This window comes from Pantanalinema rosaneae CENA516, from assembly GCF_050753385.1.
Lineage (GTDB): Bacteria > Cyanobacteriota > Cyanobacteriia > Leptolyngbyales > Leptolyngbyaceae > Pantanalinema > Pantanalinema rosaneae.
In genome coordinates, this window is record NZ_JBLZFZ010000047.1 from 1 (window position 1) to 52738 (window position 52738).

59 protein-coding genes and 1 other annotated feature are annotated in these 52738 nt (G+C 50.5%); of the genes, 27 read left to right on the forward strand and 32 right to left on the reverse strand.

Annotated elements, in window-relative coordinates; genetic code table 11:
- Nucleotides 1-35: 35 nt before the first annotated feature.
- A complete protein-coding gene (locus ACN4EK_RS22805; RefSeq protein ID WP_431660606.1) occupies nucleotides 36-1244 on the reverse strand; it encodes a 4-hydroxy-3-methylbut-2-enyl diphosphate reductase in 1209 nt (402 codons plus the stop codon).
- Between the two features lie 346 nt (nucleotides 1245-1590).
- On the opposite strand from ACN4EK_RS22805, the gene ACN4EK_RS22810 reads away from it, so the two are divergent.
- A complete protein-coding gene (locus tag ACN4EK_RS22810) occupies nucleotides 1591-1896 on the forward strand; it encodes an RNA recognition motif domain-containing protein (protein WP_431660607.1) in 306 nt (101 codons plus the stop codon).
- A 176-nt stretch (nucleotides 1897-2072) separates the two neighbouring features.
- Nucleotides 2073-2510: a pre-16S rRNA-processing nuclease YqgF gene (locus ACN4EK_RS22815; RefSeq protein ID WP_431660608.1), complete on the forward strand. Its 438-nt coding sequence runs from the start codon at nucleotides 2073-2075 to the stop codon at nucleotides 2508-2510.
- Nucleotides 2511-2522: 12 nt separating this feature from the next.
- Here ACN4EK_RS22815 and ACN4EK_RS22820 read toward each other — a convergent pair whose 3' ends face one another.
- From ACN4EK_RS22820 to ACN4EK_RS22865, 10 genes are all read right to left on the reverse strand, one after another.
- Nucleotides 2523-2771 (reverse strand): DUF3146 family protein, encoded by a 249-nt coding sequence (locus ACN4EK_RS22820; RefSeq protein WP_431660609.1) that lies wholly within the window; start codon nucleotides 2769-2771, stop codon nucleotides 2523-2525.
- Nucleotides 2772-2803: 32 nt separating this feature from the next.
- On the reverse strand, nucleotides 2804-3106 hold the full coding sequence (locus ACN4EK_RS22825) for a hypothetical protein (RefSeq protein ID WP_431660610.1): 303 nt from the start codon (nucleotides 3104-3106) through the stop codon (nucleotides 2804-2806).
- A 185-nt stretch (nucleotides 3107-3291) separates the two neighbouring features.
- A complete protein-coding gene (gene pth / locus ACN4EK_RS22830; protein WP_431660611.1) occupies nucleotides 3292-3945 on the reverse strand; it encodes an aminoacyl-tRNA hydrolase in 654 nt (217 codons plus the stop codon).
- Between the two features lie 109 nt (nucleotides 3946-4054).
- Nucleotides 4055-4378 (reverse strand): TatA/E family twin arginine-targeting protein translocase, encoded by a 324-nt coding sequence (locus ACN4EK_RS22835; protein ID WP_431660612.1) that lies wholly within the window; start codon nucleotides 4376-4378, stop codon nucleotides 4055-4057.
- Nucleotides 4379-4519: 141 nt separating this feature from the next.
- Nucleotides 4520-4735 carry a hypothetical protein gene (locus tag ACN4EK_RS22840; RefSeq protein ID WP_431660613.1) on the reverse strand — a complete coding sequence of 72 codons (216 nt, stop codon included), beginning with the start codon at nucleotides 4733-4735 and terminating at the stop codon, nucleotides 4520-4522.
- A 333-nt stretch (nucleotides 4736-5068) separates the two neighbouring features.
- Complete coding sequence (locus ACN4EK_RS22845; protein ID WP_431660614.1) at nucleotides 5069-5404, reverse strand: hypothetical protein; 336 nt, start codon at nucleotides 5402-5404, stop codon at nucleotides 5069-5071.
- 11 nt (nucleotides 5405-5415) lie between these two features.
- Entirely contained in the window at nucleotides 5416-6744 is a 1329-nt protein-coding gene (locus ACN4EK_RS22850) for a DUF58 domain-containing protein (protein WP_431660615.1), read from the reverse strand.
- A gap of 80 nt (nucleotides 6745-6824) precedes the next feature.
- Nucleotides 6825-7775 carry an AAA family ATPase gene (locus ACN4EK_RS22855; RefSeq protein WP_431660616.1) on the reverse strand — a complete coding sequence of 317 codons (951 nt, stop codon included), beginning with the start codon at nucleotides 7773-7775 and terminating at the stop codon, nucleotides 6825-6827.
- Nucleotides 7776-7867: 92 nt separating this feature from the next.
- Entirely contained in the window at nucleotides 7868-9004 is a 1137-nt protein-coding gene (locus tag ACN4EK_RS22860) for a DUF4350 domain-containing protein (protein WP_431660617.1), read from the reverse strand.
- Between the two features lie 98 nt (nucleotides 9005-9102).
- Entirely contained in the window at nucleotides 9103-9711 is a 609-nt protein-coding gene (locus ACN4EK_RS22865; protein ID WP_431660618.1) for a DUF4129 domain-containing protein, read from the reverse strand.
- 139 nt (nucleotides 9712-9850) lie between these two features.
- Here ACN4EK_RS22865 and ACN4EK_RS22870 point away from each other — a divergent pair, with 139 nt between their 5' ends.
- Nucleotides 9851-10474 carry a flavin prenyltransferase UbiX gene (locus ACN4EK_RS22870; RefSeq protein ID WP_431660619.1) on the forward strand — a complete coding sequence of 208 codons (624 nt, stop codon included), beginning with the start codon at nucleotides 9851-9853 and terminating at the stop codon, nucleotides 10472-10474.
- A gap of 55 nt (nucleotides 10475-10529) precedes the next feature.
- Here the strand turns inward: ACN4EK_RS22870 and ACN4EK_RS22875 are convergent, their stop codons facing one another.
- Complete coding sequence (locus ACN4EK_RS22875; protein ID WP_431660620.1) at nucleotides 10530-11945, reverse strand: amidase; 1416 nt, start codon at nucleotides 11943-11945, stop codon at nucleotides 10530-10532.
- 296 nt (nucleotides 11946-12241) lie between these two features.
- Here ACN4EK_RS22875 and secE point away from each other — a divergent pair, with 296 nt between their 5' ends.
- The 6 genes from secE to rplL all read left to right on the forward strand — a co-directional run bounded on the left by secE (nucleotide 12242) and on the right by rplL (nucleotide 15685).
- The gene (secE, locus tag ACN4EK_RS22880) at nucleotides 12242-12469 is read left to right on the forward strand and encodes a preprotein translocase subunit SecE (protein WP_431660621.1); all 228 of its coding nucleotides are present in this window, start codon (nucleotides 12242-12244) and stop codon (nucleotides 12467-12469) included.
- Nucleotides 12466-13134 carry a transcription termination/antitermination protein NusG gene (gene nusG, locus ACN4EK_RS22885; RefSeq protein ID WP_431660622.1) on the forward strand — a complete coding sequence of 223 codons (669 nt, stop codon included), beginning with the start codon at nucleotides 12466-12468 and terminating at the stop codon, nucleotides 13132-13134. The genes secE and nusG overlap by 4 nt, the downstream gene beginning before the upstream one ends.
- A gap of 3 nt (nucleotides 13135-13137) precedes the next feature.
- Nucleotides 13138-13563 carry a 50S ribosomal protein L11 gene (gene rplK, locus ACN4EK_RS22890; protein ID WP_431660623.1) on the forward strand — a complete coding sequence of 142 codons (426 nt, stop codon included), beginning with the start codon at nucleotides 13138-13140 and terminating at the stop codon, nucleotides 13561-13563.
- A gap of 61 nt (nucleotides 13564-13624) precedes the next feature.
- Nucleotides 13625-14335 carry a 50S ribosomal protein L1 gene (gene rplA / locus ACN4EK_RS22895; protein ID WP_431660624.1) on the forward strand — a complete coding sequence of 237 codons (711 nt, stop codon included), beginning with the start codon at nucleotides 13625-13627 and terminating at the stop codon, nucleotides 14333-14335.
- Between the two features lie 83 nt (nucleotides 14336-14418).
- Nucleotides 14419-14569: a sequence feature (ribosomal protein L10 leader region), on the forward strand.
- Nucleotides 14570-14625: 56 nt separating this feature from the next.
- Nucleotides 14626-15159: a 50S ribosomal protein L10 gene (gene rplJ / locus ACN4EK_RS22900; protein WP_431660625.1), complete on the forward strand. Its 534-nt coding sequence runs from the start codon at nucleotides 14626-14628 to the stop codon at nucleotides 15157-15159.
- A gap of 133 nt (nucleotides 15160-15292) precedes the next feature.
- Nucleotides 15293-15685 (forward strand): 50S ribosomal protein L7/L12, encoded by a 393-nt coding sequence (gene rplL / locus ACN4EK_RS22905; RefSeq protein WP_431660626.1) that lies wholly within the window; start codon nucleotides 15293-15295, stop codon nucleotides 15683-15685.
- Between the two features lie 85 nt (nucleotides 15686-15770).
- On the opposite strand, the gene ACN4EK_RS22910 is transcribed toward rplL, so the two are convergent.
- Both ACN4EK_RS22910 and ACN4EK_RS22915 read right to left on the reverse strand, forming a co-directional pair.
- Nucleotides 15771-16907, reverse strand: coding sequence for an ABC transporter permease (locus tag ACN4EK_RS22910; RefSeq protein WP_431660627.1), 1137 nt, complete (start codon nucleotides 16905-16907; stop codon nucleotides 15771-15773).
- Between the two features lie 101 nt (nucleotides 16908-17008).
- On the reverse strand, nucleotides 17009-17848 hold the full coding sequence (locus ACN4EK_RS22915; RefSeq protein ID WP_431660628.1) for an Npun_R2479 family HD domain-containing metalloprotein: 840 nt from the start codon (nucleotides 17846-17848) through the stop codon (nucleotides 17009-17011).
- Between the two features lie 562 nt (nucleotides 17849-18410).
- Here ACN4EK_RS22915 and ACN4EK_RS22920 point away from each other — a divergent pair.
- Together ACN4EK_RS22920 and ACN4EK_RS22925 are read left to right on the forward strand one after the other, a co-directional pair.
- Nucleotides 18411-18611 carry a hypothetical protein gene (locus ACN4EK_RS22920; RefSeq protein WP_431660629.1) on the forward strand — a complete coding sequence of 67 codons (201 nt, stop codon included), beginning with the start codon at nucleotides 18411-18413 and terminating at the stop codon, nucleotides 18609-18611.
- Between the two features lie 164 nt (nucleotides 18612-18775).
- A complete protein-coding gene (locus tag ACN4EK_RS22925; protein ID WP_431660630.1) occupies nucleotides 18776-19003 on the forward strand; it encodes a hypothetical protein in 228 nt (75 codons plus the stop codon).
- A 67-nt stretch (nucleotides 19004-19070) separates the two neighbouring features.
- On the opposite strand, the gene ACN4EK_RS22930 is transcribed toward ACN4EK_RS22925, so the two are convergent.
- Both ACN4EK_RS22930 and ACN4EK_RS22935 read right to left on the reverse strand, forming a co-directional pair.
- Complete coding sequence (locus tag ACN4EK_RS22930; protein WP_431660631.1) at nucleotides 19071-19481, reverse strand: hypothetical protein; 411 nt, start codon at nucleotides 19479-19481, stop codon at nucleotides 19071-19073.
- Nucleotides 19482-19486: 5 nt separating this feature from the next.
- A complete protein-coding gene (locus ACN4EK_RS22935; RefSeq protein ID WP_431660632.1) occupies nucleotides 19487-20887 on the reverse strand; it encodes a hypothetical protein in 1401 nt (466 codons plus the stop codon).
- 333 nt (nucleotides 20888-21220) lie between these two features.
- On the opposite strand from ACN4EK_RS22935, the gene thrB reads away from it, so the two are divergent.
- The 5 genes from thrB to ACN4EK_RS22960 all read left to right on the forward strand — a co-directional run bounded on the left by thrB (nucleotide 21221) and on the right by ACN4EK_RS22960 (nucleotide 26675).
- Nucleotides 21221-22156, forward strand: a complete 936-nt coding sequence (thrB, locus tag ACN4EK_RS22940; protein WP_431660633.1) for a homoserine kinase — start codon at nucleotides 21221-21223, stop codon at nucleotides 22154-22156.
- A 76-nt stretch (nucleotides 22157-22232) separates the two neighbouring features.
- Complete coding sequence (locus ACN4EK_RS22945; RefSeq protein ID WP_431660634.1) at nucleotides 22233-24116, forward strand: ArsA family ATPase; 1884 nt, start codon at nucleotides 22233-22235, stop codon at nucleotides 24114-24116.
- Between the two features lie 75 nt (nucleotides 24117-24191).
- A complete protein-coding gene (fraC, locus tag ACN4EK_RS22950; protein ID WP_431660635.1) occupies nucleotides 24192-24749 on the forward strand; it encodes a filament integrity protein FraC in 558 nt (185 codons plus the stop codon).
- An 11-nt stretch (nucleotides 24750-24760) separates the two neighbouring features.
- Nucleotides 24761-25867: a DUF5357 family protein gene (locus tag ACN4EK_RS22955; RefSeq protein WP_431660636.1), complete on the forward strand. Its 1107-nt coding sequence runs from the start codon at nucleotides 24761-24763 to the stop codon at nucleotides 25865-25867.
- 34 nt (nucleotides 25868-25901) lie between these two features.
- Nucleotides 25902-26675: an ABC transporter permease gene (locus tag ACN4EK_RS22960; RefSeq protein ID WP_431660637.1), complete on the forward strand. Its 774-nt coding sequence runs from the start codon at nucleotides 25902-25904 to the stop codon at nucleotides 26673-26675.
- 19 nt (nucleotides 26676-26694) lie between these two features.
- Here ACN4EK_RS22960 and ACN4EK_RS22965 read toward each other — a convergent pair whose 3' ends face one another.
- Nucleotides 26695-27018, reverse strand: a complete 324-nt coding sequence (locus ACN4EK_RS22965) for a phasin family protein (RefSeq protein WP_431660638.1) — start codon at nucleotides 27016-27018, stop codon at nucleotides 26695-26697.
- Nucleotides 27019-27641: 623 nt separating this feature from the next.
- Here ACN4EK_RS22965 and ACN4EK_RS22970 point away from each other — a divergent pair.
- Nucleotides 27642-28046 (forward strand): response regulator, encoded by a 405-nt coding sequence (locus tag ACN4EK_RS22970; protein WP_431660639.1) that lies wholly within the window; start codon nucleotides 27642-27644, stop codon nucleotides 28044-28046.
- Nucleotides 28047-28125: 79 nt separating this feature from the next.
- Here the strand turns inward: ACN4EK_RS22970 and ACN4EK_RS22975 are convergent, their stop codons facing one another.
- Entirely contained in the window at nucleotides 28126-28305 is a 180-nt protein-coding gene (locus ACN4EK_RS22975) for a hypothetical protein (protein ID WP_431660640.1), read from the reverse strand.
- 215 nt (nucleotides 28306-28520) lie between these two features.
- On the opposite strand from ACN4EK_RS22975, the gene ACN4EK_RS22980 reads away from it, so the two are divergent.
- The gene (locus ACN4EK_RS22980; RefSeq protein ID WP_431660641.1) at nucleotides 28521-28838 is read left to right on the forward strand and encodes a TIGR03792 family protein; all 318 of its coding nucleotides are present in this window, start codon (nucleotides 28521-28523) and stop codon (nucleotides 28836-28838) included.
- Between the two features lie 315 nt (nucleotides 28839-29153).
- Entirely contained in the window at nucleotides 29154-29774 is a 621-nt protein-coding gene (locus tag ACN4EK_RS22985; protein ID WP_431660642.1) for a TMEM165/GDT1 family protein, read from the forward strand.
- On the opposite strand, the gene ACN4EK_RS22990 is transcribed toward ACN4EK_RS22985, so the two are convergent.
- Nucleotides 29775-30737, reverse strand: coding sequence for a tetratricopeptide repeat protein (locus ACN4EK_RS22990; RefSeq protein WP_431660643.1), 963 nt, complete (start codon nucleotides 30735-30737; stop codon nucleotides 29775-29777). It lies immediately after the preceding gene.
- Between the two features lie 268 nt (nucleotides 30738-31005).
- On the opposite strand from ACN4EK_RS22990, the gene crtA reads away from it, so the two are divergent.
- The 3 genes from crtA to hpsJ-A are packed head-to-tail and all read left to right on the forward strand — an operon-like array spanning nucleotide 31006 to nucleotide 33336.
- A complete protein-coding gene (gene crtA / locus ACN4EK_RS22995) occupies nucleotides 31006-31869 on the forward strand; it encodes a cyanoexosortase A (protein WP_431660644.1) in 864 nt (287 codons plus the stop codon).
- Nucleotides 31862-32572 carry a cyanoexosortase A system-associated protein gene (locus tag ACN4EK_RS23000; protein ID WP_431660645.1) on the forward strand — a complete coding sequence of 237 codons (711 nt, stop codon included), beginning with the start codon at nucleotides 31862-31864 and terminating at the stop codon, nucleotides 32570-32572. Before crtA ends, ACN4EK_RS23000 begins: the two co-directional genes overlap by 8 nt.
- 26 nt (nucleotides 32573-32598) lie before the next feature.
- On the forward strand, nucleotides 32599-33336 hold the full coding sequence (gene hpsJ-A, locus ACN4EK_RS23005) for an HpsJ-like protein, cyanoexosortase A-associated (protein ID WP_431660646.1): 738 nt from the start codon (nucleotides 32599-32601) through the stop codon (nucleotides 33334-33336).
- Nucleotides 33337-33412: 76 nt separating this feature from the next.
- Here hpsJ-A and ACN4EK_RS23010 read toward each other — a convergent pair whose 3' ends face one another.
- Entirely contained in the window at nucleotides 33413-35035 is a 1623-nt protein-coding gene (locus ACN4EK_RS23010) for a sensor histidine kinase (protein WP_431660647.1), read from the reverse strand.
- 265 nt (nucleotides 35036-35300) lie between these two features.
- Here ACN4EK_RS23010 and ACN4EK_RS23015 point away from each other — a divergent pair, with 265 nt between their 5' ends.
- Entirely contained in the window at nucleotides 35301-35807 is a 507-nt protein-coding gene (locus ACN4EK_RS23015) for a pentapeptide repeat-containing protein (protein WP_431660648.1), read from the forward strand.
- Here the strand turns inward: ACN4EK_RS23015 and ACN4EK_RS23020 are convergent.
- The 5 genes from ACN4EK_RS23020 to ACN4EK_RS23040 form a co-directional block, all read right to left on the reverse strand.
- Entirely contained in the window at nucleotides 35804-36709 is a 906-nt protein-coding gene (locus tag ACN4EK_RS23020) for an MBL fold metallo-hydrolase (protein ID WP_431660649.1), read from the reverse strand. The genes ACN4EK_RS23015 and ACN4EK_RS23020 overlap by 4 nt on opposite strands.
- Nucleotides 36696-37103, reverse strand: coding sequence for an aspartate 1-decarboxylase (gene panD / locus ACN4EK_RS23025; protein WP_431660650.1), 408 nt, complete (start codon nucleotides 37101-37103; stop codon nucleotides 36696-36698). Before panD ends, ACN4EK_RS23020 begins: the two co-directional genes overlap by 14 nt.
- 208 nt (nucleotides 37104-37311) lie before the next feature.
- Nucleotides 37312-37827 (reverse strand): inorganic diphosphatase, encoded by a 516-nt coding sequence (locus ACN4EK_RS23030; RefSeq protein WP_431660651.1) that lies wholly within the window; start codon nucleotides 37825-37827, stop codon nucleotides 37312-37314.
- Nucleotides 37828-38027: 200 nt separating this feature from the next.
- Nucleotides 38028-38843: an inositol monophosphatase family protein gene (locus ACN4EK_RS23035; protein ID WP_431660664.1), complete on the reverse strand. Its 816-nt coding sequence runs from the start codon at nucleotides 38841-38843 to the stop codon at nucleotides 38028-38030.
- Between the two features lie 18 nt (nucleotides 38844-38861).
- Nucleotides 38862-40352 carry a BCD family MFS transporter gene (locus ACN4EK_RS23040; RefSeq protein ID WP_431660652.1) on the reverse strand — a complete coding sequence of 497 codons (1491 nt, stop codon included), beginning with the start codon at nucleotides 40350-40352 and terminating at the stop codon, nucleotides 38862-38864.
- A 215-nt stretch (nucleotides 40353-40567) separates the two neighbouring features.
- On the opposite strand from ACN4EK_RS23040, the gene ACN4EK_RS23045 reads away from it, so the two are divergent.
- Nucleotides 40568-41527, forward strand: a complete 960-nt coding sequence (locus ACN4EK_RS23045; protein ID WP_431660653.1) for an aldo/keto reductase — start codon at nucleotides 40568-40570, stop codon at nucleotides 41525-41527.
- Between the two features lie 44 nt (nucleotides 41528-41571).
- On the opposite strand, the gene ACN4EK_RS23050 is transcribed toward ACN4EK_RS23045, so the two are convergent.
- A complete protein-coding gene (locus tag ACN4EK_RS23050) occupies nucleotides 41572-44682 on the reverse strand; it encodes a sensor histidine kinase (RefSeq protein WP_431660654.1) in 3111 nt (1036 codons plus the stop codon).
- 118 nt (nucleotides 44683-44800) lie between these two features.
- Nucleotides 44801-45997 (reverse strand): M20 family metallopeptidase, encoded by a 1197-nt coding sequence (locus ACN4EK_RS23055; protein ID WP_431660655.1) that lies wholly within the window; start codon nucleotides 45995-45997, stop codon nucleotides 44801-44803.
- Between the two features lie 160 nt (nucleotides 45998-46157).
- On the opposite strand from ACN4EK_RS23055, the gene ACN4EK_RS23060 reads away from it, so the two are divergent.
- On the forward strand, nucleotides 46158-47111 hold the full coding sequence (locus ACN4EK_RS23060; protein WP_431660656.1) for a bestrophin family protein: 954 nt from the start codon (nucleotides 46158-46160) through the stop codon (nucleotides 47109-47111).
- An 87-nt stretch (nucleotides 47112-47198) separates the two neighbouring features.
- Nucleotides 47199-48551, forward strand: coding sequence for a tRNA (N6-isopentenyl adenosine(37)-C2)-methylthiotransferase MiaB (gene miaB / locus ACN4EK_RS23065; protein ID WP_431660657.1), 1353 nt, complete (start codon nucleotides 47199-47201; stop codon nucleotides 48549-48551).
- A gap of 270 nt (nucleotides 48552-48821) precedes the next feature.
- On the opposite strand, the gene ACN4EK_RS23070 is transcribed toward miaB, so the two are convergent.
- The 4 genes from ACN4EK_RS23070 to psaM all read right to left on the reverse strand — a co-directional run bounded on the left by ACN4EK_RS23070 (nucleotide 48822) and on the right by psaM (nucleotide 51014).
- Nucleotides 48822-49700: a universal stress protein gene (locus tag ACN4EK_RS23070; protein ID WP_431660658.1), complete on the reverse strand. Its 879-nt coding sequence runs from the start codon at nucleotides 49698-49700 to the stop codon at nucleotides 48822-48824.
- Nucleotides 49701-49775: 75 nt separating this feature from the next.
- The gene (locus ACN4EK_RS23075; protein ID WP_431660659.1) at nucleotides 49776-50093 is read right to left on the reverse strand and encodes a hypothetical protein; all 318 of its coding nucleotides are present in this window, start codon (nucleotides 50091-50093) and stop codon (nucleotides 49776-49778) included.
- Nucleotides 50094-50129: 36 nt separating this feature from the next.
- Complete coding sequence (locus tag ACN4EK_RS23080) at nucleotides 50130-50540, reverse strand: slr1601 family putative cell division protein (RefSeq protein WP_431660660.1); 411 nt, start codon at nucleotides 50538-50540, stop codon at nucleotides 50130-50132.
- Nucleotides 50541-50918: 378 nt separating this feature from the next.
- Complete coding sequence (gene psaM / locus ACN4EK_RS23085; protein ID WP_431660661.1) at nucleotides 50919-51014, reverse strand: photosystem I reaction center subunit XII; 96 nt, start codon at nucleotides 51012-51014, stop codon at nucleotides 50919-50921.
- A 148-nt stretch (nucleotides 51015-51162) separates the two neighbouring features.
- Between psaM and ACN4EK_RS23090 the strand changes: the two genes are divergently transcribed.
- Nucleotides 51163-51930: a TerC family protein gene (locus tag ACN4EK_RS23090; protein WP_431660662.1), complete on the forward strand. Its 768-nt coding sequence runs from the start codon at nucleotides 51163-51165 to the stop codon at nucleotides 51928-51930.
- Here the strand turns inward: ACN4EK_RS23090 and ACN4EK_RS23095 are convergent.
- Complete coding sequence (locus tag ACN4EK_RS23095) at nucleotides 51920-52561, reverse strand: hypothetical protein (RefSeq protein ID WP_431660663.1); 642 nt, start codon at nucleotides 52559-52561, stop codon at nucleotides 51920-51922. The genes ACN4EK_RS23090 and ACN4EK_RS23095 overlap by 11 nt on opposite strands.
- Nucleotides 52562-52738: the final 177 nt, after the last annotated feature.

Genomic DNA, 52738 nt, shown 5'->3' on the forward strand with positions numbered 1-52738 from the left:
AGATGTGTATAAGAGACAGCCTTACCTCTGCCCCATCACCCCACACTCACCGCCGCTTTCAGGGCGAAAATCTTCTCCAGCACATCCTCTACTACCTTATCGGGAGTTGAAGCGCCGGAGGTGATGCCGATCGTCACAGGACCATCTGGTAGCCAGGGATCAGTTGTCTCTAAATCGTGGTGCAGGGGTTTGTGCTGAATGCGATTACCGGGCCCAATCCGCTCGGCACTGTCAATGTGATAGGAAGGAATCTCCCGTTCGATCGCAATCTCCTGGAGATGGGTGGTGTTAGAGGAGTTATAGCCCCCAATCACCACCATTAAGTCGATCGGGTCTTTGACCAAATCGAACATGGCATCCTGGCGCTCCTGGGTGGCATCACAAATGGTATTGAAGCTAAGGAAGTGATCATTGAGTTGATCCGGCCCATACTTCCGCATCATCGTATGTTCGAGCAATTTCCCGATCTGCTCAGTCTCGCCTTTCAGCATCGTGGTTTGGTTAGCAATGCCAATCCGCTCCAGATCCCGATCGGGATCAAAGCCCTGGGAGCAGGCGCGGCTAAATTTGCTCATAAACTGATCACGATCGCCGCCATTAAGAATGTAATTGGCAACATACTCGGCTTCTTTCAGGTTAAGCACAATCAGGTAAGTTCCGGCGAAGGAACTGGTGGCGATCGTTTCTTCGTGATTGTATTTGCCATGAATAATCGAGGTATACCGACTTTTTTTATGTTTTTCAACGGTATTCCAGACTTTAGAAACCCACGGGCAAGTCGTATCGACGATCGTACAGTTGCGATCGTTGAGCAATTGCATTTCCTGCACACTGGCTCCAAAGGCCGGCAAAATCACGACATCCCCTTGAGTCACCCCCGAAAAATCCTTCTGGCCATTCGTCATTGGGATAAAATCGACCGCCATTTCCCGCAGACGTTGGTTGACTGAGGGATTATGAATAATTTCATTGGTAATCCAAATCCGTTCTTGGGGAAAATGCTGCCGGGTTTCATAAGCCATCGCGACAGCCCGTTCCACCCCCCAACAGAACCCAAATGCCTGGGCTAAGCGAATCGTCACCTGGCCCCGTTGCAAGGTAAAATTCTGTTCCCGAATCTGCTGAATTAGGTCACTCTGATATTCAGACTCCATCTGCCCTGCCACGTCAGCTTCGTGACCAAACCCTTTACGGTGGTAGTTTTCAGAGCTGTTGAGCGATCGTTTGAAAGCTTTGGTATCCATGCCATCTTGCCCTGGAGGTTATCCGTTCACACCTGGAAATCCCCTTGATCATAAACCGCTTGGGCGATCGGTTGGCAAGGTAATCCACCTGTTCTAAACCACTCCTGATGACCAACTTGTGCCAGGCATTATGACTGGTTAAGGCGTGTCTGTACCATGATTCATCATGGTTTGAACGACATTGACCCACTAGGCGGTAGACATATTCACAGTGTTATGCTGTTTTTTCACTGGGATCGGCTATAATGCCTTCATCTAATATTCCGCACCAGACTTCGCAATCAACAAATCCTCATATCGCGGGTTCTCGTCGGAATTGCCCCCCACAGTTGGTTTGGAGAGAAGTGTGACTATCTATATTGGTAACCTATCCTTTCAGGCAAGTGAAGAGGATATCCGGGAGGTTTTTTCTGAGTATGGAAAGGTCAGCCGCGTAAGTCTTCCTACCGATCGCGAGACGGGTCGAAAGCGGGGATTTGCTTTCGTAGATATGGAAGAAGAAGATAAGGAAGACCTTGCAATCTCTGAGCTAGATGGTGCCGAGTGGTTGGGTCGTGAACTCAAAGTCAACAAGGCAAAACCTCGGGAAGGAGGGGGTAGTCGCAATCCAATGGGGGCTTCGCGCAGTTCGATCGGGAATTCCAGTCTCTAAGCACTCCGCGATTTTGGTGAGTTTAAAGTCGGAATGAAGAGGGGTTTCTGCTGAGAAAGTACCTCTTGCTTCTGGTAGGGTTGCTATGATAACACCTATAGCGATTGTGGCGACAACAACCAGGCACAATCCTCCTGGTCAGTGTCTAAATTTGTAGCGACTCAATTTGGAATTTCATGCCTAGCAACGATGCTTCTACTGCGGATCAGCCTGTGATCCTGGGGTTTGATCCTGGGCGCTATAAATGTGGTCTGGCGGTTGTGGGAGTGGATCGCACTCTACTCTATCATCAGGTTGTCACTACAGACCAGGCGATCGCCACGATTGAAACTCTGCGACAACGTTACCCGATTTCGCTATTGGTCATGGGCGATCAAACCACCTCGCAAGAGTGGAAGCAGAAGTTAAGCCAGGAGTTACCAGATCCCCTCCGCATCATTTTAGTGAATGAGCGTAACAGTAGTCTGGAAGCTCGCGATCGCTACTGGCAGATGTTCCCACCTAAAGGGTTGTATCGACTGATGCCACAAGCCTTTCGCAGCATTCCCCGTCCGATCGACGATATCGTGGCAATTTTGTTGATTGAGCGCTATCTGGAACGGTTAGTCAATTAATTAGACTTCTCATTAGACTTCACCCCGAATTGTAAAGGAATAATCACTTCCAGGTTCGAGTTGATAATCCCGTTGCTCCAGAAAGCGATTTAAGGGTTCTTTGATCAAAGCCCGCCCTAATGACGGTTCGACCGACAGTTCGCCTCGGCGAAAACACCACTCAAATTGCCATTCAAACTGGTTTGCCCGTACCTCACCCTCAATCTTGCCCTGTTGCCAGGACTGGTTGGTAATACGGACATAGGCGGTAGTTTGTGGCAAACGATGGCAACCCACAGAACAATTAGCAAAACTCAGCTTTTGGCTAGTCTAGCGTCTAGCTCCAGTACCCACAAGATCAAACCCTTGGGGACTGGAATCAAGATTACCTGGTTTCCCCGTTGCAATAATCGTGCCGCTGCCCGTTGCGCTGCTTCCAGGGTCGAGTAAGCCCGCACATAGCTGTACAGCTTCCCCTGATACGTGATGCCACCAACTGGTTTGGGCAGGTCTGGTAAGGAGATGTGGCAGGTTGACACATCTTTGCGATCCAAAATTAAGGGAGTTACAGCCGCTAGCGGGCTAACAGGGGCGGCTGCACTCAAATCACCGATCATAAAAACAGCGTCTCCAGACATGAAAGTGATCGATTTGCCAGAGCAGGCCGGTGCATGATTGCGATCGAGCGCTCGTAAAACCAATCCCTAAATATGAATACTCTTCAAATAACAGAATTTCTCGAACTTAACCAACAGTTAAATTACAGATTTCAACAAATCTTAAAAATATCCAGAGCATCCGACTAGTCACCCTTATCAGCCGTGATGGTGCGATTATTGTAAAGACTCATGGCTTTCTCTACGCCCTGCTTGAGGCTGAGTTCGATCGCGCTTACCGCCATTTCGACCACTTCCGCCATTAATTTCGTTTCTAGAGCCGAAAACTGCCCTAAGACGTGGGACACCGTATCTTTGTCAGGATGCACGTCTTTAGCACTTCCAATTCCCACCCGCAACCGTGGAAAGGCTTGGGTGCCTAAATGGGCGATCGTGGATTTCATGCCATTGTGACCGCCAGCCGACCCAGAGACGCGCAATCGCAATTTACCGACGGGCAGATCCATGTCGTCATACACCACCAGCACTGATTCGGGGGGGAGTTTGTACCAGTCGGTGACAGCCCGGATCGCCTGCCCGGAGTTATTCATGTAGGTTTGGGGCTTGAGCAAGCGAATTTTGCTGTTACCCGTAGCTATCCCTTCACCGTAAATGCCTTGAAATTTGCGGTTGTCAGATAAACTGATTTGCCAGCACCGGGCTAAGGCATCGACGACTTCAAACCCAATGTTGTGACGGGTGCGATCGTACTTTGCTCCCGGATTGCCCAACCCAACAATCAATTGCGGAATAATCAATTTTTGCGAGGTCGTGTCCTTAACGGTTTGTGTCTCTGCCATGATTACGATTGCTTGACTAAATCCCATAGGAGAGGGGCAAACGATCGTCTGCCCCTAGTAAATATCATGCTTGAATCACTCCAACAGTGGAGAGTCCAGATTCTACTGCTTAACTGGCAACTTCAGAGGATGCCTTAGAAGTCTCATCTGTAGCAATCGCAGCTTCATTAGCAGCGGACTCCGTTGTCGCAGGTGATAGCGCCGAAGGAGTGGGTGGTTCTAGCTTGGCTTCCATTGAAACCTGAGTCGCCTTTTCAATCTGTTCGGCTTCCCGTTTAAATTCAGATTCAAATTCCTTAGAGGCTTCCTGAAAACCCCGTAGTGCCTTACCTAGGCTGCGCCCAATTTCCGGCAGCTTTTTGGGTCCAAACACCAAGAGGGCGACGACCAAAATCAGCATCATTTCCGGTAAGCCAATGCCAAAAACGTTCACGGTGTTGTCTCCTGCAACGGACGAAAGGGTTCAGGTGATCCCTGATGCTGTCGATTGGTTCAGCACTTAATCTTGCTTGATTATAAGACATGCTCCGTTCGTTCTTCAGGTCAATATCTCTAATAGATAGATCAGGGCTAATTAATCGATCGCACTATCGGCATTGTGTAGTTGCAGATCAAATCCTTCCCGCCGACTCCGCAGACTGTAATATAAAGCGGCTTTGGTTGTTTGCCACAGTGGCATGGTTACCAAATTTGTTAACAGGCTTAGGGTAGTTAAAACGGTATAGTAAATCAAATATCGTAGCGACCAATTCGGGTAGGGATAAATTGGCAATGACTTTAGAAAAGTCATGATGATTCCTGTACCCAGCCGTAATGCAATGTAAGAGATGGGGCAGGTGATCAGCAAAGGAATTAAAATCGTAATCAGGATAAATAAACCTGATTTTTTCGCTAATTGGTACGAACGTTGAATCGCTTGATAAATTCTAAAATTTGATTCTAGTGTGCAGGGTAATTCAACAATAAAAAACCGAGTATAAATTCCCAGAGACGATAGCCCTGCAACTAGGACGAGAACTCCACTCAGTAATAGTGCTGGGATCGAAGGCGTATCAGTTGAACTTCTAATTAATTCTGGCAGTTCAGGGACATAAAACAATAAAATAGTAAGAAATATAACGAATCACAAAAGAGCTATGATTATCATCAGCAAATTAATCAAGACCACTAAAAAATTGGTGATTAAAAGTTGCCATTTATGCCGATCGAGATGGTGTTGAGTTACCTTAATTTCCACAGGGGATTCAGATAAATCACCAAACGCTACGCGAGCGATCGACGCTGAAATTGCACTATATTTTGCCCAGCCATAAAGTGGAAATAGTAACCAAAGATGAGCGAACAACGCTAACTTCAAATACTGGATGAAACGCGATCGATACAGATAAATCCCGGCTGTAATAATATTGCCAATGCCTAAAAAACGTCCCAGTTCTGGATGATTTAAGTTGGGAGTCATAATTAGGTTACTTATAATTGGTTGCGGGCTTTGAGTTGTAAATAGCGATCGACTAATTCCTCACTAATACGATCGGCGGGAGCATCTAAAATTAACACCCCTTTTTGTTTTAATTTCGCTAAGGCTAATTGGCGTTGATTGAGTAAATCCAACGCGATCGCTCGGGCATAGGTAGCAGATACATCCGTGGTCAAAGTATTTGCCTGCTGATCAATTTGGGGATCCCGCAGCGTTACACAAAAGGGCAAATGCCGGGGAGCCAACCGCCCCATTGCCGCCAGCACTTCGATCGAAGCCGTAGCGTCAATTACATCCGTAATCAGCACCACCAATGCCCGTCGCGTTTGCCGAGTCGCCACCGTAGTCACCGCATTGACATAATCCGGTTCTAATAAAGCCGGTTGTAATGGCGTTAACCGCTCCAAAATTTTCGGTAATTGTGACTGTCCTCGTTCGGGGGGAATCCAGGTGTTGATTTGGCGATCAAAAACTCCAATTCCCACGCGATCGCCCCGTTGCAGCCCTGCCATTGCCAGTGATAGAGCGGCATTCAAGCCCCAATCGAACCGAGTTAATCCATTCACTTGAGCGGTCATCAACCGCCCCTGATCCAGCAGGATCATTAAAGTCTGTTCCTGCTCTGGTTCCAATACCCGGACTAACACGCGATCGCGACGTGCCGTTGCCTTCCAATCAATGAAGCGGGGATCGTCACCCGCCACATAATCCCGCAGTTCGGTAAACTCAGTGCCCATGCCTAACCGCCGCGCCCGCCGAATATTCCCTGTAGTTTGCAACGTTAACCGAATCGACAGCGATCGCAGCCCAATTAAGTCTGGGTAAACTGCCACCTTCTGACTTTGGGGCACTTTCCAGTCCTGCCATGCCAATCCCCACGCCCCCAACTGCCGTACCTGAAGATCTCCCCAGGCATACTCACCCCGCTTTAACGGAAACACGGTATAGGTCAGTTCTTCGGTATGGTTCGCTGGCAACGCCACAGATAGCACGCTGTTAGACACATAAAAGCCTTCTGGGTAGAAATCCCGAATTTGCAGGATTGCCGGACGTTTGCCAGTTTTCACCATTAATCGCACTGTATTCTCCCGTCCAATCGACAAGCGATCGAGGGGTTCTCGTTGTGCCGTCACGCGATCGGATCGATAGTGAGTCCCATCCAGAACCGTGATAGCCAGGAGTAGCGCATCGTAGACAACAGTCAGCCCAACCACCAGCCCCAAAATGCCAGGGTTGATTAGATCGGAACCAATGACAGCCGTGGCTAAACCGACGATCGTACCGAGGATGAGCAGGAAGTAAACGCGGCGGGAGGGGAGCATGGCGGGAGGTGGGGAGATGGGGAGATGGGGAGACAGGGAAATAGGCTGGGCTAATTCGGTGACAAAGTTTAACTCAACCCTTATCGGGGTACAGGAACTTGGCTCAGAAGGGTAGTGAGCAGACTGTCAACTTTTAAGCCGTCTAATTGAGCTTCAGGACGCAGGATTAAGCGATGGCGGAGGAGAGGTGGAGCGACAGTTTTCAGATCATCTGGAGTCACGAAAGTGCGTTCGGATAACCAGGCATTGGCTTTACTAGCTTGTAACCAGGCAACCGCCGATCGGGGTGAAGCCCCCAGCGATAAATCCGGATGTTGGCGCGATCGCTGCACCAGTGCCAGGAGATAATCCACAATATTGTCAGCAACTTCCACCGATCGCACCGCTTGCCGAGCTGCCAGAATATGTTCAACTGCCATGATTGGTTTGAGTTTTGCCAACTCCAATCGTTTGGTTTGTAACCCAGCTTGACTGTTGAGCAGCATTTGCTTCTCTGCCTTTTTGTCTGGGTAATCGACCACCAGTTTGAACAAAAAGCGATCGAGTTGGGCTTCGGGTAACGGATAAGTGCCTTCAAACTCCAGCGAGTTCTGAGTTGCAATTACCCAAAATAGTTCTGATAACGGCATACTTTGTCCATCCAGCGTCACCTGCTGTTCTTCCATCGCTTCCAGTAACGCCGCCTGAGTTTTGGGTGGAGTGCGGTTAATTTCGTCTGCCAGCAACACTTGCGTAAAAATGGGTCCCTTTTTCAAGCTGAAACTGCGGGTATTCTGGTCAAAAATATTGGTTCCCAGAATATCGGAAGGTAGAATATCCGGCGTTAATTGCACCCGGCGAAACTCAGCTTGAATCAACTGTGCCAGCACTTTCACCGTCAGAGTTTTGCCCGTTCCCGGCACACCTTCTAAAATCACATGCCCACCGGAAAGTAATGCCACCATCAACTGCTGTACCAGGGCTGTTTGCCCAACAACAACTTGACTCAGGGCTTGGGATAACCGAGCAAAGGCAGCAGTTAGTTCGGTCATGTAAATGATTTCTCCTAAATAAATTGGGGCAGGTGGCAAAGATGAACCAGATGGGGCAGTGGCAAAGCATCTGCTTGCCTCATCAGACTTGGCTACTGAGAGGGCAAGTGTTGCCGTACCGTTTGCAGGTCATTGAGCCATCGGAGTAATTCCGCTTCACTGACTCGGCGTTGACGGTTAGCCATTCTGAGGGTCGCTTCCAATTCTGCCGCAGGTCGTCCAGTCTGTTGCACCCAGGCAGCCACAACGGTTTCTAGGGGTAGTAGGCTATTTCCCAACCCCAGCGCTTGTTGAATGTGCAGTTGCTCAGCTTTACCAACCGTTTCCAGCACAAATTCGCTACATTCTGCTTTATACAAGGCTCCTGCTAACGCTTGCATATAAGCTTCACTGTTATTGACGGTGGGTGGAGTGACCGCGATCGCCGGCCCTAAACGCCGATTCAGTCCCCAGATCAATACCGCCAGCAGCACGATCGCCTGGATCATCACCAGTAACACTGGAGTTCCTGCCAGGTATCCCAATAAGGTGACTGGCGTTGCCCGCCTTGAGAGTGATTCAGAGGTCGCATCCCCCTGATCCTGGTAGCCATGCATATACTCATCAACCCAGAGCGGCAGATTGGGCTCCGTCACCAGGTTTGCCAAGAACTCATAGTTAGGACGAAAATCCTGATAGGCATTTGCCGCTAAAAAGGGAGTGGAGGCATAGATCACCTGCCCCTGACCCAGCGATCGCTGCCAAACCACCGCCCCAAAGTCATCATTGAGCCGGACTTGACCTTCAGGGTTTGCCTGCCGCCGACTGGTCTCAATCCGAATCTGACCTACGGGACTCGGCAGATCGGAACTGAACGGAGCTTCCGTTGATCGTGCCTGTACTCCCAGTAACACCAAGACATTCCCCCGTTTAACCCATTCCTCCTCCAGTGGTTGCATACCTAAACGTTCCACACCATTGCCAATCCGCAGCAGCGTTAAGTTAGACCGAGCTTGACTGGGCTGAAACAAAGTCTTTAATGGTTTTTGCCAGCGTTGTAATGGGGTATCTCGTTCCTGCATAAATGCATACCAGGCTCCGTAACCATCCGGCGATCGACTATAGGTTGACCCCTGCGTTAACTGACGGCTACCCCCACTGGGAGCCATCACTATTGTCATCACAATCAGCATTAGCAGCACGATCGCGATGATCCAAATTTGTCGCTTGTTCAGTTGCATCCCATTCATGAGCCAACCCTCAGTCGCACTAACCCACCATCAGTCACCTTATGACTCCCGATTTCCCCATTTCCCCATCTCCCTATCCCCCCACCTCCCCATCTCCCTCACCCTTCCTGCCCCGGCTCGATCGCCTGATACGCCCGTTGGCAACGATCGAAGGATTCCCGAGAAATGTCGGTACTGGAGAAACAAAGCTGTTCGTGAGTCTGCATCAATACCTCATAGGGACGTGGATCGGGCAGGGTTTGCAGCATGTTGAGATACTCCCCATCGGTGCGGCTAGGCTGGCTGGGAATTAAATCAATATCATGTAACCGTTGCAGGGTAGCCAAATACAAGGCACGACAGGCTTCTCGATAATTTCCTTGTTGCGCCAATGTTCGCGATCGCTGTAGCCATTCCCCTACGGTCAACTCCGTTGGACTGCTACGGGTTTGTGCCACCTGTTGAGGGCGTTCCAGCCAACCCAGATTGAGATAGGGACGCAACAGCCCATAGAGGCGAAACCCCACCCAGAGTGCTAATACCACCACAATCAACCAAAACACCAGGCGAAACAACCACTCCGGAATAGACCAGTTGGGGACATCAACCTGTCCCTTTGGCAGGGTAAGGCGTTCCCACCATTCACTCAAACGGTGTTGCAATTGCTGAATTTGCCAACCAATGCTGTTCTTCTCGTAGGTGCCGGACACCAGCTTTGCCTCTCTCATGCAATGGATTGTGTCCATTATGGGCGATCGCTTTAGCAGACGCAGTAAATTGGCATAATCCTTCGATTTAATGCTAAACCTGTTGAGTGTTCAACAGTCGAATTCCACCAGGATTCGGACTGGCTATTTTTGTGCTGCTGTGGTTGCTCAACCTGCTTCCCGTCCGTTAATTCTTGGTATCACCGGAGCCTCTGGTTTAATCTATGCGGTGCGTGCGCTCAAGTTTTTGTTACAAGCCAATTACACCGTAGAATTGGTCGCCTCTAAAGCCGTCGCGATCGTCTGGCAAGCCGAACAAGGGGTCAAGCTACCGATTGAACCCCTACAACAAGCGCAATTCTGGCGACAACAAGCTGGGGTTGAGAATACTGGTAAACTGATCTGCCATCCCTGGAGTGATGTTGGTGCCACGATCGCCAGTGGCTCCTACCGCACCCTCGGCATGTTAGTCATGCCATGCAGCATGAGCACCGTGGGTAAGCTGGCGGCTGGACTCAGTTCCGACCTATTAGAACGGGCAGCCGATGTGCAGCTAAAAGAAGGACGTAAATTAGTCCTGGTACCTCGCGAAACCCCCTTTAGTTTGATCCACCTCCGCAACCTGACCACCCTGGCAGAAGCCGGAGCCCGCATCGTACCCGCCATTCCCGCCTGGTATCACAACCCCCAAACGATCGAAGAGTTAGTCGATTTCGTCGTCGCCCGTGCCCTCGATCAACTAGACATTGACTGTGTTCCCCTTGATCGCTGGCAAGGTCATTAACGCCCCGATCTCCCCTATCTCCCTATCTCCCTATCTCCCCATCTCCCCATCTCCCTCACCCCTCCAACACCAACGGCGGACGCTGATGACTCCACGGACGCGCTGCTTCAATTTGGGCTGCCAGAGAGATCAACATCGATTCTGCCGCCGGACGACCCACCAGTTGCACCCCAATCGGCAAGCCATTCGGAGCAAATCCAGTGGGTAGAGCGATCGCGGGTTGTCCACTGGCATTAAAAGGTGGACAAGGAGCAATCCAATCAACCACCTTATCCAGAGTTTTGGCAGGAGGAAGTTTTGCCCACTCGCCAATCCGAATTGGCGGATGCATATAAGTGGGCGACAGCAGGACATCCATTGAATCAAACAAGCTCACGATGCGACGAGCCACCGTTTGCATTTGCGACACCGCCCGCAGGTATTTACCACTGGAACAAAGCTGCGCCCGCAACGACAACCAGCGATTTACCTTGCCTAACAAAACAATGCCCGCAAACCCGGCATCTCCCAAAACCGCTTGATACACCGTCCTAAACGGTTCGACTAAATCGCTAAAGTCGAGTGACACAGGCTCAATTACATGTCCGAATCCTTCCAGTAACTTCGCTGTCTCGATCGCGGCTTGCTGGCAAACCTGATCCGCCTCACCCGCCGGTTGGATCATGGTAGCTAACCCAATCCGTAATCGTCCGGGAGCCTGGGTTGCCACGGTGAGAAAGGAGGGATCGGGATCAGGCAACCAATAGGGATCACCACTCTCATAGCCAGACATCACATCCAGTAATGCCGCCGCATCGGCTACCGTTCGTCCGATCGGTCCATTGGTGGCAATGCCATTCAAGCGATCGCCCACAGGCGCATGAGTAACTCGACCCCGAGAAGGCTTAATCCCAACTAAGCCACAACAAAAGGCAGGTCCCCGAATCGAACCACCCCCATCCGAGCCATGCGCGATCGCACAAAGTCCCGCCGCTAGAGCCGCCGCCGCCCCCCCACTGGAACCGCCTGGAGTGTAATCAAGCTGCCAGGGATTACGCGCTGGGGGAAACCCATCTGGCTCCGTGTAGGGTAAAGTTGCCATTTCCGAGGTAGCCGTTTTGCCTAAAATCACGAATCCAGCTTGCCGAATCCGCCGCACCACCCCATCATCCGCCGTGGCAATTTGCTTTTTCAGCAGCCTGACCCCGTAGGTACAGGGCATCCCTGCGACCGGATTTAGATCCTTAATCGAAATCGGCACTCCAAAAAAAGGAGGAAGTTCCGCCGCATTCCCCACCAAACTTTCAGTTTTACTCTTCGCCTCCGCGATCGCCTGGTCTGCCGCCACCCAAAAATAACTATTGATTTTGGGATCCAATTGCTGAATGCGATCGAGATACAGTTCCGTCAACTCTAGGGGTGACACCTCTTTGCTGCGAATTAACCGTGCCTGTTCCAATGCGGGGGCAAATGCTAGATCAAGCAAGTTCATGGGCTACCTTAGAAAATCAACACAGCCATTCCAAACTATCTTTTATTCTGCCAACTCATTTCTGTAATAGAAATGTTATGATGGGAAAGCGCAAATTTCAGGTCGTGAGCCAACGAACCGTTCAGCTTCCGACCTGAATTGCAGTGAATAGAGCCAAGAAAAATATATGAGGTCGCTCAAGCACTCAATCGAACTGGGCTAAAGTGGTAGATGGAACCTCCATTCTCCTTCTTGCAGACCAGAGGCTTGAGGAGAGGATTTTCCACTCTCATGGCGGCAACAACAGGAGATTAACTGTGGCAAAAAAGGACGAAGCAGAGTTACAACCCGCCAAGCCCGGAATTGACGTTACCAAGTTCCTTCAGGAAACCAAAGAGGAACTGGATAAAGTAGTCTGGCCCAGTCGGCAACAACTCATTAGTGAGTCCGTAGCGGTCGTGTTAATGGTAGCGCTTTCAGCCAGCCTCATCTACCTGATTGATAATTTCTTTACTTGGGCAGCACAGCAGGTGTTTGGCGCATGACTTACGCAGCAGACGAATTTCATAGCCTTGCTCAATCGGGTGACGGTTCAGAGGAAGCCATTTCCCCTGAAGCCTTCCGGTGGTATGCCGTTCAAGTGGCATCGGGCTGCGAGAAGCGGGTGAAGACCAACCTAGAACAACGCCGTCAAACCCTTGACGTAGCGGATAAAATCGTTCGGGTGGAAATTCCCCAAACCCCAGCCGTCAAGATCCGCAAAGACGGCTCTCGCCAAACCACAGAAGAGAAAGTATTTCCAGGGTATGTGCTGGTGCAAATTAAGCGTGTCTGGAATGCTGACCTGAACCAGTGGGAAATGGACGATGAAGCGTGGCTGGCAGTTAAGAACACTCCCAATGTGATTAACTTTGTGGGTGCAGAACAGCGGCATCGTTCTGGACGAGGGCGAGGTCACGTCAAGCCTATGCCGCTCAGCCCAACCGAAGTGGAGCGGATCTTCAAGCAAGCTCAAGAACAGGAGCCAGTCATCAAAATTGATATGGCAACTGGCGATAAAATTTTGGTGTTGTCAGGTCCCTTTAAGGACTTTGAGGGTGAAGTGATTGAGGTCAGCCCCGAACGCAGCAAGCTGAAGGCGCTGCTATCAATCTTCGGGCGTGATACGCCAGTGGAGTTGGAGTTTAATCAGGTTCAAAAGCAGAGTTAATCGATGGCAAAGAAGGTAGTTGCAATTATTAAGTTGGCTCTCCCAGCAGGGAAGGCTAACCCCGCTCCTCCAGTTGGTCCGGCTCTGGGTCAACATGGAGTCAATATCATGATGTTCTGCAAGGAATATAACGCCAGAACTGCGGATCAGGCAGGTATGGTGGTTCCTGTAGAAATCTCGGTCTATGAAGATCGGAGTTTTACGTTTATCCTCAAAACTCCGCCCGCCTCCGTGTTAATTCAAAAGGCAGCGAAAATTGAGCGGGGTTCCGGGGAACCTAACCGGAAGAAAGTGGGTTCGATTACCCGCGATCAATTACGGGAGATCGCTCAAACGAAAATGCCGGACTTGAATGCCAATGACGTTGAAGCCGCCATGCGAATTGTAGAAGGCACCGCCCGTAACATGGGTGTGACTGTTAAAGACTAACGAACTGTAAACTTGAATCGGGGAAGAGGTAACTCCTCGTTAGAACCCCAGGAGATCAAACATGGCAAAACTTTCTAAGCGGATGCGATCGCTACTGGAGAAAGTAGAAGATCGTTCCTATGCACCATTAGAAGCGCTGGAATTACTCAAAGAAACAGCAACGGCGAAGTTTGTCGAGTCGGCTGAAGCCCATATTCGACTGGGAATTGATCCCAAATACACCGATCAACAATTGCGGACTACCGTAGCACTGCCCAAGGGTACTGGTCAAAGCATCCGGGTCGCAGTGATCGCTCGGGGGGAAAAGGTCACGGAAGCCACCAACGCAGGGGCAGACCTGGCTGGTTCAGAGGAATTGATCGACTCCATCCAGAAAGGCATGATGGACTTCGATTTGCTGATTGCGACCCCCGATATGATGCCACAGGTGGCTAAATTGGGTAAATTACTCGGTCCGCGCGGTTTGATGCCGTCGCCAAAAGGTGGTACTGTAACATTTGATCTACCTCAAGCGATCGCAGAATTCAAAGCAGGTAAAGTGGAATTCCGGGCGGATCGAACTGGGATTGTCCATGTCATGTTTGGGAAAACTTCCTTCCCGACTGAAGATCTGCTAGTGAACCTGAAGGCGCTACAAGAATCCATTGATCGCAACCGTCCCTCTGGGGCAAAAGGTCGTTACTGGCGGAGCATTTTTGTTTCGGCAACCCAAGGACCGTCGATCGAAATTGATATCTCCGCTCTGCGCGATCTGAAATTGGATGCTGCATAAGGATTGCGATAGAGATCATGGGAACATGCCCATGGGTATCTGTTCCCAAATGCTCACTCGGAGGAAAAAGTTTGACTCATTCCTACAACTAAATGACTGAACCAAAGACAGCAGGTGCTTAACGCTTAATCTCCTGCCGAGGTTGTCGCCGCCACTGTTGCCAGTTGACTAACTGCTGGCATGGGCATTTACCGCGTCACCCCGGCAAGCTGTCCGGGGTTTTTTAGTGATGTAGCTGCCGGAATGAGCCGATTTTCAGGAGAGTACCCACTCAAGGAGGTGAATCACGTATGGGTAGAACGCTAGAGGATAAACAAGCGATCGTCGCTGAGATCAAAGAAAGTTTGAGTCAATCTCAGCTTGCGGTTGTCATTGACTACAAAGGGCTTTCGGTAGCTGAAATTACCGATCTGCGTCGCCGTCTGCTACCGAAAGGGGCAGAGTGCAAAGTGACCAAAAATACCCTGATGCGGATTGCGATCGAAGGCGATCCCACCTGGGAAGCGATGACCAATCTGCTCAAAGGTTCCTCCGCTTTCCTGCTGATTAAGGATGATGTTGGTGGTGCGCTTAAGGCATACCAGGACTTCCAAAAAGCCAGCAAGAAAACGGAACTGCGCGGCGGCGTGATGGAAGGTCGGACGTTAACCGAGGCGGATGTCAAGGCGATCGCCGATCTACCGTCTAAGGAACAACTTATGGCGCAAGTGGCTGGTGCCATCAATGGTGTGGCGACCAAACTGGCCGTTGGCATCAACGAGATTCCGGCTTCCCTGGCACGCGCCATTCAAGCCGTTGCCGACAAAGACAAGGAAGCGGCTTAAACACAGGCTGTGGCTTGATGTTGCCCAGGTTAGGTACAGGTCATCGTCTTACTGACTCAGGCGCGATCGCAGTCACCTAACCACCCAATTCCGACCGACTGATCACAAACAAATCGACCATAGGAGTAAATACATGGCTGCTGTTGACGAAATTCTCGAAAAGCTCAAAGGTCTAACTCTGTTAGAAGCGGCTGAACTGGTTAAAGGAATTGAAGAAACCTTTGGCGTAAGTGCGGCGGCTCCGGCTGGCGGCATGATGATGATGGCTCCCGCCGGTGGCGCGGCGGCTCCCGCTGAAGAAGTGGAAGAGAAGACCGAATTTGATGTCGTTCTGGAAGAAGTTCCGGCTGACAAGAAGATTGCCGTTCTGAAAGTTGTGCGTACCTTGACTGGTCTAGGTCTGAAGGAAGCAAAAGACCTGGTGGAAGCCGCTCCCAAGCCAGTTAAGGAAGGGATCGCTAAGGCTGATGCTGAAGATGCGAAGAAGCAACTCGAAGAAGCTGGTGCTAAAGTTTCTGTGAAGTAAGTTTCCTCACACAGACGATGGGCAGCCGGAATCCAAGATTTCCCGCTGCCCATTTTTCATGGCGATTTTATTTAACTCCAGTCACTTACCGTTGCAGACTCCGTGGATCTAAGGCATCCCGCAGACCGTCTCCCAACAAGTTAAACGCCAAAACAGTCAAAATAATCAGTAGGGCTGGGGGCCAGATCAACCAGGGCTGAAGTACCAAAATTGAGGCATTTGTGGCTAAGGACAGCATATTGCCCCAAGAGGGATCGGGTTGCTGAATCCCTAAACCAATCAAACTTAAGACCGATTCCGCCACAATAAAATCGGGAATGGATAATGTCGCGGAAATCACAATATACGTCGCTGTCTGCGGGAGCACATGGCGGGTGATGATGTAGAGCGATTTTCCCCCCATTGCCTGAGCCGCCTGGACAAATTCTCGCTCTTTAATTGAGAGCACCTGCCCCCGGATCACCCGAGCTAACCCAGCCCAACGGATAAAGGACGTAATCAAAATAATCAACAAAAAGCGTTGGGCACTGGTTAACCCTGGCGGTAACACAGCCGCTAATGCTACCAACAGATAAATACTGGGAATGGTCATTAACACTTCGACCAACCGCATTAATACACTGTCGAGCATGCCCCCAAAGTAGCCGGAAATTCCCCCAACCAACATGCCTAGTGGGAAAGAAACGGCAATACCAACAAGTCCAATGCTGAGGCTAACGCGACCGCCATATACCAGACGGCTAAACTGATCACGAGCTTGCTCATCGGTGCCCAACACGTTCCATTTCCCCGGCCCCACCGTACCAAACAAATGCAGGTTAGCAGGAATTCCAGAAAATAATTCCACTTCATCAAACTTGGGATCGCTGAGGGAGAATTGGGTCGGTAAAGGCAATTTGATCTGGAAGAGCCGATATTCATCGCCCTGGACAAACAGCCGGATCGGGGAGGGCTGACTATTATCGATCGTCAAGGTGCGATCGCCTGTTTCCAGATCCACGGGTCCCTGAGTCGTTGGGTAAACATGGGGCCCAATAAACCGACCATCTGGAGTATTCCAATAAATTTGCGTGGGTGGCAACAACGCCCCATCCGGTTGAGAGGCATAGGGATCATAGGGTGCAACAAATTCTGCTGCAAATACGGCAATGTAGAAGATCAGCAACAGTAGGGCACCAAACCGCGCCAGGTTGTTATGTTTGAGTCTTTGCCACCAGTTCATGGAAATCCAGGGTTAACAGAATAATGGAGGGAAGGATATCATCATAGCTTCTCCATCCCTACTCTACTGAGATTCAGCCCTCAGTAGTGGCACACTAATCCCTAGTCATCCTCAAACTGTTCATGTTCGACGACGAATACATTGGAGTGCAAGTTGGCAATAATTTGTTTCCCTTGTTGCGTTAATGCCAGGTATTGCAGCGCATTTTGAATATAGGGAAACACCCCATGCCAGTAGAACTTGGGATAGTTCTTCCGCAGATCCCCAGGATGACTATAGCCCAGGAGTTTATTTACTCCAGTTTCCTCAAATTCGTAGTACAGAGCGCCAATCTTTTTCAGATAACGCGGATCACTGAGTTGACCAATTAAATCAGACGCTCGGATTAAGCCCGGGTAGTTGATCGTATCTTGATGATCTTCTGCCGCCGGTACTGGAAAGCGAGTCAGTTCAATATTGTGTTTGATCGTGTCCACATCGATCAATTTATGCCCGCCAAACCGTTCCTCAATAAATAGCTTGGCGCGATCGACATGGTAAGGAGTCAACGCCGCATCAGAAGACCCTGGCGGCAACACCACCATCTTGCCCTCTCGACCCGTCGCATACTGTCCCGCCTGATCTTGACGGCACACACCCTTGACATAGCCAATGTCATGACAGACCAAGGAAATAATGAAATGCAACCAATCCTCGCAGGAGACCCCCCCTTCGCGAATATGCTTACCGCGTAGAATCTCCTGACCCACCAGCGTGACTAAAATCGAGTGTTCAACATTGTGGTAAAGAGCATCACTATTGGCAATGTTCTCCATCGCCATGCCACCAACCCAGGCAATAATGTCTTCGTAATCTGACTTCAGTCCGCCATAGGTACGGTGGTAGCCTTCCTTAAGTTTTTTGACAAAATCATTAATCAGGAGTTCGGTGGCACTGAACATGCGGGCGGCTCACTAGCGCTACAAGCAATAGACCATGAGACGAGGGAAAAATTAGGGTGAGATCAGCACAGGCGATCGCTCCAACGCTGAATCCAACCGTGAAGCAAACAATTGATGGTAGTGCAGCAGGTGTCAGCCCGAGGCTGGCAAATCAGGATAATTGAGAACAATCAAGAACCCCTGAAACTGGAACAACGCTTGCCAAAAAACTGTAGAACTTTATCCAGTCTAATTTCCTCTTTCACACTCTGACGGTAAATTCAGGGATTTTATGCGGTTACGGTTCAGAGTTACTCTGGAAGATAGAACACATCACGTTTCCAAAGGCGGAGCCAGCATCACTAAAAAACCGGGCAGGATTGCACACTCCATTCCCACCTAACTTATGCAGGGTCACGAGAGTTAGTCCGGAGACGATTTTAGAGGGCGATCGCCGGTCCAGACAAGAGTCATCAGAAAATTATCGGGCAGACAGAAAAAGTGTCGGCGCTGCTTGGCAACAAAATTATTTTTTGATTAAAAACCTCAGAATTTACACAGATTTTCTATCTAATCTTTATGTATGAGTGAAGTGGATATCGAGGATATACGGATGTACGTCAATAGCTTGGATGAGTTGGTCAACAAAACCGAGAAAACTGAGCTAGAAAGAACCTTATTGCAATGTATTGCTGTGCTCAGCACCCATCCCTGGTATAAGGATTTAGATCCAGAAAAGATTTTTGAGTTGATGCGTGGGTTTGGTTCGCGGTTGGAATGGTAGATCGAGTCCAACTCAGAACAATATCAGTAGTCAACCCTCCATGCCTCGATTCATCGTTTCTATCTTTCGGTAGAACAAAAATTGGCACATTGGTAGAGTCAACCAACGGCGAAAAAGACTACTTTAAAAACTACGTTTAACTAACACGAAGTTGTTGAAATCTTATGGCTAAGGTAGAACGGCAAACAGTTATTGATAGCCCTGAATACCTGCAAGGCTATCGGGATGGACAACGAGATTCCCTGGCAAAACCCCGCAGAGGTACAGGCGACGGCATTCTCGGAGCCTTATTAGCGATCGCGCTGATCGGTGGATTGGGGTATTTGGCGTATGAGTATGCAATTGGCAATCTGGTAATTCCTCAAGTTCGCATTGAAACCCCAGGAAGATAAATCAGGTTAGCAGCGGATCATAGGTTCAAGCGGTTCAGCAAGATGATCAGGGCTTGGGTACATGAAACTAATCCTTACCTGACAACAAAGTTTGCAAATATTGTCCCCACTTCGCTGCTAACTCCGGATCAGTAAACGGAACGGCGATCGTGCGGTCAGTCTCCACAAACTCCAGTAGCGTCCGACCTTTCCGAGGGGGCGTTGCCAGATCCACCACCTGATCATTCACCCGCAATTGAATTGAGTTCACGGTCTGTAGGGAAAAGGTTTCTACCGCGATCGGATCCTGCCGCGTGGGTTTGCCCCAGGTAATTTCCGTTCCTTTCTGCCCTAACACCGCATAGATATCATATTTCGCCCGATCGAACTGAGCCGCCCACAGCTTATAGGCTTCCACCTTCTGGTATTCATGCCAGCCTGCCCACGCCAGCCCAATAAACAGTGCCAGCAGTGGCAGCCAGAAAAGACCCCGTTCCATACTCGCTAAACCCGACTACTGAGTTCCAGTTGCCCCATTGCCTGCTTGCGGCTTTCCAACACCTGCATCACGCCTTTGGCGATCGTTTCCACGATTGTGCGATCGCAGGTCGCCAGAAACTCCTCACCCGACAGATTGCCTTTAAAGAAGTCCTTTGCCTTGAGCAACAAGCGGCGAGCTTCGGGAAAACCAACTGCCTTGATGATATAGGTTGCCGTCGGTGAATTCTTCACATCGTAGGTAGAAGACTTACTCCGCCCTTTCTCTAAGATCTCCATCACCTCCTGTTCTAGTGGGGTTTCCGGCGGTAGCATCATTGGAATATTTGGCAGATAGGTTTCCAACTGCGCTACCGAGCTACTGTGAGCCGACGGCAACTCACCCATCATCGTCGCTAGAGGAATGTCCTTACCAATGCGTAGAGACAATGCTTCAATCACCGCGATCGACAGCAACTTACTGCCCAGGTATAACCGAGCCACTTCCAGATTCTTGCGAGTCCGGGCAATCAATAATTGGTAGGTTTCATCATCTGGCTCATCCTGATATTGCTGAAACACCAATTCCGGCTTCAGGAAGTTCATAAAGCCTTCCATTTTTTGCATCGAGATTCGGAACCCCGACACCGTGTAAGAGTTGGTGTTGGCTAAATCATGGTTCGTTTCCGGCAGCAGGTTCCAGGTATTATCCAGAAACTCAGCGGAAGCAGGATAGGCAAAATTTTCCACATCCCGATTTGCCAGCCGTACTGCCCGTTTGACGATCGCGGTCAGTTCTGCCCCATCCCAATCCAACCCAAACCGTTGATTCACCTGCACCAGGCGATCGTACAACCGCTCTCCAGCCGTTTGCCCCGCTTCGCTGCGTGGTCGGAAGGGAATCGTCGCCTCAATGCACGCCGCAATCCGCACAATCATCGGCGCTGGCAGAGCATGTTCCAGACACTTAGCCGCAATTAGCGCACTTAAATATTCATTTTGTCCAGCCATCGGCACTAAGTTTTGCCCTGGAGCAAAGCCAAATACCTGCGTCACCATTTCAAACAAGCGATCGTCCGGTAGTTCTGACGGTGGTAAAATCACCAATTGCCCATTAATTTCTTTGACGAAGGGAGCAATATAACGGCTGATGTTGACACTGACCCCTTGATCAACCTGAACATACACCAAGTCATGAAATAGAGCTGCCAGGACTTCGATCGCATCCCCTTTGCCACCCACTTCAAAAATATGTTCTGGCGTATGGAAAAACCGCCAGGGTCCCGTCATCGTTTGAATAATCAGTTCAGCCGTTTTAGACAATTGCGCCGGATCAGCCGTACCACCTAGCTGCTGGATCGCCCAATTAAGCTGCTCTAGACACCGTATATAGTCCCGTTCCAGATCCGGATCTTGTCCAAGCTCCATGATGATTGCTTCACTCCAACATTGAGCGTGATGCACTAAGTTTTCTGAATAGTAGCAAGAATGCTCCAGAGAGGTAACATGGCTTGATACCATTAGCGAAATCTGCGGATTTGCTATAGCAAGACTACCAGGCTACGTGCATTCAGAATGCCCAGAAGTTCACTGCGATGCACAGACTTCTTTACAACTTTAGAGTTTGTTGCGATCAAGTGCAGTGATCTATGGTGCAAATCTTCAGATTCTGAGCAAGCAACCATTGAACCTCACCTGCCCTTAGGCTGACTGCACCCGCACCCAACCTTTCACCTTCTGCTCACGTTCTTTCCTTGCAATATGTCCAACGAGACTGCTGTCACCATTACTGTTCCTGCCACCACAGCCAACCTGGGGCCGGGGTTTGACTGCCTGGGAGCCGCCCTCACCCTGCATAACCAGTTTACCTTTGCCCTGCAACCCACAAATTCCCAGCCAGTCACGATTACTGCCACGGGACAAGAAGCCGATCGTGTCCAAACCGACACCAGCAACCTGGTCTATCAAGCCTTCGCCAAGTTTTACCAGGAACTAGGTCAACCAATCCCCGCCGTGACGATCGATATCCAGTTAGGAGTTCCCCTGGCGCGGGGCTTAGGCAGTTCGGCGACGGCGATCGTCGGCGGCTTAGTGGGAGCCAATGCCCTGGCAGGCTTACCCCTCTCCCAAAAGGCAATTCTGAATATGGCAGTGGCGATCGAAGGGCATCCCGATAATGTTGTCCCCGCTCTTTTGGGTGGCTGTCGGTTAGCGGCAACTGGGATCAATATCGACTGGGAAATTTGTCAGATTCCCTGGCATGAGGGGATTGTGCCTGTAGTCGCCATTCCCGACTTTGAGCTATCGACCGCCGAAGCCAGACGGGTGTTGCCTACCAGCTACAGTCGTGCCGATGCCATTTTTAATGCGGCGCATCTGGGCTTACTCCTACGGGGACTAGAAGCCGGGATGGGCAAATGGTTACGGGAAGGCTTACAAGATCGGATTCACCAACCCTATCGGCAGGCCTTAATCCCCGGTTATGCAGCGGTAGAACAGGCGGCCGTCGATGCCGGAGCTTACGGATTGGTGATTAGTGGTGCGGGGCCCACATTACTCGCACTGACCAGCCGCGACCAGGCAGACACAGTGAAATCCGCGATGGCAAGCGCCTGGACAGAGCAGGGCACCAATGCCGAGGTGCATATTCTCACCTTAGATCAAGCGGGAGCCACGATCGCTGCTGCCCAGCGCTAAAGCAATCTTGGAAGGCACAGTAGGGTAGGGGAGAACACTCTCCTATCAGGATGGGTTCGTTGAAAGATGGGGTTCGATGCAGCACTACGATCGGTTACGTCTGGCAATGTTTAGCGGCAAGGGTGGAGTCGGCAAAACGACGCTTGCCTGTGGGTTAGCTCGCGATTGGGCACATCGATTTCCGCAACAATCTACCCTATTGTTATCCACCGATCCAGCCCACTCATTAGGCGATGTGTTGCAAATGACGGTAGGTGATGAGCCTCAATCCCTGCCGGATTTGCCGAACCTTCAGGTACGATCGCTGGATGCCGATCGCCTGTTACAAACCTTTAAAGCCCAGTATGGCGAGGTGCTGGAACAACTGGTTGAACGGGGGAGCTTTGTTCAGACGGAAGACCTCTCGCCTGTGTGGAATCTCAGTTGGCCGGGATTAGATGAGTTAATGGGGATTCTGGAGATCCAACGGCTGCTTCAGGCACAAACGGTCGATCGCATCGTGGTGGATATGGCTCCCAGTGGGCATACCTTGAATCTGTTTGGCTTAATGGGTTTCCTGGATGAGTTTCTCGCTGCCCTGGAACTGTTTCAGGAAAAACATCGGGTAATCAGCCAAACCTTTACCGGACGCTATACTGCCGATGCGGCTGATGACTTTCTGCACACGATGAAAGCCGATCTAGCCAATGGTCGGCATCTGCTACAGGATCAGACGCAAACCGCTTGCCTGGTGGTGGCGATCGCTGAACCGATGAGCCTACTGGAAACTCAACGCTTTCTCGATGCGCTCAATACCCTAGCCATTCCCTGTGGTGGTCTATTCATCAACCACATCCTCCCCACCGGCTCAACCTCCCCAGCCCATTGCGATCGCCGCGCCGAACAACACCAGATCCTGCAAGACTTTCTCACCCTGGCAGATCCCCGTCCCGTTTGGCTCGTCCCTGAGCAACCCGAGGAACCCGTAGGCGAGATCGCCCTGGATGCCCTGATCGCCCACATCACCCCCGCTCACACTCTCACACCGATTGCCGCCCCCAACCTGCCCCAACCTGCCAAACTCCTGCCCAGCTTGAGTGATTTTGTCACCGAATCCCGTCGCCTACTCTTAATTGGGGGTAAGGGGGGCGTTGGCAAAACCACGGTGGCGGCGGCGATCGCCTGGAATATGGCACAACAGCATCCCGATCGCGCCATCCAGGTGATTTCCATTGATCCAGCGCACTCCCTGGGGGATGCCCTGGGACAGACCTTAGGACATGAACCAGCCGCGATCGCCCCTAACTTGACTGGGCAGGAAGTCGATGCCGATCGGGTATTAGAGCAGTTTCGGGCAGACTACCTATGGGAATTGGCGGAAATGATGAGTGGCGAGTCAAGCGATGAGGCAGCAACCTTGCAAATTGCCTATGGCCCAGTCGCCTGGCGCAAAATCGTGGCGCAAGCCCTGCCAGGAATTGATGAAATGTTGTCCCTGATTACCGTCATGGAATTACTGGAGTCGCACCAGCAGGATTTGATTATTCTCGACACGGCTCCCACCGGGCATCTACTGCGGTTTCTGGAAATGCCCACTGCTTTAGGAGACTGGCTTGCCTGGATTTTTAAGCTGTGGATCAAGTATCAGGATGTGGTCGGACGCGTCGAGTTGATGGGACGGCTCCGCACCTTACGGCAACGGGTGATGCAAGCCCAAAAGCACCTCAAAGATCCACACCATACAGAATTCATTGGCGTGGTGCAAGCCCAATCCGCCATTCTTGCCGAAGCTCAACGGCTGACTGAGTCCTTAGATCGCTTAGGCATTCGCCAACGGTATATCGTGCATAACCGCTACGACGCTGACCAGGAAATTGACCCCGATCGCTTTCCTGACCAAACGATCGTGCGGCTCCCCAACTTACCCCGATCAATTCCCCCGATCGCCCGGATTCAACTGGCAGCAGAATTACTGTTCTAACCCATCGCTAAAAAATGCTGGCAGTAGAGTCAGACTGGGTAGAATGTAAGTACCAATTCGCCTCAGTCGAGCGCAATGTTTGATAGTATCCTGCCGCTACGAGCGATCATCTTTCAGATGTTATTTTTACTGGTGACGATCGCGCTGGAGGGGTTAGTTTTCTTCAAGAACCTGAACCTGGATTACAAGACCAGTATGCGGTATGCCGCCGTACTGAATCTCTTTTCCACCTTTCTAGGGTGGCTATTTTTTTTTCAGATCAATCAGTTTTTACCGGAAGATGTGCAACGTCAGTTTATTAGTTACATCTTTTTCGATCGCTTCTTTCCCAATCCCTGGTTTGCGGCTGTCACACCCATTATTATCTTAACGAGCCTAGGTATTTTCATTGGCACATTTTTAGTGGAACTGAATGGTTTAGAGTTATTAGAGTATTTACTCGATAAAACCAAAAGTTCTCAACCTCCCACCGAACATATTGCCCGGTTTCAAGGACGACGGGATCAAATTATTCGGTTTCAGGCTAATACCAAAGCCCATACTCTTTTGATTGCGAATGCGGCTAGCTTCAGCGCGATTTTATTACTACTGCTCATTCGCTGGGTTGAGCAAAGTCAGCGTATTTCTGGATAATCACCGAGCTAATGATTGATGTCTTAAACCGCTTTCTGACAAATATCATCGGTATCCTGGGTACATTTCCCTGGCGTATTGTCCTATTTACCCTGATTGTTTTATTTGCTTTTTCAGTTATCTTCAAATTTGGCATTCGCTTTCCTCTACTGACATTATTTGGGTTAAAAGAAGTATTTGATCCCCTTGCTAAAGCGGTCATTCCAACTAAAGCTGATTCCTGGCAAAGCTTAATTTGGATTAGTATTTTTTCCTGGATTACCTCACTGTTATTAGAGGGATATTATCAAGTCATTGTGGCATCGATCGGCTGGTTATTTTTGATTCCCGGCTTTCATTGGTTCCTGCATGGTGACAAGATCAAAAAAGTATTGACAATTAATCGAATCTTTATCGCTCCCTGGCTTACAGGAGCAATTATCTGTTTATTTCTATTTGCTACACCTAATCAAATTCCTCAAATTGCCTTTGTTGTCTGGCCGATCATTTCAGCTACGATCGCTGGGCTACCAAAATTTATTAAATCCGGTTCAGAGTTCAAAGTTCCCGCCCCACCTGATCGTCTGGAACTGAGTATTTTATTTCTGTTTAATTTAGTCCTCAGTTGTTGGATTCAACTTTGTTTTTCCACCCAGGTTTGGTTAACCCAATACCCTACCCTGCGGGCCGATGATATGAGTAATAGTGCCTTTGTGGTACAACTGAATCCCCAAACTCGTCCGCGATCGCGGGGCATCGAAATTCTTAATCAGGTCGAGCCACTCTTAGAAACAGAATTAGCCACCAAATCCTGGTCGCAGGTCGAACGGTGGTTGCTCGATTTCAACCAACAAGTGAGTGCGCTGCAAACCTCTGTGATGAATCAAATTCCTGGGTTTCCCGAAAACTCCCTCTGGCGACTGGAAGGTCGAGTCTTACCCGGGCGAGAGTATGCGGTGCAATTCCTGTTAGTCTGGCAGGGCCCCACTGCCGAAGCGAACGGCTACTACTTCTCCAAAACCTGTGCCATCAGCCAACGCCAACCAGTGGTTCAAGCCAAACAAACGTCACCCGGAGTTGAGGTGCAATGTGGCACGATCGAAGGACCGATCGCTGGAATTCCCGAACCAACGCAGTAAAATCAGTGACGGTCACAGGCAGTCCATCAACACTATGAATCCGAGTAGAACCCTGACAATTACCACAAACGTCTTCCGCGAAGTCATTCGCGATCGTGTCCTGTATTTGATTGGCTTATTCGCCATCTTTTTATTGTTAGCTGCCCGCTTGCTGCCCGAAATCTCGGCTGGCACTCAAAACAAAATTATTTTAGATCTCGGTTTAGCGGCAATGGGGCTATTGGGACTCGTGATTGCCGTCTTTGTGGGCACAGGCTTGGTGAATAAGGAAATCGAAAAACGCACCGTTCTGGTGTTAATCGCGAAACCCATTAGCCGCGCCGAATTCATTGTGGGCAAACACCTGGGACTATCGGCAGTCCTGGCCGTTTTAGTTGCCACAATGACCATCATCTACTGGGGAGTGCTATGGCTCTATCAAGTGCCCTTTCCTGCGGCCAGCATCGCCGTCTCATCCCTCTATCTATTTTTGCAACTCTCGCTGATCACGGCAGTCGCGATCGCCTTTGGGGTGTTTACCAGTTCCCTGCTGGCGACCCTGCTGACGTTTGGGATCTATTTTATGGGCAGTTTCAGTCGCGATTTAGTCACCCTCGGCAAACTCAGCAAAAATCCAGCGATCGAGAATGTGACCAATACAATCTATCTCGTGCTGCCGGATCTGGCTCGGTTGGATTTAAAGAATCAGGCGGTATATGGGCAACTCCCTAGCCCTGAACTGCTACTGACTAATCTTGGGTACGCAGTTCTTTACATGATTGTGCTGCTGGCGATCGCGACGTTAATCTTCTCGCGTCGCCAATTTTAGCGACTTCCACTGACTGTCTCTAGCGCCAGAGCTTATTCTCAATTTCTCGAATCTGCCGTTCCAAACGATCGATCCGTCCCCGCAATTCATCCATTTCCGACTGCCGGGGGACACCAATATCCTGTAATAAATTTCGTAACTGCCGCTGCATCTGGGTTTCAAAATTACCCTGCTCCGACTTCAGCGTCTGCATCAAATCATCGACCACGACCTTCGCCTGCTCAGGATTCAGTTTGCCATCTTTTACTAACTCATCGCTCACTTCCCGCAACTTGTCAGCGACTAAAGACGTTGTCCCGACACCTAGCATTAATAGCTGTGTTAGCCAATTGTTGTTATCCATACTGATTTCCTGAAATAACAGTCCTGACGGGGTCAAGGTAATAGTACAAGCTATTACTCCGCGATCGTGACAGACCACTTTCCCTATTCTGGCAAATCTATTCTCCGTTCTCTGGGAGTAATTACCGAACGCCAACTTCAGTCGTTATACTCCCTCTAATTCCGCCATTCCCAGGAAGGCTAATTCACGTTGGCAGGGTAAACTGACCACAGATGCTTGAGGAAGCGATCGGTTTTTCATACTCTGCGTAGTCTTACCTGAACAACGATTTTCTATTTGTAAAAAATTTTGTATACTGAGTCTTTAAAGCTTGCATCAAGACAATGTAAGTTTCACGTATACTAAAGAGCTACTGTAGTTAATTGTTGAGGTTACTCAACAGACCAGGCCTCAGGTGTCTGAATCCCCGAGCTCGCGTTCCCTGTTTGATCGCTCACTTCTAAAACCCAGATATCTATTGAATCCTAGCGGTTATCAACCATCTGGTTGAATTGCTTTTTCTCTCTGCTTAAAGGGTGCATGATGCTTGAGAACGTTTGCAAACCACTGTTTTGCAATGAATAATCACTTAACTCACAGTATCTATGTTTACGCACCCCAACCCTGATCGAACAGAGGTATCCATGTCCGGTACTCCAGCTTTCGATGGGAAGTTACCGACCCGGATTTTGCTAGTAGAAGACAACGACGCAAATCGCCGCTTGCTGAGTGACTTCCTCAGCTTTTGTGGATACAGAATCCACAGTGTCGCCACTGGAAGCGACTTCTTCGCCGCCCTAGACGAATTTCAACCCGATCTCATTCTACTCGATTTGAAATTGCCAGGAGTCGATGGGTTTACGCTCCTGGAACAACTTAAACACTCCATGGAGTGGCAACATATTCCCGTGATTGTCATCTCTGCATTTGCCTTCAAAGCTGATCAACAACGGGCGATCGCATTGGGTGCTAGCCAATACCTGATCAAACCAGTGGGTTTGGAAAGCTTAAAGCAAGCCGTTTCCCAAGAATTACAGTGCCTGAACTAATTGCACTCATGATCCGCAACCTCGCCACACCTGCGTTCCAAACTCTGGCAGCGGATACCTGTGTCCGTCAGCACCATATCTAGGCTTGCCGCTGCTGGGCAATGTAGTCTTCAATAATTTCCGCCAACGTCCGTACAGACATGCCAACAGCTAAAACATTTGGTTCTAATTCGGTAGATGACAATGCCAAGGTTTGCAACTCATTTAGTAGTGAATCAATTACATCACGTACTTGCGCTTCAAATTCATTGATATTCATAGGTTTAAGGTTACGTGTGACGTTCAGGCTAGTTTAAACATATACATTTCGCCCTGAAAACTTTCCGTACCTCTAACTAAATCGTGAAAATAAAAAAGTAACGGGCTGAAGTTAAAGCATCGATGAAGTTACACCCGATTTTCCGGATTTCTGATTTCCCATGAGTTCACCATCCTGTGCGAATCTGAAGGATGCAGAGTTGAAAGCGCGATCGTATGGTGATTGAGTGGCTCAAGATTAAAGTTGATCCGCAGTGGCGAGAAACCTATATTCAGAAAGATGCAGAGATCTGGAACAGTTTCCTGTCCAAATATCCTGGCTTTCTGGGCAAAGAAGTTTGGATTAACCCAGAGATACCGGATGAAGTGATCTTAGTCATCCGTTGGGCAAACCAAGCGGCATGGGATGCTGTACCGGCGGCTGAACTAGCCGTGATTGAGCAAGCCTTCGATCGGGCGATGGGTGTAGGAACCTATGAATTGGTAGAAGGCAAAGGCTATCAAATTCGCAAGTTTCCGCAATCCGGCACGTAACCCGCCCCACAATATTCCGACGCAAATGTCTCTGTTCATGGTATTATCACCTTTGTATGAAGGGGAGTAGCTGCTGATCCCATCGATCCAGCCCGTCTGAATCAACATACTGGTGATGAACCTGGTTCAGACGATGGTTTTGCCCAAGGTATGGGGGTTTGTGCCAGGTCACAACCCGTTACCAACCTTAGTCAAGCTAGAAGCGAGACCTTCACTAAGTTCACAGTCCTTGTGAGCTTGGTGAAGTTGTTTATCTTCTCTCATCAAGCTCACTTGGATGCCCTACCCAAGCGAACCTGAGGAGCCTGAGAGAGAATGTTAGCCGCCTTCACTGCCGGTTTATTATTAATTACAATCTCTGAGTTAGGGGATAAAACCTTCTTTATTGCCATGCTGCTAGCCATGCGGCATTCCCGCCGATTGGTGTTTCTGGGAGTGGTAGCCGCGTTAGCCGCAATGACTATGCTATCCGTATTGTTAGGGCAAGCCGCCTCCCTCCTGCCAAAACTCTGGATTCACTATGCCGAAGTGATCCTGTTTCTCGGGTTTGGCATCAAACTTCTCTACGATGCCAAGACGATGACAGCGCAAACTCCCTGCGGCGATGAGGTTCAGGAGGCGCAAGCGGCGATCGCAGAATCCGCCTTAACTCTCAATCCGAGCCGCCTTCAGCAAGGGGTAGTTTTGCAAGCCTTTGCCCTGACCTTTGCTGCCGAATGGGGCGATCGCACTCAGATTGCCACGATCGCCCTGGCGGCCTCCAATAATCCCTGGGGAGTCACGGTCGGAGCCACCTTAGGTCATGCTATTTGTGCCGCGATCGCGGTTATTGGTGGACGATTCGTGTCCGGGCGACTATCTGAACGCACAGTTACTCTATTGGGGGGAATCTTATTCCTGATCTTTGGTATCGTGGCGCTAGTGGAAGGCGCGTAACTATGGGGATGGGCTAGGAGCTGGATTAGCGGCATCGGGCGATGGGACTGGAACGGGAGCGGCTACCTCTGGTGGCGTTCCCCCTGGCGCTATCCCCGTTGGCGGATTGCTTGCAGGCGACCCTCCAGGGGCTACAGCATTGGGCGGTACCGGCGCATCTCCTGCTAGAAGCTTGATTTGATCTTTGTAACGGGCTGGAGCTAACTCAGCCGCCGAGTTGAATAGAGGCTTGGCATCGTCGGCTTTTCCTTGTGCCTTCAGTGCCAGTGCCTTACCTAAGACAGGGCGGAAGTCCTGCTTATCCAACTTGGTCGCTTCATCGTAAATCGCGATCGCTTCACTATAGCGCTGCTGATCCGCATAAACGCCACCCAAGATCACCTGGACAGACGGGACATCTATGCTACCTGCCTGCACCTGATTGGCTTGAGGAGCGGCTTTCAACGTATCTTGCAACAAGCCGATCGCCGCTTCAGGACGATTCTGTTTTTGCAGTAAACCCACTAACCCTACTAAGGCATTGAGATCACCGGGTTTCGTTGCCAAAATATTGCGGTAGACCTGCGCGGCTCCCTCTGGATCTTGGAGTTGTTGTTTTGCCTGAGCCAGCAACACCGCGTAATAGGTTTCGTTCGGATTCAGCTTCGCTAATTTCTCAAGGGGCTCGATCGCGCCTTTGACATCTCCCAACGCCAAACGAGCTTCCAGTAACCCGCGTAAAGCCGTGAGATTCTCCGGCTCTCGCTGGAGAACTAACTCATATCCCTTTGCCTGCGCTTCTAGTTCTTCCTTCTTGGGTGCGGCACTGGCAGATGGGCTAGGAACTGGGGAACTACTTGCAGTAGTCTTTGCCTGACTGTTATTCACAGCATCCAGTAAAAACGGAATAGTCGAAAACCCGACAAAGGCAAGCACTGCCAGAATCAGGACAATATTGATGAACCAGTTGCGCTTTTCAGCCACGGAACTGCCTTGAACTCTAATGCCATTCCATTATCAACTACAAATCCAATTTGCAACGGACATGACAGTTTTCTTTGTACTCTTTCCGTTTAGTGCGATCGCTACGACGGCAGGCACAACAACAGTCGGAATTTTTACAAACTCAACGGTTTATTTGAAATGTTTTAGGGCATTCTAAACCTGAGTTCGTTTCATCACCCTGCCTAGACTACCGTAGGAAAAAGATGGCTCACGTCACCCCCCGTATCATCCCAGCAGGATTACCCGCATGATGGATTTAAGCATTCGTCTGCAAGAACCGAGATTTTGGTTTCTCAGCAGTGCTGCTGCCTTTGCCGCCCTTCACCTGACCCTAGTCAACCGAGCGGGTCATTCAGAGCTACTGACTACAAGCCTGTTGTTTTGGGTCGTTGCCGCTTCCTTAATCTGGGAGCAGCGCCATAGTTTAACCTTTGACAGCAGTTTAGGGGCAGGCGCGATCGGAGCAGCAATCATCGGATTTACGCTCCTACGCAGTACCGCTTTGCCCGATGCCACAACCTTTCTCCATCTATTACCACTCGTCTGCTTCTTTGGTTTAGCGCTACTTGCCTCTGGCTGGCGTGGGCTACGCCAATATTGGAAAGAGTTGCTGATTTTTGGGCTACTAGCCATTCATCCGTTTTTGGAGATTTTCCTCCAGGTGATTAATCTCTCTAAACTGACGGCAATGACGGCAGCCTTTCTTTTGAAGTATATGGGGTTTCTCGTCGAACGAGATGGCATTTTTTTGAATATGCCCACGGGCAGGGTGGAAGTCTATGCCGCCTGTTCTGGTATTCAAAGTACCCTGCAAATGCTGAATATCTCTGTCCTGTTTTTGATGATGTTCCCACTACGCAATCCTTTACAACGTTTTTTTTGCCTGAGTGTAGGCGTGTTGCTGGGCTATTTCGTCAATGCGCTGCGGGTAGCATTAATGGCAATTTTAGTCGCGTTCTCCAACCGACAGGCATTTGAATACTGGCATGGCGGCGATGGGTCGCTCATTTTTTCCGCCTTAGCGGTCGTGTTGTTCGGCGGTTTTTGCTGGGTGACATTTTTACGCAACTCTAATCAAAAGCCAGATTCGGGAGTAGAGGCCAATGCTTAAGTCGATCGCTCACCCGTTGCGCCTAACCTTACTGGCATTCACCCTGGGCGGAACGCTGCTGGTATTGGCAAAGGCGATCGCAACTCCTAAAAGTGATACCGTCACCGTCGATCCGGGTCGCACTCTGGCAAAAACCGTCCCGATTACCGGATGGCAATTGATTGAGAGTACGGCGATCGAAGATAAAAATAAACTTGAGCCCGGTGAAAGTCCAGCCAACGGTCAACGCTATCGGTATCGCCAGGGTAATACGTCGATCGATGTCGATCTCCGGCATATTATTGGCGACGGGAATGTTAGCCGCTTTCTGTTTGTCTACAGCCCGATCCGGGAAGGGAATGCCAAACTCAGTGATGGCATCCGTAACCAGGCTAACATCGGATATTATGGAGTGCTGACCCATCAGGGGCGTGCCTATTTAACGGCCTGCATTAACGCGCGGGGCGGTAGTACAGTGACCGATCAACAGTTCCGGCACAATCGGCTGAAGTATGACGTTCAGATCAGTCGCATTTTTCCCTGGCTCTGGGGACAGGAGCCTTTAATGGATCATCGCTGTTTATGGACTCTCATGTCTACTCCAGTTCAATCTGCGACAACGTCTGAAGCAGTAGACTCACAGGAAGCTTATCAAGAATTAGAGACTGCATGGGCTTCCTGGTATCAATGGTGGCAGGCTAATTACCCACCATCCTCATTCTGAATCCTGATCTAGGAGGAGCCAACGTTATGGCTGAATTGTCGAATGATTCCAGTGAAAATCGTTCAGTATACCGATTGCGCTGGGTTGGCTACGGATTTCTCGTGTTTGCTCTGGTCGATTTAATTGCCAGCTTAATCCCGTCCGAAACCTTTACAAACAACACTTCTCAATGGCTATTTCAAACGATCGGGAAACTGGTTGAAACATCGGTTGTCCCGCTACTTGGCTTTGCCTTTGTGTTTTTTGGGGAATTCTTTGCCCGAGCCGGAATCGAAAAAATTCTGTTAAAAATTCTTTCCTGGGTGTGCCTGCTCCTGACTGTAATCTCTTTATTGTTAATTCCGCCGTTAATTGGTAGCACATTGCAATTGACCAGTCAGAGTCAGGCGCAAATTAATCAAGCGTTACAGCAGGAACAAACCAAAGCAGATCTGCAATTAACGCAAATCACCCAACTGGAATCACAACTGAACAACAGCAACCCTGAACAACTTGAACAGCTCAGATCCCAGTTGACTCAATTGAACATTGGACCCATTCCAAACAATCCTCAAGAACTGAAAACCACTGTTCTCAGCCGAATTAAAGAGGCTAGAGGCAAAATTGAAACTGGCAAAAATACGTTACAGCAACAGGCTGAAGCCAGACAGGCTAGCCAACGCAACGAACTCCTGAAAAACAGTGTCAAATGGAGCATTGGGGCGATCATTGCCGCCGTCCTGTTCTTTATTCTGTGGAAGAGTACAGGTTGGGCTCGCGCTTAAACGTGGATTAACAACCGTCTAACCTTGCTTGCATTCAGAGGGGCGATCGGCGATCGCCCCTCTTTGGTCATTTCACCTAAACATCCACCACATTGGCGTTGTCGAGGATGCTAGACCCACTCATTTCCAGGGGCAGGTAGACCGTCATCACTTCTCCCTGCTGGGGACGCTGCCGCACAATTAACTTACCGCCCATTGCCTGAAATAGATTCTTTGTCACCGATAAATTTAAGGTAAGACTGCCTGTTTCCGGTTGGAACATTAACACCTGGCCGATCGCCTTCACGGCGGGTGGGTGAGTCTCCGGCATCGCAAATGCCATCTTATTTGTTTCCATCCCGGCACAGTCCGCATTCAGACAGGACTGAAGTTGTAGCTTAAGTTGACTTCCAGCTAACGTGACTTCCACCTGAATATGACTTCCTGCCGGGAGACTCCGCGTAAACCGTTCAATCAAACTGGTAAGTGCCTGATCCAGCATGGTCGGATCACTGACGATCGCAGGCATCTTTGGCGGTAAGGTGACATCGAGGGTCATCTGCCGTTGCCCAGCCTGTTGCTGCCAGCGCGGAATACTTTGCTGAAACACCTGTGCCAGTGAAGTCCGGGTCAATGGCATGGTCGGCTTCTGGTGGGCGGAGGTTTCCAATTCCACCGCTCGGAAAATTAAGCCAAACCGATCGATCTGTTCGTTACACTCGCGATCGATCACCGACAGGCGCTTGATTACATCCGCCGGTAAGTCCCGCCGCTTCAATAACAAGCGGGTCAGCGTCCGAATCGTACTCAGGGGAGTGCGGACTTCATGGGCGATCGCCTTCAACAATTCCACATCAAAACTGGGCGGATCGGGTAAGGTGTAGTCCGCGATCGGGCGTGTCCCCTGCGATCGCTCGCGACCCAACTTGCGATGTTTCATCATCTCCTGACGTGGATGGGGCAGTTCCTCCAGAGGCTCTGGCAAATGTTCCAGCATCAACTGGCTAAACTGCATCACCGTTCGGTAGTCCGGGGTAATGGGCGGAAATTGCTGCACTAATTGATCCAAATGATCAATCTGATGCGAACTCATCAGCAGAATCCGGGGACGAAGTGCCTCCCATGCCTGTTGCACCACCTCAGGAGCAAAGGAAAACATGAAGGCAGGTTCCTCGGTCAAACTTTCCCCCAGCACCATCACGAAACTAAACCGCGACGTGAGCACCAGGCAAAACTGTTCGGCGGTCAGGGGATCTCCCGGTAACAAGGGCAAGCTAGGCAGGGGGGGATCACACGCCATAACTGATTCAGCCGCCGGTAGCAGTTGAAAGGGGGTGCGGTGACTGTCAGGCAGCGAGTTGGCAGTTAATGTCCAGGTGGCAAATGATTCCACCAACTCAGGCTGACTCAAGATCGGCAGTGGGCCGGATAGCACCATGCCCTGAGTCAGGGATTCTGCGACATCGATCGTGCGATCGCTGTCCAAATCCCCCATGTCGGTTGCCAGCAACGAGCGTTGCAATAACACACTTAAGGCGGCGATCGCGCCTCGCCATTCCCGTTCTGCCCGAACCTGCTGTAAGGCAACCCGGTTCGCCAGCCGCCGTGGAGAGGATGGGTCTGAGGCAGAAGACGATCTCTCTGCGCCCCGACTCATAATCCAACTTGGATCACCCAATGCCAAAATTTCACTTAAGGTCGGCAATAACCATTTCGGCACAAATCCACCCCCTCGTATGCAGACGAGTGTACCCCAAATCATTCATCCCTATTACGAAGGTATCTGGATCAGGGACGAAACGGTAGCCGTGGAACCGAACTCTTTAGGGTGGGATTGCCGCTAGGAGATCAGGACGATCGTTACGGCATGACTCATCCTTCCCTATGCCAGACCATTACGGAAGCATTAAATAGAAAGCTCAGAAGGCGATCAGACTGCTACGCTGAAAGCAGATAATGTTACGTGGATTGTAGAGGCGATTTCCTTGGCCAACGAGGAACAGCTAGCGTTATTACAGCAAGGGGTCGATCAATGGAATCACTGGCGAGCCTTGAATAGCCATATCGCGATCGATCTCAGTGGGGCAGATCTCAGTCATGCCAACCTCAGTGACATCAATTTGTCCCATGCCAACCTGGATGAAGTCGATCTGTGCGGCGCGGATCTTCAGGGAGCTAACTTAAGTGGAGCCAATTTGCATGTGGCGAACCTCAGCCACGCCAATCTCAGTCATGCCAACCTGAAGCAGGCAAGCTTACAAGTGGCAAACCTGGACAAGGCAAACCTGCGCAAAGCCGATCTGGATATGGCGAACTTAAGTTGGGCTGGGTTGATTCGTGCCAATTTAATGGAAGCCAATTTGCATGAGGCAAACCTTCACGAAACCAACCTCAGTGCTGCCAACCTGTATCGTGCCATTATGACCAAAGCTAAATTGGAAGGAACCAACCTACGGGGGGCGATTTTGCCCGATGGTTCCCTGCACTACTAAATCACGGGTAGAATCATGCCTTCCCGAGCCAGCACACTGTTGGGAAAGACAGATTGCACCTGAGCTTCCACATCATCCAAAAAGTCATCGGTATGATTGGGGTCGTGGTGGAAAATCACGGCTTTACTGACATTAGCCGCCTTAGCTAACTTCACGGCCTCCTGCCAGGTCGAGTGACCCCAACCAATTTTGGGTGCTTTGGGGTCGTGATATTCCTCATCGGTATAGCAGGCATCGTAGATCAGCATGTTGGCATCTCGCGCTAGATGCAGCAGATTTTCGTCCAGCCGATCGGGATAATGTTCGGTATCCGTGGCATACACCACCGTCCGCCCATTCCAGGTAATGCGATAGCCCATTGCGGTATTCGGGTGGTTCAATGACCCGGTTTCGATCGTGATGTCATCTAGTTGCATGACATCACCGGGAAACAAATCATAGAACTTGAGATCGGATTGCATCACCTGAATCGGCACCGGGAAATTAGGATGCAGCATTTGGTCACTCAACCGTTGCTTCATCGTGGCACCGTTGGGCGCGATCGCCCCATAAATATGGAAGCAATTGCCCTTAATAAACGCAGGCACAAAAAAGGGAAAGCCCTGAATATGATCCCAATGGGAGTGCGTAAAGAACATATAGGCTTCCACGGGCATCTGTTTGAGCAGACTTTTACCCAACACTCGTAGCCCCGTTCCCCCATCAAAAATCAGCCGCTTACCCCCAATCCGCATTTCGACACAGGAGGTATTGCCGCCATAGCGAACGGTTTCAGCACCAGGAGCCGGAATACTCCCCCGGACACCCCAAAAGTGAACAATAAAATCGGGTGAATGCGTGGCTTCTCCAACCGTTGCATGAGTCGCCTGTGGGTTGGATGTCAATGGGTCAAGCTCTGACATTGTTGATCACGTTAGCCTTTTCTAACAGGTCTGTGTACCGACGAACTTCGAGCAGGCGATTCCGCTCATCCACCAGAACGACGATCGGACAATGATCCTTCAGTTCGTCTGATGAGAGTTGGGCGTAAGTCATCACGATCACACGGTCTCCGGGCATTCCCAGACGAGCCGCCGCACCGTTGAGTTCAACTGCCCCAGATTTGGCAGGAGCCTTAATGGCATAGGTGATCAAACGCTCACCATTGGCCACATTGACAACCTGCACCTGCTCATAAGGTAGAATTCCCGCTGCGTTTAAAATATCCTCATCAATACTTATGCTACCCACATAGTTGAGGTTGGCAGCAGTCAGCACGCAATGATGTATTTTGGCTAAGAGAAGCGTCCGCTGCATAAGGTGAGATCAACGCGGTAGGTGAACCGTGGCAAACGGTTAGGGGATATGTTCCTATCCTATGCGCCACAGCTTAAATTGGGTACAAATGCAACCGTCAGGCATCAGGCTTAACAGTAACTTTAGCAGTTAGAGGCTTAGAACTGTGATCTCTAAGCCTCCTTGTTAAGGTTTAGGGATGAACTGCAATCGAATCGATCGGGGTAGATTATCCTTTTGCACCCGCCTGGATACACTTCTCAACCAGAGGCATAACTTGATCTACATCTTTCCAGCCCAGAATTTCTGTGACTTTTTTCTCCAAATTCTTATAAGTTTTGAAGAATTCAGCAATTTCGTCCAGGCGATGGGAGGCAACATCCGCCAATGACTTGACATTGACATAACGCGGATCTTTATCAGGAACACACAAAATCTTTTCGTCGCGATCGCCGCCGTCTACCATCTCTAACATGCCAATTGGACGGGCTGCAATCACACAGCCTGGGAAGGTCGGTTGATCCATCAACACCATGCCATCCAGAGGATCGCCATCATCGGCCAGGGTATTGGGCACAAAACCATAGTCATAGGGATATTGTACGGAGGAGTAAAGAACGCGATCGAGCGCAAAGGCGTTTAAATCCTTGTCGAACTCATACTTATTCTTACTTCCTGCCGGAATCTCAATCAGGACATTTATCAAACCGGACTTAGGCTGGGCAGGAATACGAGAAAGATCCACAACAACATCTCCTAACTAGCAATTACTGAGGACTGGATACGATCAGTTCCCCATAGCATTGTATCGGCAAGGGGACATCGGCAAATCAGACCAGCCCACGCTGGAGAGCTAGAGCTTACTTCCCCATCTCCCCATCACCCTATCTCCCCATCACCCCATCACCCTATCTCCCCATCACCCCAACTCCCCCACCCAGCCACTCAAGCCTTCCCGATCGATCGCACCAACGGTTCAAACACAGCCAGTAATTCCGGTTGACTCACTACCAGCGTCGGATACGCCCGCCGACTGTAATCCTGACCCGGTTGCAACGGAAAAATTGGTTCCGGTTCTAACGGATGCCAAGTCGCCCCTGCCGCTTGAGTAATTGCCCAAACGGCGGCAATGTCCCAAATTTTAGGAGTCGCTTCGACACCACCCAAAGCTGTCCCCATTGCCACTGTCAGCAGGTTATAGGTAGCAACTCCTAACATGCGGATTTTCGCCGGAAAATCGGGTCGGATAACGGAGGTACTGCGGGCACAGAGATTAAAGAAGTGATTGGCATCCGGTCGATCGCGGCTAACAGTAATCGGGCGATCGTTGAGAAATGCACCTGTCGGCATGTCTAATCCAGAGTTACCCGCCCAGTAGCCATAAAACGACTGTCCCAACGGCGGAATGTGGACATAACCAAATACAGGTGTGCCACGATACAGCAGCCCTAAAGAAATACCCCATAATGGCAAGCCTCGGGCAAAGTTGGTCGTACCATCGAGCGGGTCAATCACCCAACACCAACCGGTATCGGGAAAAATATGCTCGACCTCTTCGCTCAATACTCCGTGGGTGGAAAACTGTGCAGCGATCGCGGTTCGGAGTTCCTGATCAGCCCAGCGATCGGCTTGGGTGACTAAACTACCATCGGCTTTTTCAGCCGCTTGAACTTGCCCAAAATCATGCAGCAGGCGGGTACCCACTCGGTTAGTCGAAGCTCGGGCAAACTCCAGAATCGGTGTCCAGAATTCGATAGGAATACCTCCTTAGTACCAGTATTAATCTAAGTCACTGCCCATCACAGCCGCGATCGCTTCCTTCGCCTTAGTTTGAAATTCCTGCATATTCACCCGACCCAGTAATCCGATCGCAATCAACATTGCCACTGCTTGCAGAATAAACACAAAGCCATAGGCAGCTACCGGGTCAGTGGTCAACTTCTTACTGAGATCTAACAGGGCACCCCCCAATACCGTAGCGCTGCCCCTTGCCAGAGCCTGGGATAAGCCCCAAGCCCCAATAAACATGCCTGCCGTTTCCGTTGCCGTCAAATCCAACATTAATGTGACCGCCCCCGTTGTCGTGACTCCCGAGGCAAGCCCAAACAATAACAGAGCGAGTTGTAGGAATTTGACATTTCCTGTAAAGCCAGACGCAATAATCACGACGATCGACAGTACCACTAATTGACAACCCACATACGCCGTTTGGCGTTTGCCAAGGCGGGGAGTCACCCAAAAGCCAGCCCCAAGAATGCCTAGAAGCGCCCCACCTCCAAAAAAGCTATTCAGGATTGCCGTGTCGCCCGGTGGCATTTTGAACACCTCGCCACCATACGGCTCCAGAATCGTGTCTTGCAGGAACAAACCCAGCGTCATCGCCAGCAAAAAGGAAAAGAAAAACCGAGTTTGGCGGCTTGAGGTGAGAATTTGCCAGGAACGAGCCAGAGTAATATTTTCATTGGCATTGGCGACAGCTTGCCGGTGGCGCATAAACCGAGAATATTTTTGTTCAATACCCCAGGTAGAAATAAACGCCAAGATCACCACCACCAACGGCATGATCACAAACACATTGTTGACACTGGCTTGGATGGTAGTGCCGGAAGGATCCGTCTCTAGACCTTGCAACAATACCTTGATCGCAATCCCGCCGATCGCAATCCCGCCGGTCAACATCGCCCAACCAATCCCGACCACCTTGGCACGATCGGCTTCATCGGTGACATCGACCAACAGAGTAGCAAACGGGGTAGAACTGGAACTGAGGGCAATGCCATATAGCGCAAACACAGCCGCCAAAACGATCGTCCAACCATAGGCACTGCTGCCCCACCCCACGGTGCGAGAAACGGCTCCCACCTGCCACATTACCTGCACCGCGAGATAGGCTAACAAAGCGAAGCAGATCGCACCCGTCAGCACATAGCTCGTGCGATGTAACTTGCCCCAGAGCGGTTTGCGATCGGATAAATGCCCAAACCAAACCCGTAATGGCGACACAAATAGAGTCACTGCCAATACAATACTGGCGATCGTGGCAGGTACTCCCAGTTCCTTGATCATGACGCGGTTCAACAGCCCGGTCAGCAAAACTGACATCATGCCTAAGCCTAGCTGAAATAGCCCCAAGCGCAACATGATCGCCAGCGTAATTCGCGGCAGTTGGTAGGCTGCAACAGGTTGTTCCACTGGTGCTTCCACTGGTGGTTCCAGGGGCTGTCCCACCGATTGTTCAGGTGGCGAATTAGAAAAATCACCCGTTTCCATAACCGATTTCCCAAAAACTGCGAGGAATGTAAAGCTAAGTAACGTTCAACCGACGTATCTAGTTAGGATATTTTGTCAAATTTTGTGGCAACTTAAGAGAGATGAAATCTAGACTACTTCATTGGTTTCCAGATTCTATAGCCCAAGTGGAGATAACATTTTTCAATCCCAGCGATACACTCAAGATGTAACGAAAGTTTAAGGGAGGCGATCGCGTGCAAACAGCGACCCAAACCGTCACACTCGGTCAAACCAATATTACCGTTCCCGCCCTGGGGATTGGCACCTGGGCATGGGGCGACAATTTATTTTGGAGCTATGGCAAAGAGTATGGGGCTGAACAGGTACAAGCCGCTTTTAACACTGCTGTTGCTGAGGGCATTACCTTCTTTGATACGGCAGAGGTTTATGGGTTTGGCGAATCGGAACGGTTGTTGGGACAGTTCATGCAACATACCGATCAACCGATTCAAATCGCCACCAAATACTTTCCGCTGCCCTGGCGGTTTAATGCCCAGGCGGTTGCCGATGCCCTGGATGCCAGTCTTCAGCGCTTACAAGTGAACCAGGTTGCCCTCTATCAAGTCCATGCGCCGCTAGATTTCTTCCTGGGGCAGAAAAGTTTAATGAACGCCCTGGCAAATGCCGTTGAACAAGGCAAAATTGGCGCGATCGGGGTGAGTAATTATTCCGCCCAGCAAATGCGACAGGCGCACCAACTGCTTGCCGAACGGGGGATTCCCTTAGCTGTTAATCAGGTACGCTATTCGCTGCTGACTCGCCAGATTGAATCGAATGGCATTTTGGAGACTGCCCGCGAATTAGGCATCACGATCCTTGCCTATAGTCCTCTGGCACAGGGATTATTGACTGGGAAATATACGGTTGATCACTCGGCAGCGCTCACAGGTGCCCGTCGGTTAGATCCTCGGTTCAATCACAGCGGATTAGCCAAGATTGCCCCGTTAATCACCGCCTTGCAAAAAATTGGGGAAGCTCACCAACGCACTCCCGCCCAAGTTGCCCTGAACTGGCTGATGGCTCAAGGCAATGTGATTCCAATTCCAGGGGCGAAGACGGCTGACCAGGCTCGCCAAAATGCCGGAGCATTAGGATGGAATTTAACCCGCAGCGAACTGGAACAGTTGTCTGACCTCAGCCGAGCCTGGAAGTAATTGCGATCGCTTCAGGGGATGTCGTACCCTGATCCTTACATGGGTCAGCCAATCACCGAAATTCCCTCATCCGCGATCGCACCACTGGCAATGGGTAACTCTAGCGTAAATTCTGTCCAGCCATTCGCACTGCTCACCTGAATCGTGCCGCCCAGTTGGATCACAAGCCGTTGGACTAAGGCTAACCCCAATCCGGTGCCTCCCTGTTTCCAGCGATCGCCATTCGGCACCCGATAAAACTTATCAAACACCCGTGGTATATCCGTCGCCGGAATTTCTGCCTGGTTCCGCACGACAAATCGAACAGACTGGGGTATGGGTGCATCCGGCAGCATTGGGCTGGCAGCAACGGCATAGCTCATCGTCAAGGCAATGGCACCCTGGGGTGGCGTATACTTGCAGGCATTATTCAGTAGCTCGGCTAACACCCGCTCTAAACTGGCACGATCGGACAACATGGTTAAAGACTGACTGGGTAACTCCATCTGAAAGGTTTGTTGCCGTTCCTGTATGCGGGATTGAAACGGGGATACCAGGTCAGTCAGGCAAGCCTCCAGTGCGATCGGTTCGAGTGTCATGGCATAGGATGCCGCTTCCAACCGTTGTAGATCTAATAAATCATTGATCAGTTCAATTTCCCGGATACATTCAGATTGCAAAATTCCCAGGTATTGGGACTGGCGTTCTGGGGTGGTGGCATGTTTCAGCATGTGAATTGCCATTTTCATGTTAGACATGGGAGTCCGCAATTCATGGGACACCGTACTGAGAAAGTCATCTTTGAGTTGGTTCAGTTCTTCCAGAGCCGCCACCTGCGCCTGTGCGGTTTGATATAACCGAGCCTGCCGCACCGCGATCGCGCATTGATTTGCCACCTGTTGCACCAAGCGAATCTCCAGATTACTAAAGCAATCGGCGGCTGGTTTGAATAACCAGAGATCACCAATCACCCCCTGGTCGTCTACCATTGGGCACACCAACGCCGTATGGTAGTCTTTGAAGGGGCGGATGTTACTCGTGACATTGCGGCAAAATTGAAAATACTGTGCCTGCAACAATTGCCCATACAGTTCGGGTAAATCTACCATGCGGAAGACCGTGTCCTTTGCCGGAGTCATGCTACCCCGGATCGACTCATAGCGAATGGTGGAAGTATGCTGGTTCAGGTCATACAGCGCCGCATCACACGCATTCACATCTAAGCCCAGAGCTAACTCTTGCACCGCCGTTTGCAAAATTTGGTCTTCATCCAGGCTGTCACGTACCGCATCGGTAATCCGTTTAAGCAACGCTTCAAACTGGAGCGACTGTTGCAGTTGGATGGTGCGTTCCTGCACTTGCCGTTCTAGATCTGCTGCCAGAGTTTGCACCTGACGATACAGTTCGGATTGTTGGATGGCGATCGCCACCTGCGTTGCCAATTGTTCTAAAAGATTAATTTCCCAGGTTTTCCATTGCCGGGACGACGAGCATTGATGCGTGACTACAATGCCCCAAAGTTGTTCGCCATGCAAAATCGGAACCCCTAGCAAGGCTTGGATTTGCCACTGATTCGGCTGGCGAAGACAGGGAATCAGACGCTCTAGCTGAGCCGGATCGGCACACACAACATTCCTGCCCTGAGAGTAATAGTCCCTTTGCAGTTGCTGAAACCAATCCGCCTGCGCCTGCCAACCCAACACCGATCGCCAGTCCCCTTCTACGGATTCCGCCGTGACTATTCCACCCTGGTTAGCGTCAATTTGAAAGATAATTACCCGATCGGCCTGGAGTAGCTGGCGCACCTCAGATACCGTTGTATTCAGAACATCATCCAAATTGAGTGATTGCCGAATGCGCCGAGCGATCACTCCCATCAATTGTTCCCGCTCTGCCTGTTGTCGCAGCGCCGCTTCTGTTTGTTTGCGATCGCTAATATCTTTCGTAAAGCAATGATGCCCAATTAAGCGATCGTGCCAGTCATAGGCTGCCACCATGACAATTTCTTGATGAAAGGTTGAGCCATCCTGCCGTAGTCCTCTCACCTCTACCGCCGCCTTCCCTTCAGCGAGTAATTGCTGATGCGCTGCCAACAGAACTGGCACATCCTCGGGAACAACAGTGGTTTCCCAATTTATGCCAATCATAGCTTCTGCTACATAGCCCAAAGCCGCCGCATAGGCTCGGTTTAACGCCACAAACCGCCCCTCTGGATCAATCCGGGCAATCCCTTCCACGGCATTTCCCAAAGCAGTACTCATTTCCAGCAATTCTGCCTGGGCTTGCTTACGATCGGTAATATCGGGAAAAAAGATCGACAGTCCATCGGAGGACGGAAAAATTCGTACCTCAAACCAGGCATTCAGGGCAGGAAAAAATTCTTCAAAGGTTCTGGGAACCTGCTGTTCCAACGCCCGATAACATTCACGCTCCAGGGTGGAACCGACGAAATTAGGGCAAACCAACCAGAAGTTTTGTCCTAACAATTCGGCTTGCGATCGCTGTAACACTTGCACTGCCCGCTGGTTCAGGTAGGTAAACCGCCACTCCGTATCTAATGAGATAAAGGCATCCGTAATACTTTCCAGAATGTTAGCAATCTGCCGATTGGCAGAGCGTAAGGCTTCCTCCACCTGCTTGCGCTCGGTAATATCGTGACAGTTGACGACCACCCCGCGAATCGCCGGATCATGCAACAGACTGGTAGCAACCGCCTCAAAAATACACCAGGAACCATTGCCATGCTGGACTCGATATTCGATCGCCGATTGCCCCATACCGGGGGTTTGAATTGCCGCCTGCAACACTTGCAGAATCAGGGCAGCATCGGCGGGATGGACAAACTCCAGGGCACTGCGTCCAATCACATCCTCTAAGGTGTAGCCCAATACCCGGTAAGCCGAAGGACTACAATAGCGAAACACCCCCTGCTGATCCAGAATCACAATAATATCGGTGGCATTTTCAATCAGCGATCGAAACTGCGGTTCGCTGTCCTGCCATGCCGTTTCTTCCCACCGTTGCTCGCCACCATGCCCTGAAGGGAGCAATGGTTCAGGCTCAGAAAGTACCGCAGGCTGATGTTCTCGATCAGCGTGGGCTTGCTGCGGTTGAGAGGCTTGCCGAGACGATCGGTGCTGAGAGTTGTCTGTTCGTTGGCGTTTTGGTTCAGCCATCCACAAAATCCGCTACTTTTGTCCCAGGCTCATATCCCAAGCTCGCAGCTTTTACTCAACAAAAAATTCTTTATGGCTGTAGTCTGACACGAAATTCTAAAGAACGCATAGAGGTTTACTAGGGTTGGGAAAACTGCTCTGATTGTTGCCAAAACTTACAGACGGCATACGCCATTGTCACCACCCCTGTGACGATCGCCGTTTCATCTACCTCAAACTGAGGATGATGCAACGGATAATTATGCCGATCTTTGAAGCCGACCCCTAAGCGAAACATACTGCCGGGTGCATGTTGCAAGTACACCGAAAAATCCTCTGCACCTAAAGAGGGTTCCTGAATAATCTCCACGCCATGACTGCCCCAGGCTTCCTGCGCTGCCGACTCCAACAACTGAGTCAACCCCATATCATTCTGTACCGAGGGCACTCCCCGCCGATAGTTGACGGTATAGCGAGCGTTATACGGCTGACAGGCTCCCGCCACGATTTTCTCAATCCACTCTGGTAGATTAGCATTAGTTTCGGGATGCAGCGATCGCACCGTTCCCAAGAGCTGCACCTGATCGGCAATCACATTCGGTGCCCGACCGCCATTAATTTGCCCGATCGTCAGCACGACGGGATACAGCGGATTTTGGGTACGACTGATCGCCTGTTGTAATGTGGTAACTACTTGCGAGGCAATCCAGATCGCATCGATCGCCTCATGGGGTCGGGCACCATGCCCTGATTCACCCAGAATCATAATTTCCAGGTCATCGGCGGCGGCTGTCAGTGCCCCATAGCGAATGCCCACCGTTCCCGCCGGAAGCGAGGGAAACACATGCAGCGAGAAAATGCCACTGACGTGATCCATCACCCCATCCTGCACCATCCAGTTCGCACCCTGGGCAATCTCTTCGGCGGGTTGAAACAGAAATCGGACATTTCCCGGCAACGCGTCCCCTAACTGCGACAGGATCATGGCAGTCCCTAATCCCACGGTCGTATGCACATCATGTCCACAGGCGTGCATCATACCCAGTTGGCGCGAGGCAAACTCTAATCCGGTGCGTTCCTGAATGGGTAGGGCATCCATATCGGTGCGAATTGCCAGTAGCCGATCGTCACTGCCCTGTCCCAGCAACTCCCCAATCACACCAACCCTGCCGACCCCCTCCTTAACGTGCAACCCGCACGATGATAAAACTCCAGCGACATAAGCGGCTGTTTGTAACTCCTGCCCACTCAACTCGGGATGACTATGTAAGTGGCGACGAATTTCGATCAAGCGGGGAGCTAATTGGGCGGCCAGGTCTTTAATTCGGGTCAGCATGTATCGATCGTGTGTGCTTTCTCCTATGATACCTGCCAGAAAAGTTTGCTAAGACTTGTTAAGAGAATTGCTACCCATTCGCGATCAACCAGTTCAGGACAATCGCTCTGGTCGATCGGCAGGAGATCGGCTAGTTTGGGTCAGGTGGATGAGGAAATTTATGGCAAGAGAGCGTATGCATTGGTTTCGGGTCGCCCTCCAACTGAAAGGGTCGGTCATTCCGTCTGTGATCGGGCGAACCACCCTTTGCGGGATTTTCGGCATTTTTGTTTCTGGTTTAGGGCAGTTAGGGGTGCCCGTTGCCCTGCCCGTATTAGCCAGTCTGATCCCCAACATCGTTCTCGGTTTGCTTCTCGTCTTTCGGACAAACACCGCCTACGATCGCTTTTGGGAAGGACGGAAATGTTGGGGCGGCATTGTTAATACCAGTCGCAACCTGGCACGCCAGATCTGGATTACGATCGCGGCTCATACTCCGGGTGAACGAGCGGGTAAGATTGCCACTCTACGGTTAATTGTCGCCTTTGCCGTTGCCACTAAGCTACATTTGCGGCAAGAACCGATTAATTCTGAGCTAGATGCTTTAATGCCGTCTGAGTATTACTTCAAGCTCCAGAGTATGAACCATCCCCCGCTGCAAATTGCCTTTTGGATTGGTGATTATCTACAACAGCAAGCCGATCGGGGCTTGTTAGATAGCCACCAATTAGCCGCCATGCAAAACTTACTCAACATCTTAGTCGATGCGTTAGGGGGGTGTGAGCGGATTCTCCGCACTCCCATGCCTCTGGCATACGCAATTCACCTGAAACAACTACTCCTGCTCTACTGCTTATCTTTGCCGTTTCAAATGGTCGATAACCTGGGCTGGTGGACTGGGCCCGTCGTAGGTTTGATTAGCTTCACCCTGTTTGGCATCGAGGAAATTGGGATCGAGATTGAAAATCCCTTTGGTCATGATCCTAATGATCTCCCTCTAGATGCGATCTGTGCCACGATGCTGCGGAATATTGAAGATCTAATTAGCCTCAGTCCCAATAGTGAACAAATTCAGCCCGGTAGTCAGTACAACCGATTGGATGAAAGCAGTTGGCAACAAGCCGCCAACGGGTAACTCTATCCAACACCACCCAGGCGATCGAAAACTGCCTTAAAATGAGAGTTTGGTTGATTTGATCCAGTCTTTTTAGAGTCACGTTACATGACCGTTTCGCCGCACCGTCACCGCCGCTATCACATCACCACCTTTGGTTGCCAGATGAACAAAGCCGATTCCGAACGAATGGCTGGCATTCTGGAGGAGATTGGATATGAATGGGCAGAGGAACCCGATCAAGCCGATCTGATCCTCTATAACACCTGCACAATTCGGGACAACGCCGAACAAAAAGTCTACTCCTACTTGGGTAGACAGGCGAAACGGAAACAGGAACAACCCGATTTAACCCTGGTCGTCGCGGGCTGTGTGGCGCAACAGGAAGGGGAGAAATTGCTCCGCCGAGTGCCCGAATTAGATTTGGTCATGGGACCTCAACATGCCAACCGCCTGCGTGACCTGCTGGAAGAAGTGCTGAATGGGAGCCAGGTGGTGGCTACAGAAGCCGTTCATATTCTGGAGGACATCACCAAACCCCGCCGCGATAGTGCCGTCACCGCCTGGGTGAATGTGATCTATGGCTGTAATGAGCGGTGTACTTACTGTGTGGTTCCGAATGTTCGAGGCGTGGAACAATCGCGCACCCCAGAAGCGATCCGAGCAGAAATGGCGGAACTCGGTCGCCAGGGGTACAAAGAAGTGACGTTACTCGGACAGAATATTGATGCCTATGGGCGCGATTTACCGGGAGTCACCGCCGAGGGTCGCCACCAGCACACGTTGACTGACCTGTTGTATTACATTCATGATGTGCCAGGAGTCGAACGGCTGCGGTTTGCGACCAGCCATCCCCGGTATTTCACCGAACGGCTGATTCGTGCCTGTGCTGAATTACCGAAGGTTTGTGAACACTTCCATATTCCGTTTCAGTCCGGCGACAACGAGATTCTTAAGGCAATGGCACGCGGGTATACCCAGGAACGCTACCGTCGCATTATTGACCAGATTCGTAACTATATGCCGGATGCCGCGATTAGTGCCGATGCGATCGTTGGCTTCCCGGGCGAAACCGAAGCCCAATTTGAACAGACCTTGAAACTGGTGGAAGAGATTGGCTTTGACCAATTGAACACGGCTGCCTATTCCCCCCGTCCGGGTACTCCTGCCGCTATTTGGGAGAATCAACTCAGCGACGAGGTGAAAAGCGATCGCCTGCAACGCTTGAATCATTTAGTCTCCATCAAAGCCGCCGAGCGATCGCAGCGCTACCTGGGGCGAATCGAGGAGGTACTGGTGGAGGAGCAGAATGCCAAAGAACCGACTCAAGTCATGGGGCGGACTCGGGGCAATCGCCTGACCTTCTTCCCCGGTGATTTGACCACACTCAAGGGAAAGGTCGTGCAGGTCAAGATTACGGAAGTCCGCGCCTTCAGCCTCACTGGAGAAATGGTGTATTGACAACTCCCCGTCCTAAAGGAGCGGGGATTCTTGGTTCATCGGGATAGCTCATGCTACTTGCCCTCCCCAAAATTCATTGCGATGTGCCCCACCGCTGTATTGAGAAAATCTTTTTTCGCTCCCCAGGAGCCAAGCTTTCTCAGGAGAATACGCCCTTGCGAGACAGGTTCCTCCGCTCTATGGCGTGAGCCTCTGCCTGTGTTGCGTAGTTCCATTTTATCAAAAGCCGTCCTGGAAGGACGAGGCTTGTATCCCATTCTTTCGGTCAACTTAGCGTTTCGGCGGGAAGTAAATCGTCGGATACCAGCTTTGATGCAAAATTTCCACACACAGGCTAGGAGCCGAATATTCCAGGATGGCATTGCGATCGGTGGAAGAAACCACGATCGCGCTGATATCCGCCAGATAGGCTGCCTTAAACAATTCCACCACCGGATCGCCACAACGGACTTCCGAATGTACCTTGAGGTTTAAGGGTTCCAATTCTGCCTGGACGGTGGCTAACTCATCCTTTGCTGCTTTAATCATCGGTTCCTTAGGAATCGATCGTCGCCCCGCATCACTGATCACCCAACAGAGATAACAACTGGCTAAGGCGGAGTCAGGTTGCCGACTGGCATAATGTTTCACCTGCTCTACCATATATTTCGCCGTATCACTGCCGTTATAAGCCAGTAACACCTCTCGAAACAAATGGCGACACCGCAGATCCAATTCCTCAGAAGTATAGGTGGCAACCAATTGCGGGCGGATAGTCATTACAGGAACCGTTGTGCGCTTAAACAATTCCCTCGCCGTAGAACCAAACAATTGCTCGGACACCGTATTCCGAGGCGGCGTTCCCACCATAATCAAGTCAATCTGGTGCTGTTTGGCAAATCGGAGAATATCGTCGATCGCCTTGCCTGAATCCACCACAACCTTCACTTCCATTCCCGCCGGGACGGAGTCTAGAGCAGGCTGGAGGATTGCCTTTGCCTGAGCCGTTTTTTCCTCATCGATCCGGGGAATGGCACCACTCTGCCAAAACGGCACACTATGTAAAAACGTGATATGCCGAATGCCACCTGCTGCCAGACTGGGAACAAAATGCACGAGACGATGCAGCGCATCAGAAAAGTCGGTAGCAATAAGCAATCGCTGAAACATAACCTGGTGACCAGAAAATTCTCTACTGCCTGTGCCCCTAACGTAACATGTTCACCCGGACTGACACAGCCTCTATTATTCCTCTGATCCGAGTAATGACGTGGCAGCACACAGCAGATCGATCGCCTGATCGGCGTTAATTAACCGCTTTAAGACAACCTGACCAATGCTTTGGGCAGTCCGCTCTAACTGGGCAGGGGTTTCTGGCTTCACTTCTACCATGAGTACGGCATCTTCTACCCGATACAGCCAGAGTTTTTCGCCATTCTCCCAAATACATAGATTGATCTGTTCAATTTGGGGTTTGCGTCGCCAGGCGCTCTCATTCCACAATCCCCCCATCTCCCAGACCCGACCCACAATCCATCCATCTGATAGAAAAAAGTACTTCACAGACGCGTTTTGCAATGGGATCTGATCACACGATGACTAATGATTAATCGGAGTTCCTACCGCAGCATTACCAGGTTGCTTCCAAATAATTTGGCGGCGTTGCGGATCAATCCGATTACTTTGCTCCTGCATAATTTCTCGCGTTTGACTGGGATCAAAGTAATAGTTAAAACTGGCTTGGACTCGTTGTACTCGATCGCTGGTAGATTGTACCGCCGCCTGAAGCTCTTGCAGCCGAACTTCCTGACTGGAACGGTAAGGAATCAATTGGATCAGCGCCGCAGTAGCCGCCACCGACACTACCACATTCACCGCCAACTTCGCCGAGGCTTCATAGACGATCGCCCGGTAAGCATGTCGTTGTTTCTGCCGAGAATTCGCCTTCGGAACAACCCGTAGCGGTCTAACAGGCTGTGGCTGGGGTCTGGATGGCTTAAGTGCGTACATGGTGGTCGATCCGGTCTCCTAATGGATAGGGGGGCTAGGAGCTAGGGAGGAATAAATTCACCCCGGCTGCCGGTCAAGCGCGACTGGCGTTCTGGCATGAAGCAGTATATGGGAGAATCTCGTTCTTGGGAAGATAGTTATCAACAAAATAATCGCTCTCCAACTATCCACGGTTGAGTTTGATCAAACCCTCTAGTTCTATCAAGTCAGATGCTAAACTCGGTAATCTCCTAAACAACAGAGAACCTGTCCTGACAGGTCAGTCCTACAGATAGATTACCCATTCCCAACTAGAAACATGTCTATCCAGGAGAGTAACCGAGGCAATTGTAGAACCAAACTGTCAAAACAGGCTAACCATATCGTGACAAATAGATGCTATTTGTAAAGCTCTGTCGCCAGACGGAATGCCATAATGCCAGGAAGCAGGGCAACGACTAAAGCAACAAAGATTTGGCTATCTGATAAAGACATGGTTTTAAGACTCCTTTTTTCAGGGGTTGTAAAGGTTTATGGTTTCATAATGTCGGAAAAAATTGCCGTTTGCCGTCGATCTTGTTACAAGTTGCAACAGAACCCGTGGCATGGCATGTGTACTAAGATCAAGTTTTAAGATTGTTAAATGATCGATCAACTCCTGGAACTTTCACCCAACTTCGGGCTGGATACATTATTACTACTACCAGTTCTCATCGCATTAGAAGCAGTATTGTCGGCGGATAACGCGATCGCCCTGGCAGCCATAACTCAGGGATTGCATGATCCCGCCCTACAACGACGGGCACTCAACATTGGGCTGGTACTTGCGTATGTTTTACGCATGAGCCTAATCTTGACTGCCAGTTGGGTATTGCGATTTTGGCAATTTGAGTTAGCTGGAGCGCTGTATTTACTGTGGCTAGTGTTCCAGTATTTTTCCTCATCATCGGATGATGCGGGAGAACATGCCCACCATGGGCCCCGATTTAACTCCCTATGGCAAGCAATTCCCATCATTGCCGTCACGGATCTAGCATTTTCTCTAGATAGCGTTACTACAGCGATCGCCGTGTCCCGTGATTTGGCAATTATTCTGCTGGGAGCGACGATCGGCATTGTGACCCTGCGATTCATGGCAGGATTATTCATTCGTTGGTTAGACGAATTTACCCATCTGGAAGATGCCGGTTACATCACGGTGGCCTTAGTCGGACTGCGCTTACTACTGCGGGTGATCAATGACCAACTCGTACCACCAGAATGGCTCATGGTCAGCGTGATTGGGTTAATTTTCCTCTGGGGGTTCTCTAAGCGCACAGATATAGAAGCGGCAGAAACCGTGTCGTCCGAGACTCAAGGCGTTAATCCAGTGCCGGAAACCCAAGAAACTCCGATCGAAACTAAAAACTAGATGGGTCGGTCAATCGCTCCCAGGTTAGTTCTGCCCCCTCTAAATGCCATCGCAGTAAATTGGCAGGTTGCCCAATATAATTCGTGGTCAGTCCGATCGCCTGCCGGGGAGCAGTGGTTGCCAGGGAGATCGCCCTTTCTACCGGACAACTGCCCCACTGCACCAGGTTTTGTACTCCAACTAATAGCGGCAAGGTGGTGCCAGAGAGCGTCCCATTTAACAATCGCGCCGTTCCCTGTTTCACCTCAATCTGCCGTTCATCCCAGGGATACAGACCATCGGGCAATCCCAGCGGGGAGAGGGCATCACTGACCAGAAACATGCCCGCATCATAGCCACTGGCTTGCAGTATCACCTGAAGCATGATCGGATCCACATGTTGTCCATCAGCAATCAACCCACAACGCACATCAGGATGGACGATCGCCGCTCCAAGTAATCCGGGTTCGCGGTGGTGCAATCCCGGCATGGCATTAAAGGCATGGGTCACCATCGTCGCCCCTTGCTGAAACGCCTGGTTTGCCTGAGCCGCCGTTGCCAGCGAATGTCCCAAACTCACCGTAATCCCCAGCGATCGCAGGTAGGGAATCACTTCCCCGGTAGGATCCAATTCGGGAGCCAGGGTGATCACTTTGACTAAGCTGGCATAGTCGCCTAATACACGTTTGACGGTATCGATCGTTAGCGGTTGTAAGTATTCAGCCGGATGGGCACCCCGTTTTTCTGGGTTCAGAAAGGGACCTTCCAGGTGAACGCCGAGGATTTGGGCGGAGGGAGAGGGGGGAGAGGCTGTCTCTTATACACATCT

Bases quoted from the DNA above. Each gene is read 5' to 3' on its own strand.
- ACN4EK_RS22985 (WP_431660642.1), top strand. From the start codon at position 29,154: ATGTTAGCCGCCTTCACTGCCGGTTTATTATTAATTACAATCTCTGAG.
- ACN4EK_RS22805 (WP_431660606.1), bottom strand. From the start codon at position 1,244: ATGGATACCAAAGCTTTCAAACGATCGCTCAACAGCTCTGAAAACTAC.
- ACN4EK_RS23020 (WP_431660649.1), bottom strand. From the start codon at position 36,709: ATGTCAGAGCTTGACCCATTGACATCCAACCCACAGGCGACTCATGCA.
- ACN4EK_RS23080 (WP_431660660.1), bottom strand. From the start codon at position 50,540: ATGTACGCACTTAAGCCATCCAGACCCCAGCCACAGCCTGTTAGACCG.
- psaM (WP_431660661.1), bottom strand. From the start codon at position 51,014: ATGTCTTTATCAGATAGCCAAATCTTTGTTGCTTTAGTCGTTGCCCTG.
- ACN4EK_RS22845 (WP_431660614.1), bottom strand. From the start codon at position 5,404: ATGACTCCCAACTTAAATCATCCAGAACTGGGACGTTTTTTAGGCATT.
- fraC (WP_431660635.1), top strand. From the start codon at position 24,192: ATGTTTGATAGTATCCTGCCGCTACGAGCGATCATCTTTCAGATGTTA.
- hpsJ-A (WP_431660646.1), top strand. From the start codon at position 32,599: ATGGCTGAATTGTCGAATGATTCCAGTGAAAATCGTTCAGTATACCGA.
- rplK (WP_431660623.1), top strand. From the start codon at position 13,138: ATGGCAAAGAAGGTAGTTGCAATTATTAAGTTGGCTCTCCCAGCAGGG.
- ACN4EK_RS22935 (WP_431660632.1), bottom strand. From the start codon at position 20,887: ATGGAGCTTGGACAAGATCCGGATCTGGAACGGGACTATATACGGTGT.
- nusG (WP_431660622.1), top strand. From the start codon at position 12,466: ATGACTTACGCAGCAGACGAATTTCATAGCCTTGCTCAATCGGGTGAC.
- ACN4EK_RS22825 (WP_431660610.1), bottom strand. From the start codon at position 3,106: ATGATCGGTGATTTGAGTGCAGCCGCCCCTGTTAGCCCGCTAGCGGCT.
- rplL (WP_431660626.1), top strand. From the start codon at position 15,293: ATGGCTGCTGTTGACGAAATTCTCGAAAAGCTCAAAGGTCTAACTCTG.
- ACN4EK_RS22910 (WP_431660627.1), bottom strand. From the start codon at position 16,907: ATGAACTGGTGGCAAAGACTCAAACATAACAACCTGGCGCGGTTTGGT.
- ACN4EK_RS22975 (WP_431660640.1), bottom strand. From the start codon at position 28,305: ATGAATATCAATGAATTTGAAGCGCAAGTACGTGATGTAATTGATTCA.
- ACN4EK_RS22855 (WP_431660616.1), bottom strand. From the start codon at position 7,775: ATGACCGAACTAACTGCTGCCTTTGCTCGGTTATCCCAAGCCCTGAGT.
- rplA (WP_431660624.1), top strand. From the start codon at position 13,625: ATGGCAAAACTTTCTAAGCGGATGCGATCGCTACTGGAGAAAGTAGAA.
- pth (WP_431660611.1), bottom strand. From the start codon at position 3,945: ATGGCAGAGACACAAACCGTTAAGGACACGACCTCGCAAAAATTGATT.
- ACN4EK_RS22925 (WP_431660630.1), top strand. From the start codon at position 18,776: ATGGCTAAGGTAGAACGGCAAACAGTTATTGATAGCCCTGAATACCTG.
- ACN4EK_RS22930 (WP_431660631.1), bottom strand. From the start codon at position 19,481: ATGGAACGGGGTCTTTTCTGGCTGCCACTGCTGGCACTGTTTATTGGG.
- thrB (WP_431660633.1), top strand. From the start codon at position 21,221: ATGTCCAACGAGACTGCTGTCACCATTACTGTTCCTGCCACCACAGCC.
- ACN4EK_RS23000 (WP_431660645.1), top strand. From the start codon at position 31,862: ATGCTTAAGTCGATCGCTCACCCGTTGCGCCTAACCTTACTGGCATTC.
- ACN4EK_RS22980 (WP_431660641.1), top strand. From the start codon at position 28,521: ATGGTGATTGAGTGGCTCAAGATTAAAGTTGATCCGCAGTGGCGAGAA.
- ACN4EK_RS22815 (WP_431660608.1), top strand. From the start codon at position 2,073: ATGCCTAGCAACGATGCTTCTACTGCGGATCAGCCTGTGATCCTGGGG.
- ACN4EK_RS23040 (WP_431660652.1), bottom strand. From the start codon at position 40,352: ATGGAAACGGGTGATTTTTCTAATTCGCCACCTGAACAATCGGTGGGA.
- ACN4EK_RS22860 (WP_431660617.1), bottom strand. From the start codon at position 9,004: ATGAATGGGATGCAACTGAACAAGCGACAAATTTGGATCATCGCGATC.
- panD (WP_431660650.1), bottom strand. From the start codon at position 37,103: ATGCAGCGGACGCTTCTCTTAGCCAAAATACATCATTGCGTGCTGACT.
- miaB (WP_431660657.1), top strand. From the start codon at position 47,199: ATGACCGTTTCGCCGCACCGTCACCGCCGCTATCACATCACCACCTTT.
- ACN4EK_RS22945 (WP_431660634.1), top strand. From the start codon at position 22,233: ATGCAGCACTACGATCGGTTACGTCTGGCAATGTTTAGCGGCAAGGGT.
- ACN4EK_RS22970 (WP_431660639.1), top strand. From the start codon at position 27,642: ATGTCCGGTACTCCAGCTTTCGATGGGAAGTTACCGACCCGGATTTTG.
- ACN4EK_RS22840 (WP_431660613.1), bottom strand. From the start codon at position 4,735: ATGACTTTTCTAAAGTCATTGCCAATTTATCCCTACCCGAATTGGTCG.
- ACN4EK_RS22875 (WP_431660620.1), bottom strand. From the start codon at position 11,945: ATGAACTTGCTTGATCTAGCATTTGCCCCCGCATTGGAACAGGCACGG.
- ACN4EK_RS23050 (WP_431660654.1), bottom strand. From the start codon at position 44,682: ATGGCTGAACCAAAACGCCAACGAACAGACAACTCTCAGCACCGATCG.
- ACN4EK_RS23055 (WP_431660655.1), bottom strand. From the start codon at position 45,997: ATGCTGACCCGAATTAAAGACCTGGCCGCCCAATTAGCTCCCCGCTTG.
- ACN4EK_RS23060 (WP_431660656.1), top strand. From the start codon at position 46,158: ATGGCAAGAGAGCGTATGCATTGGTTTCGGGTCGCCCTCCAACTGAAA.
- ACN4EK_RS22850 (WP_431660615.1), bottom strand. From the start codon at position 6,744: ATGCTCCCCTCCCGCCGCGTTTACTTCCTGCTCATCCTCGGTACGATC.
- ACN4EK_RS23090 (WP_431660662.1), top strand. From the start codon at position 51,163: ATGATCGATCAACTCCTGGAACTTTCACCCAACTTCGGGCTGGATACA.
- crtA (WP_431660644.1), top strand. From the start codon at position 31,006: ATGATGGATTTAAGCATTCGTCTGCAAGAACCGAGATTTTGGTTTCTC.
- ACN4EK_RS22955 (WP_431660636.1), top strand. From the start codon at position 24,761: ATGATTGATGTCTTAAACCGCTTTCTGACAAATATCATCGGTATCCTG.
- ACN4EK_RS22965 (WP_431660638.1), bottom strand. From the start codon at position 27,018: ATGGATAACAACAATTGGCTAACACAGCTATTAATGCTAGGTGTCGGG.
- ACN4EK_RS22915 (WP_431660628.1), bottom strand. From the start codon at position 17,848: ATGTTCAGTGCCACCGAACTCCTGATTAATGATTTTGTCAAAAAACTT.
- ACN4EK_RS23070 (WP_431660658.1), bottom strand. From the start codon at position 49,700: ATGTTTCAGCGATTGCTTATTGCTACCGACTTTTCTGATGCGCTGCAT.
- rplJ (WP_431660625.1), top strand. From the start codon at position 14,626: ATGGGTAGAACGCTAGAGGATAAACAAGCGATCGTCGCTGAGATCAAA.
- ACN4EK_RS22865 (WP_431660618.1), bottom strand. From the start codon at position 9,711: ATGAGAGAGGCAAAGCTGGTGTCCGGCACCTACGAGAAGAACAGCATT.
- ACN4EK_RS22960 (WP_431660637.1), top strand. From the start codon at position 25,902: ATGAATCCGAGTAGAACCCTGACAATTACCACAAACGTCTTCCGCGAA.
- ACN4EK_RS22920 (WP_431660629.1), top strand. From the start codon at position 18,411: ATGAGTGAAGTGGATATCGAGGATATACGGATGTACGTCAATAGCTTG.